The 57,671-nt window shown below is 41.0% G+C and carries 49 protein-coding genes and 2 pseudogenes (2 of these 51 only partly in view); 17 read left to right on the top strand and 34 right to left on the bottom strand.

Annotated features, from left to right (window positions below; all coding sequences use genetic code 11):
- The 11 genes and pseudogenes from ttcA to ccoN form a co-directional block, all read right to left on the bottom strand.
- Positions 1-389, bottom strand: the 5' end (the start) of a protein-coding gene (gene ttcA, locus L4D20_RS12925) for a tRNA 2-thiocytidine(32) synthetase TtcA (RefSeq protein WP_428802004.1). It extends 547 nt beyond the left edge of the window; the window shows 389 of its 936 coding nt (coding positions 1-389); its start codon is at positions 387-389; its stop codon lies off the left edge, out of view.
- A 196-nt stretch (positions 390-585) separates the two neighbouring features.
- Entirely contained in the window at positions 586-1,533 is a 948-nt protein-coding gene (gene uspE / locus L4D20_RS12920; protein WP_428802003.1) for a universal stress protein UspE, read from the bottom strand.
- Between the two features lie 131 nt (positions 1,534-1,664).
- Complete coding sequence (gene fnr / locus L4D20_RS12915) at positions 1,665-2,414, bottom strand: fumarate/nitrate reduction transcriptional regulator Fnr (protein ID WP_428802002.1); 750 nt, start codon at positions 2,412-2,414, stop codon at positions 1,665-1,667.
- 88 nt (positions 2,415-2,502) lie between these two features.
- Complete coding sequence (locus L4D20_RS12910; RefSeq protein ID WP_428802001.1) at positions 2,503-3,177, bottom strand: sulfite exporter TauE/SafE family protein; 675 nt, start codon at positions 3,175-3,177, stop codon at positions 2,503-2,505.
- A complete protein-coding gene (gene ccoS / locus L4D20_RS12905) occupies positions 3,177-3,371 on the bottom strand; it encodes a cbb3-type cytochrome oxidase assembly protein CcoS (RefSeq protein ID WP_428802000.1) in 195 nt (64 codons plus the stop codon). Before ccoS ends, L4D20_RS12910 begins: the two co-directional genes overlap by 1 nt.
- 65 nt (positions 3,372-3,436) lie before the next feature.
- Positions 3,437-5,800: pseudogene (locus tag L4D20_RS12900) on the bottom strand (heavy metal translocating P-type ATPase); the annotation flags it as partial.
- Positions 5,801-5,805: 5 nt separating this feature from the next.
- Positions 5,806-6,285 (bottom strand): FixH family protein, encoded by a 480-nt coding sequence (locus L4D20_RS12895; protein ID WP_428801999.1) that lies wholly within the window; start codon positions 6,283-6,285, stop codon positions 5,806-5,808.
- Between the two features lie 114 nt (positions 6,286-6,399).
- Entirely contained in the window at positions 6,400-7,380 is a 981-nt protein-coding gene (gene ccoP / locus L4D20_RS12890; protein ID WP_428801998.1) for a cytochrome-c oxidase, cbb3-type subunit III, read from the bottom strand.
- Complete coding sequence (locus L4D20_RS12885) at positions 7,380-7,553, bottom strand: cbb3-type cytochrome oxidase subunit 3 (RefSeq protein ID WP_428801997.1); 174 nt, start codon at positions 7,551-7,553, stop codon at positions 7,380-7,382. Before L4D20_RS12885 ends, ccoP begins: the two co-directional genes overlap by 1 nt.
- A 9-nt stretch (positions 7,554-7,562) precedes the next feature.
- The gene (gene ccoO, locus L4D20_RS12880; RefSeq protein WP_428801996.1) at positions 7,563-8,183 is read right to left on the bottom strand and encodes a cytochrome-c oxidase, cbb3-type subunit II; all 621 of its coding nucleotides are present in this window, start codon (positions 8,181-8,183) and stop codon (positions 7,563-7,565) included.
- A 12-nt stretch (positions 8,184-8,195) separates the two neighbouring features.
- The gene (gene ccoN, locus L4D20_RS12875; protein WP_428801995.1) at positions 8,196-9,623 is read right to left on the bottom strand and encodes a cytochrome-c oxidase, cbb3-type subunit I; all 1,428 of its coding nucleotides are present in this window, start codon (positions 9,621-9,623) and stop codon (positions 8,196-8,198) included.
- Between the two features lie 275 nt (positions 9,624-9,898).
- Between ccoN and L4D20_RS12870 the strand changes: the two genes are divergently transcribed.
- From L4D20_RS12870 to L4D20_RS12855, 4 genes and pseudogenes are all read left to right on the top strand, one after another.
- Positions 9,899-10,267: a hypothetical protein gene (locus tag L4D20_RS12870; RefSeq protein ID WP_428801994.1), complete on the top strand. Its 369-nt coding sequence runs from the start codon at positions 9,899-9,901 to the stop codon at positions 10,265-10,267.
- Between the two features lie 81 nt (positions 10,268-10,348).
- The gene (locus tag L4D20_RS12865) at positions 10,349-11,536 is read left to right on the top strand and encodes an FIST signal transduction protein (protein WP_428801993.1); all 1,188 of its coding nucleotides are present in this window, start codon (positions 10,349-10,351) and stop codon (positions 11,534-11,536) included.
- Positions 11,537-11,540: 4 nt separating this feature from the next.
- Positions 11,541-13,264 (top strand): annotated as a pseudogene (locus tag L4D20_RS12860) (response regulator).
- A gap of 71 nt (positions 13,265-13,335) precedes the next feature.
- On the top strand, positions 13,336-14,133 hold the full coding sequence (locus tag L4D20_RS12855; RefSeq protein ID WP_428801992.1) for a substrate-binding periplasmic protein: 798 nt from the start codon (positions 13,336-13,338) through the stop codon (positions 14,131-14,133).
- 399 nt (positions 14,134-14,532) lie between these two features.
- Here the strand turns inward: L4D20_RS12855 and L4D20_RS12850 are convergent, their stop codons facing one another.
- A complete protein-coding gene (locus L4D20_RS12850; RefSeq protein WP_428801991.1) occupies positions 14,533-14,748 on the bottom strand; it encodes a hypothetical protein in 216 nt (71 codons plus the stop codon).
- A 202-nt stretch (positions 14,749-14,950) separates the two neighbouring features.
- Here L4D20_RS12850 and L4D20_RS12845 point away from each other — a divergent pair, with 202 nt between their 5' ends.
- A complete protein-coding gene (locus tag L4D20_RS12845; RefSeq protein ID WP_428801990.1) occupies positions 14,951-15,394 on the top strand; it encodes an Xre family toxin-antitoxin system antitoxin in 444 nt (147 codons plus the stop codon).
- Complete coding sequence (locus L4D20_RS12840; RefSeq protein ID WP_428801989.1) at positions 15,394-15,864, top strand: RES family NAD+ phosphorylase; 471 nt, start codon at positions 15,394-15,396, stop codon at positions 15,862-15,864. Before L4D20_RS12845 ends, L4D20_RS12840 begins: the two co-directional genes overlap by 1 nt.
- Before the next feature lie 85 nt (positions 15,865-15,949).
- Here the strand turns inward: L4D20_RS12840 and L4D20_RS12835 are convergent, their stop codons facing one another.
- From L4D20_RS12835 to matP, 4 genes are all read right to left on the bottom strand, one after another.
- Positions 15,950-16,333, bottom strand: coding sequence for a hypothetical protein (locus L4D20_RS12835; RefSeq protein WP_428801988.1), 384 nt, complete (start codon positions 16,331-16,333; stop codon positions 15,950-15,952).
- A gap of 236 nt (positions 16,334-16,569) precedes the next feature.
- Complete coding sequence (locus L4D20_RS12830) at positions 16,570-16,899, bottom strand: hypothetical protein (protein ID WP_428801987.1); 330 nt, start codon at positions 16,897-16,899, stop codon at positions 16,570-16,572.
- A 105-nt stretch (positions 16,900-17,004) separates the two neighbouring features.
- Positions 17,005-17,316, bottom strand: coding sequence for a DUF3634 family protein (locus tag L4D20_RS12825; RefSeq protein WP_428801986.1), 312 nt, complete (start codon positions 17,314-17,316; stop codon positions 17,005-17,007).
- Positions 17,317-17,338: 22 nt separating this feature from the next.
- Positions 17,339-17,788, bottom strand: coding sequence for a macrodomain Ter protein MatP (matP, locus tag L4D20_RS12820; RefSeq protein WP_428801985.1), 450 nt, complete (start codon positions 17,786-17,788; stop codon positions 17,339-17,341).
- 159 nt (positions 17,789-17,947) lie between these two features.
- Between matP and L4D20_RS12815 the strand changes: the two genes are divergently transcribed.
- Together L4D20_RS12815 and fabA are read left to right on the top strand one after the other, a co-directional pair.
- Positions 17,948-19,600, top strand: coding sequence for an AAA family ATPase (locus tag L4D20_RS12815; RefSeq protein ID WP_428801984.1), 1,653 nt, complete (start codon positions 17,948-17,950; stop codon positions 19,598-19,600).
- A gap of 66 nt (positions 19,601-19,666) precedes the next feature.
- The gene (gene fabA / locus L4D20_RS12810) at positions 19,667-20,185 is read left to right on the top strand and encodes a bifunctional 3-hydroxydecanoyl-ACP dehydratase/trans-2-decenoyl-ACP isomerase (protein ID WP_428801983.1); all 519 of its coding nucleotides are present in this window, start codon (positions 19,667-19,669) and stop codon (positions 20,183-20,185) included.
- A gap of 133 nt (positions 20,186-20,318) precedes the next feature.
- Here fabA and rmf read toward each other — a convergent pair whose 3' ends face one another.
- The 14 genes from rmf to L4D20_RS12740 all read right to left on the bottom strand — a co-directional run bounded on the left by rmf (position 20,319) and on the right by L4D20_RS12740 (position 41,082).
- On the bottom strand, positions 20,319-20,492 hold the full coding sequence (gene rmf / locus L4D20_RS12805) for a ribosome modulation factor (protein ID WP_248010103.1): 174 nt from the start codon (positions 20,490-20,492) through the stop codon (positions 20,319-20,321).
- Between the two features lie 163 nt (positions 20,493-20,655).
- Positions 20,656-22,362, bottom strand: coding sequence for a DUF3466 family protein (locus L4D20_RS12800; RefSeq protein WP_428801982.1), 1,707 nt, complete (start codon positions 22,360-22,362; stop codon positions 20,656-20,658).
- Complete coding sequence (locus tag L4D20_RS12795; protein WP_428801981.1) at positions 22,326-24,242, bottom strand: ABC transporter ATP-binding protein; 1,917 nt, start codon at positions 24,240-24,242, stop codon at positions 22,326-22,328. The genes L4D20_RS12800 and L4D20_RS12795 overlap by 37 nt, the downstream gene beginning before the upstream one ends.
- Positions 24,223-24,462, bottom strand: coding sequence for a glutaredoxin family protein (locus tag L4D20_RS12790; protein WP_428801980.1), 240 nt, complete (start codon positions 24,460-24,462; stop codon positions 24,223-24,225). The genes L4D20_RS12795 and L4D20_RS12790 overlap by 20 nt, the downstream gene beginning before the upstream one ends.
- A gap of 18 nt (positions 24,463-24,480) precedes the next feature.
- Positions 24,481-26,604, bottom strand: a complete 2,124-nt coding sequence (gene rlmKL / locus L4D20_RS12785) for a bifunctional 23S rRNA (guanine(2069)-N(7))-methyltransferase RlmK/23S rRNA (guanine(2445)-N(2))-methyltransferase RlmL (RefSeq protein WP_428801979.1) — start codon at positions 26,602-26,604, stop codon at positions 24,481-24,483.
- Positions 26,605-27,106: 502 nt separating this feature from the next.
- A complete protein-coding gene (locus L4D20_RS12780) occupies positions 27,107-27,649 on the bottom strand; it encodes a cell division protein ZapC (protein WP_428801978.1) in 543 nt (180 codons plus the stop codon).
- Between the two features lie 217 nt (positions 27,650-27,866).
- Entirely contained in the window at positions 27,867-28,877 is a 1,011-nt protein-coding gene (gene pyrD / locus L4D20_RS12775; protein ID WP_428801977.1) for a quinone-dependent dihydroorotate dehydrogenase, read from the bottom strand.
- A gap of 48 nt (positions 28,878-28,925) precedes the next feature.
- Positions 28,926-33,767, bottom strand: a complete 4,842-nt coding sequence (locus L4D20_RS12770; RefSeq protein ID WP_428801976.1) for an NAD-glutamate dehydrogenase — start codon at positions 33,765-33,767, stop codon at positions 28,926-28,928.
- 190 nt (positions 33,768-33,957) lie between these two features.
- Positions 33,958-34,176: a DUF2835 domain-containing protein gene (locus L4D20_RS12765; protein ID WP_428801975.1), complete on the bottom strand. Its 219-nt coding sequence runs from the start codon at positions 34,174-34,176 to the stop codon at positions 33,958-33,960.
- Positions 34,177-34,247: 71 nt separating this feature from the next.
- Positions 34,248-36,854: an aminopeptidase N gene (gene pepN / locus L4D20_RS12760; protein WP_428801974.1), complete on the bottom strand. Its 2,607-nt coding sequence runs from the start codon at positions 36,852-36,854 to the stop codon at positions 34,248-34,250.
- Positions 36,855-37,064: 210 nt separating this feature from the next.
- Positions 37,065-37,727, bottom strand: a complete 663-nt coding sequence (locus L4D20_RS12755) for a hypothetical protein (RefSeq protein WP_428802142.1) — start codon at positions 37,725-37,727, stop codon at positions 37,065-37,067.
- A gap of 143 nt (positions 37,728-37,870) precedes the next feature.
- On the bottom strand, positions 37,871-39,865 hold the full coding sequence (prc, locus tag L4D20_RS12750) for a carboxy terminal-processing peptidase (protein ID WP_428801973.1): 1,995 nt from the start codon (positions 39,863-39,865) through the stop codon (positions 37,871-37,873).
- Positions 39,866-39,882: 17 nt separating this feature from the next.
- Positions 39,883-40,509, bottom strand: coding sequence for an RNA chaperone ProQ (gene proQ / locus L4D20_RS12745; RefSeq protein WP_428801972.1), 627 nt, complete (start codon positions 40,507-40,509; stop codon positions 39,883-39,885).
- A 99-nt stretch (positions 40,510-40,608) separates the two neighbouring features.
- The gene (locus L4D20_RS12740) at positions 40,609-41,082 is read right to left on the bottom strand and encodes a GAF domain-containing protein (protein ID WP_428801971.1); all 474 of its coding nucleotides are present in this window, start codon (positions 41,080-41,082) and stop codon (positions 40,609-40,611) included.
- An 83-nt stretch (positions 41,083-41,165) separates the two neighbouring features.
- Here L4D20_RS12740 and L4D20_RS12735 point away from each other — a divergent pair, with 83 nt between their 5' ends.
- From L4D20_RS12735 to rsmF, 4 genes are all read left to right on the top strand, one after another.
- Entirely contained in the window at positions 41,166-42,962 is a 1,797-nt protein-coding gene (locus L4D20_RS12735; RefSeq protein ID WP_428801970.1) for an ABC transporter ATP-binding protein, read from the top strand.
- 105 nt (positions 42,963-43,067) lie between these two features.
- A complete protein-coding gene (locus L4D20_RS12730; RefSeq protein WP_428801969.1) occupies positions 43,068-44,318 on the top strand; it encodes a PqiA/YebS family transporter subunit in 1,251 nt (416 codons plus the stop codon).
- Positions 44,311-46,941, top strand: coding sequence for a PqiB family protein (locus tag L4D20_RS12725; protein ID WP_428801968.1), 2,631 nt, complete (start codon positions 44,311-44,313; stop codon positions 46,939-46,941). Before L4D20_RS12730 ends, L4D20_RS12725 begins: the two co-directional genes overlap by 8 nt.
- A 99-nt stretch (positions 46,942-47,040) precedes the next feature.
- Positions 47,041-48,465, top strand: coding sequence for a 16S rRNA (cytosine(1407)-C(5))-methyltransferase RsmF (rsmF, locus tag L4D20_RS12720; RefSeq protein ID WP_428801967.1), 1,425 nt, complete (start codon positions 47,041-47,043; stop codon positions 48,463-48,465).
- 187 nt (positions 48,466-48,652) lie between these two features.
- Here the strand turns inward: rsmF and L4D20_RS12715 are convergent, their stop codons facing one another.
- Positions 48,653-49,519: a CvfB family protein gene (locus L4D20_RS12715; RefSeq protein ID WP_428801966.1), complete on the bottom strand. Its 867-nt coding sequence runs from the start codon at positions 49,517-49,519 to the stop codon at positions 48,653-48,655.
- Positions 49,520-49,620: 101 nt separating this feature from the next.
- Between L4D20_RS12715 and L4D20_RS12710 the strand changes: the two genes are divergently transcribed.
- Complete coding sequence (locus L4D20_RS12710) at positions 49,621-51,006, top strand: hypothetical protein (RefSeq protein ID WP_428801965.1); 1,386 nt, start codon at positions 49,621-49,623, stop codon at positions 51,004-51,006.
- On the opposite strand, the gene L4D20_RS12705 is transcribed toward L4D20_RS12710, so the two are convergent.
- On the bottom strand, positions 51,003-51,476 hold the full coding sequence (locus L4D20_RS12705) for a DUF4442 domain-containing protein (protein ID WP_428801964.1): 474 nt from the start codon (positions 51,474-51,476) through the stop codon (positions 51,003-51,005). The genes L4D20_RS12710 and L4D20_RS12705 overlap by 4 nt on opposite strands.
- A gap of 228 nt (positions 51,477-51,704) precedes the next feature.
- On the bottom strand, positions 51,705-52,610 hold the full coding sequence (locus L4D20_RS12700; RefSeq protein ID WP_428801963.1) for a putative PEP-binding protein: 906 nt from the start codon (positions 52,608-52,610) through the stop codon (positions 51,705-51,707).
- A gap of 198 nt (positions 52,611-52,808) precedes the next feature.
- Between L4D20_RS12700 and L4D20_RS12695 the strand changes: the two genes are divergently transcribed.
- Both L4D20_RS12695 and L4D20_RS12690 read left to right on the top strand, forming a co-directional pair.
- Positions 52,809-53,858 (top strand): 3-deoxy-7-phosphoheptulonate synthase, encoded by a 1,050-nt coding sequence (locus L4D20_RS12695; RefSeq protein WP_428801962.1) that lies wholly within the window; start codon positions 52,809-52,811, stop codon positions 53,856-53,858.
- 22 nt (positions 53,859-53,880) lie between these two features.
- Entirely contained in the window at positions 53,881-54,366 is a 486-nt protein-coding gene (locus tag L4D20_RS12690) for a YajQ family cyclic di-GMP-binding protein (RefSeq protein ID WP_428801961.1), read from the top strand.
- Between the two features lie 153 nt (positions 54,367-54,519).
- Here the strand turns inward: L4D20_RS12690 and L4D20_RS12685 are convergent, their stop codons facing one another.
- Positions 54,520-55,458, bottom strand: coding sequence for a precorrin-2 dehydrogenase/sirohydrochlorin ferrochelatase family protein (locus tag L4D20_RS12685; protein WP_428801960.1), 939 nt, complete (start codon positions 55,456-55,458; stop codon positions 54,520-54,522).
- 454 nt (positions 55,459-55,912) lie between these two features.
- Between L4D20_RS12685 and L4D20_RS12680 the strand changes: the two genes are divergently transcribed.
- Both L4D20_RS12680 and L4D20_RS12675 read left to right on the top strand, forming a co-directional pair.
- A complete protein-coding gene (locus tag L4D20_RS12680) occupies positions 55,913-56,941 on the top strand; it encodes an amino acid ABC transporter substrate-binding protein (protein WP_428801959.1) in 1,029 nt (342 codons plus the stop codon).
- Between the two features lie 135 nt (positions 56,942-57,076).
- Positions 57,077-57,671, top strand: the 5' end (the start) of a protein-coding gene (locus tag L4D20_RS12675) for an amino acid ABC transporter permease (protein ID WP_428801958.1). It continues 602 nt past the right edge of the window; 595 of the gene's 1,197 nt are visible here — the first part of the coding sequence; it begins with the start codon at positions 57,077-57,079; its stop codon lies beyond the right edge, outside the window.

Raw genomic sequence — 57,671 nt, 5'->3', positions numbered from 1 at the left:
CGTAACCTTGAACAAAGTGAGCAAGTTGTTTTGCCTTCTGGAATTTTGTCTTGAACAATAGAGTAGGTGTCTTCTTCTACAATTTTATGTTCAACACCAAGGCTCTCTAGGTATTCAGGTAGAATGTGGCTAGGGAATCCTGGTTGCTTTTGGTCTAAGTTAACCGCAATCAACTCAAATTTAACTGGCGCAACTTTTTGCAAACCCATTAAAATATCAAGCATAGTAAAGCTATCTTTGCCGCCTGATAAACAAACCATAATTCGGTCGCCATCTTCAATCATATTAAAGTCAGCAATCGCTTGTCCTGTATTTCTACGGATACGCTTTTCTAGTTTGTTGAAAATATGTTGTTGAGCTTTTGTACGCTCTTGGGTCTGCTCAGTCATCTGCTGCTAGATCTCAAAACCAAAATGAAGTGCGTATCATACGTATAAATCACCCAGATGCTAGTGATTCTGTGTATTTGAATATTAAAAAGCCCCTTGATATTCGTGAGTCGAACTCAAATCAAGGGGCTAGGGTAGATCAAACATTGGTCTGTTTGTTTTGTCTCCTCTACACGAGAGTAATAGCGACGTTAGGCTAAACCGCTGTATTTGGGTCAAGCGGGCTAACATACCCGTGTGGTTTTAGCGCTAATACATCACAGTTAATCTTATCAATCACGTGTTCAGCAGTATTACCAATAAAGACCGCTGATAATCCAGTACGCCCTGTCGTACCAAGAATAACCATGGCAGCGTTCAGCTTAGTTGCAGCCTCTGGAATCACATCCTCAGGCAAGCCTTGTTCAACAATTGTCTGCTCTTCGTCAAACGAATGTTTCTGGCGCAAAGCCTTCATGGAAGTTAGGTGGTGTCCACGGACAGCGTCAGTGTATGTTGTTGGGTCAAACTCTGGTAACTCAATGGTTATGTTAGCAGGTGTCACTGGATACGCATTTACAAGATACGAGTTAGCATCCAGTCTTTCAGATAAGCTATTTAACTGTTTAACCATTCGATCGTTTAAGTCACTGTGAGTGTCACTTTCAGAGCCTACATGAACAGAGGCAATGATATTTGCATCCTTTGGCCAAAATTCACTTTTGACCAATAAAACTGGGGAAGGGGACTTTCTTAATAGATGCCAATCTGTCGGAGTAAAGATAACCGACTCAAGCACATCATGTGTCCGAGTACCTTTCACTAAAAGATCATGAGAACCAGCAAACACTTCTCCGATAATGGCTTCATAAGGTCGGTTGTGCCAAACGACTTTAATTTCAAATTCCACATCGTTGTTTAAATACGGCTCGGCGACTTTTTTCATCCACTGCTCACGCTGATGGATAACTCCCTTCCTCATTGCGTCTCTTTCATCCATTGAAAGCATTGAGGTCATATCGTATGAAAAGTCATAGATTGAAAGAAAGAACATGATGTGGCTAGTTGATTTGCTTTTGGACGCCAACTTCATAGCTCTAGCTAGAGCAGGCTGTTGATCATTATTAATATCAGCAACGACCAAGATCTTGTTATAAATACTCATACGCGCACCTTAAAATGGTTAGGGCTATATACCTAATGTAGCGCAGATAAGAGAAGAAGTATGAGAAAAAAGAGAGGAAAGGTGGTGGAAGTATGATGTAGCTCATTAACGAGCTACATCATTGAAGTTACTTATGATTCTGTTGATACACCAGCAAGTTTCATGAGTGCATCGTGATCGACGATCGTGATGTATTTACCTTTAACACACAATATTTCAGACTTTTGAAAACGCCCCAATAAACGGCTGATTGTTTCAACAGTCAGACCTAGGTAGTTGCCAATATCACCGCGAGTCATCGTTAGGCGAAACTCTCTTGGGCTGAAGCCTCGTTGAGAGAAGCGAGTAGATAAATTATAAAGAAAAGCAGCTAGACGTTCTTCAGCATTCTTTTTAGAAAGCAAAAGGATCATCTCTTGATCGCCTTTAATTTCGTTACTCATCAAACGCATAATTTGTTGACGTAACTTAGGCATTTTGCCAGATAAATCATCTAAAATTTCATAAGGAATTTCACAAACCATTGACGTTTCAAGGGCTTGTGCAAAACTAGGGTGACAATCGTCAGTAATAGCATCAAAACCAACTAGGTCACCGGCTAAGTGAAATGCAGTAATCTGCTCGTCACCTTGCTCTGTAATAGTGTAGCTTTTGATTGTACCTGAACGAATAGCGTACAGTGATTTGAGTTCATCACCCGCTTTAAAAAGTTCTTGGCTTTTTTGAATAGGTTTTTTTCTTTCAATGATATGGTCGAGCTGATCTAGCTCAGATTCGCTTAATGTAAATGGGATACACAGCTGGCTAATACTGCAATCTTGACAGTGGATCGCGCAACCGCCGGATGAAATGCGACTTGTACCTGGCTTTTCAGAAATCATAACAACCTTTCACAATTTGATATACATCAATATTTTACCACCGCTTAACACTAAAGGGTAGTTTTAAAAATCAAACTAAATCACGCATTTATAAACTAAATGATAAAAGTATTAACGCGCTGTATGCGGTATAAACGCCATAAGCAAGAATACAGCTGGCCCCAATAGATCGAAATAGTGCGGATTGCTGTATCTTTTTTAAGTGCGTGGCACTATACCCAATTAACAGCATGGCAGGAAGTGTGCCAAGCCCAAAACAAAGCATAATGAGAGCTCCGTTTACAGCACTTCCCGATACTGCTGCCCAGGTCAAAATAGAGTAGACCAAACCACAAGGTAGCCAACCCCAAACAAAACCAAACGGCAAAGCATAAAATGGTTTTTTAAGTGGTAGTAAAGATTGTCCTACAGGGGACAGGTATTTCCAAAATCGCTGGCCTATCTTTTCAAAAGCGAGCAATCCAAACCACCATCGACCGACATACAGAGCTAAGATGATCATAAAAATGGCAGCAACTAAGCGCAACCAAGCAAGTGCTTGGTTAAGTTGAGTGAACTCAATAAGGGTTGAGACGGCGCTACCAATAATAGCGCCAATAGTGGCATAACTAAGTAATCGGCCAAAGTTGTAATAAATAGGGATCATCCGAGAGCCTTGGTGTTGCCCTATGCTTAACGCAGAAGCAAGACCCCCACACATTCCCATGCAATGGCCCGCACCAATAAGCCCAATAAAAAATGCACCGAGCCAATCAATAGACATTATTCTTCGTCCTGTTTTTTCTCTTCTTTGATAGTCGTCTTATTACTTTCAGGTGTGTCATCATCAAAGAGAATGTTGTGACCTTGACGCTCTAAGTCTTCAAATTGATCACTTTTAACTGCCCATAAAAAGACGGCTATAGCGATACAAACAAGGACTATCGCAATCGGGATTAGAATATATAAACTTTCCATTATCTCAGGTGCTCTTTTGGTAACGGTCGTTCTTTAAGTGACCTTTGATCTTTTCGAGCCTGTTCTTGCTCTTTAAGTAATCGCAGCGAATTTGACACAACGATGATAGAACTTGCAGACATACCAAAAGCGGCAATATAAGGCGCAACCAAACCAGCCATGGCTAATGGGAGTATCAACATGTTGTAGCCGAGTGACCACGCTAGATTCTCACGAATGATTTTGCGAGTTCTCAGTGCAAGCTCTCGTGCCTCTAAAAGTCTATCTAATCGATCACCGAGTAATACCATATCAGAAGAAGCTTTAGCAACATCAGTGCCTCCACCCATTGCTACTGATATATGAGCACCTGCTAGGGTAGGAGCATCGTTAATACCATCACCGACCATCATTGTTATATCGTCGTTAACTTGATTAAGGTAGTTGAGCTTATCTTGTGGCTTAGCAGACGCAATAACTGTTTCGATACCAATTTTCTTCGCAACTGTATCGGCATTTTGCTGAGTATCACCGGTGAGAAGTGTTACTTTAATACCTGCTTCTTTAAAACGCTGTATAAAAGCTGCGCTCTCTTTTCGAATAGGGTCGTTATAAGTAAATGTGGCGATATGAACATCATTGAGAGACAAATAAATACTGTTCGTTTTCGCTATATTTGAATCGCCTAATACAAAGTCAGCACTGCCAATTTTAACTGTTTGATCTAAGTAAACACCTAAAATCCCAGAACCAATAACGTTCTCTACGTCGACAACACTTACCGATACAGATGGCTCAAACTGATTAAAAGCTCGAGCAATAGGATGGTTAGCATGAGACTCAAGCTCGATAGCCAATGCTATACACGTATCTCGGTTTGTATGGGAGACAATATCAACCTCACTGATCTCGACATTACCAGACGTCAACGTCCCAGTTTTATCAACGATAAGGTGATTAACCTTACATAAGGTTTCGAATACGTGGTTCTTTCTCAGTAGAATACCAAAATTGCTCATTCTCGACGTTGCACAAGTAAGAGCGGTTGGTGTGGCTAATGAGAGAGCACAGGGGCAGGTAGCAACGAGAACTGAAAGCATAATCCAGAATGCGTCATCAGGCCGGGTTCCTTGCCAGTAATACCAAGTACTAGCCGCAATTACTAAGGATACAGCTACAAAATAACGAGCAACGATATCAGCGAGTTTCGCGATTGCGGGTTTTGCTAATTCAGCTTCATCTTGAAGACGGACAATATTTGAGATGACCGAATCCGCTTTTGAAGCTGTCACTTGCAATTCAAATGAGTCGTCACCGTTTATCGTTCCAGCAAAGACAGTGTCACCTTGAATTCTGACCACAGGTAATGGTTCGCCAGTGAGCATAGATTCATCAATGTGAACCCTTCCTACACTAATCACGCCATCCGCTGGAATATGTTCTCCTGGCAATACTCGAATTCGATCGCCGACCTTAAGAGAGTTCACTGGGATCTGCTCGCCTTCTAGGGTCGTAGCCACTGCTGGTATTAACTTTAAAAGATTCCCGCTAGCTGCGGCTGCTTTTCGTCTCGCCCGCATCTCTAGGAAACGACCAATTAACAAGAAGAAGGTAAACATTGAAATAGATTCAAAGAAAACTTCACCTTGTTCGGTAACAGTAGCAACTACGCTGGCAACGTAGGCAAAAATTAGAGCAATAGAGACGGGGACATCCATTCCCAATGTTCGTCCACGGATACTACGCCAAGCATTCATATAAAATGGCAGGGCCGAATACACTAATACTGGCGTTGCGAAGATCAAACTTACCCAACGGAAATAGTTTTTGAATTCAGGCTCTAAATCACCAAAGACTTCCAAATACAGTGCAACTGCGAGCATCATAACTTGCATCGTGGCAATGCCAGCGATACCCAATCTATAGAGGTATTGCTTCATTGCATGATGATAAGAGGCTTCATGCTTATCGGCTTCAAAAGGGGCAGCTTTGTACCCTAGGTTATGAATTTTAGAGAGTAGTTCGCTCAGCTTAATTTGAGATTTATCCCAAACAAGCAGGGCTCGGTTAGTTGTAGTGTTCACTCGTATCGACTGAACACCTTTAACCTTACTTAAATGTTTCTCAATCAGCCAAGCACATGCTGCGCAAGACACACCGTCAACAGAGAGCGTCACCTCTGAGCTATTCTCGGTATGTCGCACAAACTCAGATTGAACCTCATCATTGTCATAATGTATGAGGGTCAATAGTTGCTCAGGAACTAAATCAACTTTGTCAGCGGGGGCGGTTCGGTATTGATAATAAGAGATCAATCCACTATCAACGATAGTTTGTGCGACGGTCTCACAACCAGGGCAACACATTGAACGAATTTCTTCTAAAATCTCTACCTTAAAATCCGTGTTGGCTGGTACATCTTCACCACAGTGATAACACGATTTGCACATAATAATTAGTTCGACAGTTTAATTGATTGTTCCGTAGGAAATTCGATGCGACCTTGAATCAGCCAATGCTCGTCATGTGGGGTCAGTTCAAGAAACCACGGTCCTTGAAGTTCACTCTCAAGAGTAACTCTATATTGGCCTAACGCATCCGACGTAACAAGCTCAGTGAAATCACGATCAGGAAGTGTACGATGAGCGAACATAGCTGTGATCGCAGGGTAGTGAGCCAGTTCTCCTTTATCTAGCTGAATTACTACAGCGTTACCTTCTGAGCGAACTGTCGCTTTAAGCCCTAGCTCTTTAGCAACGTTGACTCGAGAGATATCGATGTTTATACCTTTCCCTTTCTTGTAGTAGTCTTCAGTTACTAGGTGAACCGAATGATTGGTAAGTATGGCGACTCGAACCAATGTTAGCATAGAAACGCCAACGGTTAGGAAGAGTAAAAACCAGGGCCAAAACTGCTTATACCAAGGCTGTTCCATATAATGACTCTCAATATACAATGAAATAAAACTAATGAATTACAAATACTTAACGTATTTACTTTAAAAGAAAAGCAGCCCCTAATAAAGGGGCTGTTATTGAAATGTTACTTATTATTTTTGCTCGGTGTTGCTTAGCCCCCAAACGTAGGCTGAGACAAGTTGAACCTTATCCTCACCTAGAATGTTTTCCCAAGCAGGCATGACACCAGAGCGGCCATACATAACCGTTTCCGTTACGTCTGCACGTGAACCACCAAACAACCAGCTTTGGTCTGTCAAGTCAGGAGCGCCGACAGCAGGGTTACCCTTACCATCGGTTCCATGACATGCAGCACAAACTACGAATCGAGCTTTACCAGCGGCAGCTTCGCGAGCATTAACAGAACGTCCAGAAAGACTAAGAGTGTATGTTACAACTTCAGCAACACCATCTTCACCTAAGGCATCTTTCCACCCTGGCATTTGACCAACACGCCCATGCATAACTGATGTTACGATCGCTTCTGGTTCACCACCATATAGCCAAGCGTTATCAGTTAGGTTAGGGAAGCCTTTTTGACCACGTGCATCTGAACCATGACACTGTGAACAATTTTGTAAGAACAAACGTTGTCCAACTTTAACGGCTTCTTCATCTGCAGCGATCTCTTCGATTGCGCGTAAATCCGTGCCGTTTGCATCATAAGCAAGGCTCTTAAATGCTTCACCAAAATAGGTGTCTGCGTCATCAAGTTCTTTTGCATATTGGTCGAGTTGCTTGTTAGCTTGCGAAGCCGCAATTGACGCACGAGACTCTTCCATTGAACGAACAGTTTGATCTGAACTTGTCCAACCAAGAACACCTTTGAAGTTGCCTAAACCCGGATAAAGCGCGAAATAGACAACTGCAAAAACAAGCGTGCTAACAAATAGGTATGACCACCATTTTGGTAGTGGGTTGTTTAGCTCACGAATACCATCGTATTCATGGCCCATATCTTGACCTTCTTCGATGCCAGTTTTGTCGTTAGAACACCAGCGAAGCAGGGCAGCACAACCAATCAAGGTACCAATAGTGATTACAGTTACAAAAATACTCCAGAATGTACTCATTACTTGGTCACTCCTTGACTAGTAGTTTTTGCCGGAATTTCGTCATCAAAAACCAAATTCGCATCTTCATCGAAGCGAGACTTACGGTCTTTACCGTATGCCCACCACACGATACCAATGAAACAAGCAAAAACGGTAACAGTCCAAATACTTTGAAAAGTAATAATATCCATAATTAAGCCTTATTTCATTGCGTGACCAAGAGACTGAAGATAAGCGATGAGTGCATCCATCTCTGTTCTACCTTCAACATCTTGCTGCGCGTTAGCGATTTGTTCATCCGTGTACGGTACGCCAAATTGATTACGGAAGATTTCTAGTTTCTTCTGAGTCAATTTGCCGTCCAGAATATTTGTATCAAGCCAAGGGAAGCCCGGCATGTTTGATTCTGGAACAAGCTCACGAGGATTCATTAAGTGAACACGATGCCACTCATCTGAATAACGCTCACCAACACGTGCTAAATCTGGACCTGTACGCTTAGAGCCCCATAAGAATGGATGTTCCCACACATGTTCGCCAGCAAGAGAGTAGTGGCCGTAACGTTCAGTTTCAGAACGGAAAGGACGAATCATTTGGCTATGACACACGTTACAACCTTCACGAATATAGATATCACGACCTTCCATCTCTAAAGCTGTATAAGGGCGTAAGTTCTCTACTGGTTCATTGGTTTGCTTTTGGAACATTAGCGGAGCGATTTCTACTAGTGCGCCAAAACTGATCGCGATAACAATTAGAATTGCTAATAAACCAACGTTTTTCTCGATTAGTTCATGCCAGTTTTTAGTTTTATTGCTCATTCTATAATCTCCTTAAGCCGGTTGCGGGATAGCTTTAAGGCTATCTTTAGGCGCGGTGATTGTCTTGTACGAGTTGTATGCCAATAAGAACATACCTGATAGGAAGATTAGACCTCCAACAAAACGTACGAAGTAGAATGGGTAAGACGCTTCTACTGACTCTACAAAGCTGTAAGTCAATGTACCGTCTGAGTTAACAGCGCGCCACATTAGGCCTTGCATAACACCAGAAATCCACATAGCAACGATATAAAGTACAGTACCAATTGTCGCTAACCAGAAGTGAACGTTGATTAGAGATACTGAATACATACGCTCTTGACCGAACAAGCGAGGGATTAAGTGGTAAACAGTACCGATAGTAACCATTGCAACCCAACCTAACGCACCAGAGTGAACGTGACCAACAGTCCAATCTGTATAGTGAGAAAGTGCGTTTACTGTCTTAATTGCCATCATTGGACCTTCAAAGGTGGACATACCATAGAAAGACAAAGATACAACTAGGAAGCGAAGAATAGGGTCATAGCGAAGTTTATGCCACGCACCAGACAGCGTCATAATACCGTTGATCATGCCACCCCAAGAAGGAGCAAAAAGAACCAATGACATAACCATACCTAAAGACTGAGTCCAGTCAGGTAATGCTGTGTAATGTAGATGGTGTGGACCAGCCCAAATATATAGAGATACTAGCGCCCAAAAGTGAACAATCGATAAACGGTAAGAATAAACAGGGCGTTCTGCTTGCTTAGGAACGAAGTAGTACATCATACCCAAGAAACCAGCTGTTAGAAGGAATCCAACCGCATTGTGACCATACCACCACTGAATCATGGCATCTATAGCTCCTGAGTACATCGAATACGATTTACCAAGTGATACCGGGATTGCCATGCTGTTTACGATATGTAAAACAGCAACAGTGATAATAAAGGCCCCAAAGAACCAGTTTGCTACATATATATGAGAAGTAGTACGTTTGATTAATGTCCCAAAGAACACAACCGCGTATGCAACCCAAACAAGTGTTATAGCAATATCAATTGGCCACTCTAGCTCTGCATATTCCTTACCTGAGGTTAACCCTAAAGGTAAAGTAATTGCAGCAGACAGAATTATTGCTTGCCATCCCCAAAAGGTGAATGGGACAAGCGGACCACCGAATAGACGAGTTTGACAGGTGCGCTGTACAACATAATAAGATGCTGCGAAGAGGGCACTCGTACCAAACGCGAAAATAACCGCATTAGTATGCAGTGGACGTAAGCGACTGTAAGTCAGCCACGGCGTATCAAAGTTTAGCTGGGGCCAAACTAGTTGAGCGGCAATCAAAACACCAACAGCCATGCCGACAATACCCCAAAGAATGGTTACAAGGGTAAATTGACGAACGACTGTATAGTTGTAGTTTTGTTCAAGCTGCTTTTCTTGGCTCATTTGCATGCTTCCATTTTTTTATTAACTACACTTTACTTCCAACACGACACTTTACTTTCAACAAAACAAGTGTCGTAATGCCACCCAAATCCTTTGGAAATATAACCCTTATATTGGCGTTTCAATTCCATCATCAACTTTTAAAAAGTGGCACTTTCAACGCGAAACTATACTTGAATTAACAATTTAATGACAGCTCAGTAACCTTGCGAATGGTCAGGTTTTGTGGGTTTTTTTTAAAAATTTGAACTTAATAGCATGGAGAAACAATTTCAATGGCAGCACAGCCCCTTACTAAAGGACGTTTTGTTCAAATAATCATCACCTTGTCTGTGTTGGTTGGTGCTTTTACATGGCGCACTATTAACCATTCACAGGTCCAATTGGTCGACTGTGAAAATCAGATTAGTTGTACATTTAATGTGAAAAACATTGCTCTTGAGGCGATATTCACCCAAGACTTATTAAAAATAGAAGTTAACAGTTCCAACATCGATATCTCAACCATGTTGGAGCCTATTCATTTGCATGAGCAGGCAACCGAGTGGAAATTGCCCGAAGAAAAGGAAAGTGATGTCATATCTTTGGAGATAACCTTAGAAAATAACGACGTACATCATGTAAACCTCATAAATTATCCATAATAAGAATTAACAGATTGAAACAGCAGGACTCAAGTGTGTATTGTTGTTTAACGTAATACTCTTTCAACACAACGAACACGTATGCAGTTTATTACCCAAGTTACACATATCATTAATGAACGTGACGCAGTAAAAGAACTCGTAAGTGCGTTATCTCGAGATAATTTGTCGTGCGTGGTGTGTTACTACACTCAAGAGTACAATCAAGAAAATCTTCGCAAAGAATTCACATCATTATTACCGAATGTGTCACTGATCGGTTGTTCTACCTGCCAAGGTATAATGACAGAAAAAGGTGTCCACTTTGGAGCTGTCGTGGGCATTGTCGCTATTTATGATAGCGCTTCTCATGCCTACGGTTCCGGCTTAGTTGAACTTACAGAGCAGTGTAATATTGAAGATGCAACGTCTCTTGCGTTAGAACGTGCTCTCAAAGAATCAAATAGAGTAGGTGAAGTTCCCGGTTTCATCATCTTGCATGCGACTCCAGGTGTTGAAGAGAAAATAATCGAAGCAATTGATCAAATTTTCCATACTCAAGTTCCGATTATTGGTGGTAGCGCGGCTGACAATCATATTAAAGGAAAGTGGTCCATTTTTACCGAATCTAAATCGACAGGTTCAGGAATGGCATTGCAGCTGTTTTATCCTTCACAAAATGTTACAGCTGGGCTAAGCGCTGGATATTCACCGACCGAATTTACTGGCGTTGCAACTAAATGTGGTGAAAGGGAACTGATTGAAATTGATCATCAACCTGCACAAGATGTATATCTAGAGTGGATCAGTGACCATGCTGGCGTTGATGTACCTAAGCATTTTGTATTTGAATTAGTCACAGAGTTTCCACTCGGTAGAAAAGTAGGTGAGGTTTATGAAAGTCCTTACTACAAGTTATCTCACCCAATAAGTATTAGTGATAACAAAGGATTACTGCTATTTACCAATATTACAGTCGGAGACGAAGTAACATTAATGTCAGGTGACCGCCAACAACTCATTACCCGCGCAGCACGAATTTTAAAAGAGACTAAACGACACATACATTCTGATGATCAAATTATTGGCGCGATTTGCATCATGTGTGCAGGCCCAATGCTTTACCTAGAGCAAGATATACATGAAGTAAATAAAGAAATCTGCAAAGAGCTGAATAATAGCCCGTTTATTTGCCCATTTACCTATGGTGAGCAAGGACGATTTATTGATGGCGAAAATGCCCATGGAAACTTGATGATATCGTCAGCAGTCTTTCATTCTACTTGGTAGCTCTATGGAAATTAAAACAAAAGAAGAACTAAATGAAATCTTGCTTGAGCTAAAAAGAAGCCAACAAAGAGAAGCGAATCTGGCGTTAGAGAATAGGGCGATCTTAGATTCAATATCTGCCATTACAGGGTCACAAAATAAACATCAGATTTTTCACGAGCTAAAGCGAACACTTGCTCTATATATTGATTTTGAAGACTTTGTTGTTTTAAGTAAAACCTCAAACGACTCAGTATTTGAAACTTTCCTAACATCCAACTCTGCTTTTGTTAACCTTAAATGGCCTCAAAGTGACAAGTTTTTACGTGTCCTTGGCGGTGAGTGCATCATTCTTTTCGAACCAACCCAGCTAGAAGAGTTCTCCCATTTAAACCCATTTGTAAAAGACCAAATAAATTCCGCTCTGATTACAGGCATGAACACCGCTATATCTCAATCCGTGATCATGCTACTCGGTAGTAGCAAAGGAAGATTTCCGATCACTACGCGCGATACGTTGTCACGTTTTAGACCTCTGCTTGAGCGCGCACTGATCGATATTGAACAAAAAGAGAGCTTAAAAGAATTAGTAGCAATTAGAACTGAAGAGCTTAAGTTAGCTCGAGAAAAAGCAGAGGAAGCGAGTAAAGCAAAGAGCCAGTTTTTAGCGATGATGAGCCATGAACTAAGAACACCTTTGAATACTATTCTTGGTTTTATCGACGTTCTTGAACATGACCTCATTGATAGTAAGCAGTTATATGCACTCAGCAAAATGGAGTCTTCAGCGGAGTTATTGCTTGTATTGATCAACGATATCTTAGACTTAACCCGTATAGAGTCAGGGCAGTTTTCTATTAACTATCAATGGGTTGAATTAAGAACGGAACTAGAAAAAACGTTAGAGCATTACTATAACCAAGCAGAGCAAAAGAAGCTAAAGGTAACCATTGATTTTGATAGTATCGATAGTAGCCTTTATTGGATAGATCCAATTCGACTATCTCAAATTGTATTTAATTTAATTGGTAACGCAATCAAGTTCACCTTGGCTGGCTGCGTTGATATTTCAGCAAAACTCATTAATAAAGAGCTAATTATTGCTATTACTGATACAGGGATAGGGATAGAAAATTCAAGATTGGATACTCTTTTTACACCATTCAAACAAGCTGATAGCTCGATTACAAGAGAGTTTGGTGGGTCTGGTTTAGGGCTTACAATAACAAAGCACCTAATCGAACTGATGAACGGGAAAATTACGGTCGAAAGCAAACTAGGCAAAGGTTCCTGTTTTTCTGTAAAGATCCCTGTCGATAAAAAACCGGAGAACAACCTAGAACACAAAGCTTCTTCACTTCAACAATATAACATTCAAAAGTCTCACAACGTGTTGGTCGTAGAGGATACTAAAACAAACCAAATGGTCATAAAGCTACTATTAGAGCGATCCGGTTACACGGTAACACGGTAACAACATTATCAAATGGGAGAGACGCGGTGGAACACCTCAAATTCAATAGCCACAATTTGGACGCCGTTATTATGGATCTATCAATGCCGATAATGGATGGCCTAACAGCCACTAAGCTAATACGAACGTTCAACTCAGACATTCCAGTTATAGCATTGACAGCTCACGCAATGGAGCAAAATAGACAAGATTGTTTGCAAGCAGGAATGAATGTGTTCGTAACAAAGCCAATTAGAAGCCAACACATCTTACAGGCACTAGACTCTGTGATCTAAGGGTTGATTACTACATAAAACTCAGACATCAGCTACGATTAAGTTACGCTAACTAATTGTCTGAGTTTATTATGAGTTCTTTTCGACACTTTTTACTCTTAACCTTATTTATCGTTCAAGTCATGATTTTTCCATCATCGGCGTTAGCTTCAAATAAACAGATTACGGTTAGCTATAGCGATAATTGGGCTCCTTACTCATACCTCAATAATGATGTACCTGAAGGTATCTTAGTAAGGATGATGAATGAACTGTTAGGTACAAGGCTTAATTATCAAGTCGATTCAATAGTTCAACCATGGGCTAGGGCGCAGCAAACTGCTTTGGAAGGAAGAGCTGATGCTATATTCACTGCAATCACTCCAGAACGGACTAAGAGTTACCAGCCTTCAAAAGAAGCTCTGTTTTATTTGGATTGGCGCATCTTTGTGTCCGTAAACTCTTCAAAATACGACGAAATGACGAATAGCGATTCACCATTAGACATTAAAAACCTAAGGTTTATCATCGTAAACGGTGATAGCACCTCTGAAAAAATCTTATCGGAGCAAGGCGTACCTTACATCCAAGTTTCTACCATCCAGCAATGTTTGAAGATGCTACAGTTTGATAGAGCTGATGCGTTTCTGCACTCAAACTTAGTTGGTAAAGTTGGGGTTCTGCAACTAGAGCTAACCAAAGAAATTGTGCCACTTAAAGGTAGTTATGGATCAATTCCATTTGTATTTCTCCTGTCTAACAATTCAAAGGTGCACCCAAAAATCAATAATGAACTAGATACGTTAGTAAAGAATCTTAAAGACTCAGGCGAGTTCCAGAAGATTTCATCGCAAATTGAAGCAGAAGTTTTGTTAGAAGTGTCTAGGTAATAGAAAACAAGCAAAAGCATAAACCTAATAATCAGATATTATCTTCAGATAAATAGATGATTATTAGGTATTTTATGGTAAATACGATTATGTTCAATTGATGTCTCGTACTGTTAGTAGTAGAGGAATTAGGACCCTTGTTAATAGAACCCCGCAAACCTTATTTAACATAATATACATAATACGCATTTGGGTATGGAGCTTATCTAGGCTGATTCTAACAATATTCTGAGCTTCTGAAGCTCGTTACCGCTAAAGTTTTACGTCCATATTCCATAGCATCTTCCATTGTTTCGTACGGCCCATGGATTTTAACGTTGTGTTGTTCATCGGCCACTGACATAAACCATTCGTCGATTAGGAACTCATTGTCTGTCAGTTCGTTTACTTCTTTGAAGTTTAGCCGACTACATTCGACACCATACATTGAACTTGTTTTGTATCGTCTCGATAACCAAGCATCTTTATATAGCTCTTGTCGGATTCACTCATGGTTAAAATCTCTTTAAGTAAACTCAGACTTTCGAACACTTTCGCATATTGAGCTGTATAGATTTTATCATCGGTATCTTTCAAGGCTTCAAGTTCTTCTATTTCTTCAATTACCTTATCCATGGCCATTTATCCATTCTTGCGAGCTTTATTCCAAAGCGTTTAAGCTCAAGTCCACCGAAGTTATTAATTGTAAAGCTTGTGCTATGTAACTAAGAACCTGATGATGAAGATTAAACACGTAACCTTTTAGCTGTTTTGTTGCAAAATAAGCTCATATGAGCCAAAATAATGAGGTCATATGGTCTAGATTAAGGAAGTAATCATGGCGATGAACGAACTAAAACGGTTTCGTCCACAACGCGGAAATAAGATCAGTTTTTGGTCTGGCCTAGGGATCGAGGATGCTAATACGACCGCTGTACACCAAGGATTTGAACCCAAAGTCTACCGAAATATTATCGAGCGTACCAAGCTGTCTCAAAATGAGTTTCATCATGTCACGCACATTCCGGTCAGCACCATTAAACGCCGATTAAAAAATGATGAGCGCTTCAATACCCAAGAAAGCGACGCGATCTATCGATTGGCAATGCTCATTAAGTTGGCTACCGAGCTGTTCAATGACGAACAACGTGCCCTCGAGTGGATGAGAGAAAGCGTGTACGGCCTAGGCGGAAAACGTCCGTTGGACATGGTGTCGACCACTGTGGACTTTGAGATTGTTAAAGACTTAATTGGTCGCGTTGAGCATGGGGTATTTTCGTAATGGAGCTGTACCGACTTACGCAGAAAAAGTTTTCGGACACTCCCTTCAGCCCCATTGGCGCAAAGCTGTATGGCGGCAGATGGAACTCAAAAGGAACGGAAGCCCTGTACTTTTCGGAGTCCGAGTCCTTATGCGCATTGGAAGTATTTGTGCACGTAAACAACGATCCAAACATCATCACGCAGTACGATCTCTACTGCATTCACATCCCAGATGAATTAATCGTCAAGCTGGATAACGAAGATTTGCCAACTACCTGGCGAGACATTCCTGCCGGTGAGCCGACACAAGAAATCGGTGATCAGTTCTTAAGCGAGGTAGAACCACAATTTGCCGCGTTACAAGTGCCCTCCACTATTTCCCCTAGAGATCACAACTACGTAGTGAACCCGAACTACCCTAGACTGACCGACATTTTTAATAAACATGAGAAGTTAGACTTTGCATTTGACCCACGCATTTTTAAGTAAATAAATAGTATCGGCTTAGACTGTGGTTCCAAGAAAAGCGTCTCAAGTACTAATCGGCTCTAGCGAGTTTCCACGAAATTCTACACTAAGTACACTTACTCAAAAGTAACTTCCAGTCGTTTTCTGATACCTCGTTTTCGTACACTCGAATCCGATAGTATCCAGTTTTAGTTAATGAAGTCACTCTCACGTGCGAACGCCAAATGGTTGGGCGTCTATACCTTAAAGCGGCAATCAAACCATGAAGGTAAAATTCATCATTTTCTATGGATAGTCTTTTATTAGCGACCTTTTTCCCACCCCAAAACTGCCCTAAACCTGCTAAAAACGGATAGATGTAAGACATATGGTTAAGCTCACTAGACAATATCAATTTTACGATAAACAAGCCCAAGAATGCACCACCAATGGTCATGCAAACGTTGTTAATCGACTGATTTCTTTTGTTGAATTGAATTTTTCTTTTCATGCCTCCCCCGTATATAACGTCATTTTTATATAAACAGGGGAATTGTCGAAACCTAACTCTTATAAACTTCGAGGCATATCAAATCAAATTCATTATTCAATATTCAATATTCAATATTCAATATTCAATATTCAATATTCAATATTCAATATTCAATATTCAATATTCAATATTCAATATTCAATAAGTGTTAGGGACTAATCGCCTACAAACAAATTGATAAAGGGATGGAGTGCTCAGAAGTTTTTGGATGCAACGTGGATATGCAAATATTTTTGCGATTCTGTATAGCGATATTTCTTCTTTATTTTAAGTATCTTCTTACTAGCACGACAAAGTGACGTACTCCCAGTGCTCTGAACACGCCGAATAGTTGTGTGCTTTTCACCGAGTTTCATCTCTAACATAAGATTACAGAATTCAGTCTCATTGAACTCCATTCTTCTTAGCTGCTTCACTAAATCCTTCTTAATATTTTTTGCTGTTTTATTATAATCAGCATCATCTTGAGCTTGTATTGAGCAAGACACTGCCAACACTACTACCATTAAAATTCGAGCTATCATAAGCACCTCCGTTGAGGCACTTTAACATCATGAGCTTATCTTCCAATTTACCAAACCTTCTTCGTCGAGGGATAATACATTGGTTTGTAATTACGTTGTTTAACATTAAGCTCTTTTGTTACTCGATTTATTTTTAAAGCCTTGATGTGGAAATACATTTCGAATTCGTTGTTGCACTTTTTTAGGAACAGCCTCAGAAAAATCGAGTTTAGTCCCTGTGCGCTGTTGATACACTTTAAAAGTTCCATCAAACGGTACGATGCTCGCGATCTCTTCTACATTATGACGAAACTTGGCAGGGAAATGCCCTTTCACTTTCGATATTTTACCTGCAACGAAGGTTACTTTTAATGCCGGACGATCAACAGCAACTAGCCAAAAAATAATAATGGCCGCAATTAGAATGACGTATAACATAGCTTGTCCTCGTAATAGAATATTAGTTAGAAAGTAGCTTACTTAAATCTTGTTTGAGATCGTTGACTGTTCGACTCGCCTTTTCGCTTCGTGAGGCCTCAGTAAGAAGGTATTCGATAGCATCTGATAAGGTACAACCAAGCTCATTAGCTCTGTAACTAAGCTTTTCCCAAACTCGGTAATCGAGATCAATGGACTTCTTTTTTGTATGAAGCTGTTCTGCATTAAAATGACGTTTTCGTTTTGCTCGAATTGCTTGTTTCATTTTATTATCGAGTTCTAACGCCATATGCTCTTCTATCCAGTCTAGAACGAATGTTGGCTCATGCTCTAACTCTTTAAGTGCTTTAACTGCTGTCTCTTCTTCACTGCTGTCAATATGACGAGTGATTGAGTCACCGTCTTTCCACTTTTTAATTAGGTATTGCCATTTCCAGCCACATTCTAGATTTTCAAGTTGTTGATACTTCATCACTCTGCCCTTTCACTATTTAGGGTGACAGCGTAACTCGCTGAGCCGTACTTAACAATTAGCTTATTCAAAATTCTAGAGAAAGATCATTTTATCTATGCCGCAATGCCCTTTTACGTTACAATTTTCAACCCTTAATATGTCATATGACGATAGTGAATGAATCAAGAAATCTGGCGCGCGGTCACGCCACAATACGACGCTTTTAAAGAAACGATTGAAGATATAAATTCAATAGCCCCAAAAGCGTTTATGGAGACTCAAAACCGCCTGTCTGGAGCCATTGATCAGTTTATCGGTCTATCGGGCGTATCAAGAGTGATGATGATTAATGCGCCAGACAATGCGCTCTATCGCAATCTAATCTCTGAGAAAATTCGATCATGCGTTGAATCAACAACCTCAGTGATCTATAGCGAAACGTTAGATTCAACTACAGTCTTTGGTCAATATAAAGCTGAAGATGGCGAACTGAAACAACATTTTCCAGGGCTGTTAGATCAAGCGAACAACGGCTACTTGATTCTTACTGCTACCTTTTTACTAGCAAACCCTGCTAGTTGGCTAAAATTAAAATCTGTTGTCTTAGGGCAAAGTGTTTCACCACTTAATCTTGACCGCAAACATGAATTGTTAAAGCCTATTGAGAATCACTACAATCTTAAGATCGTTATTGTCGGCGATAGAGAGCAACTGGCTGAAATAGATTATCTTGATGCAGATATTCATACCGGCCTTTGCTTATTTAGTGAATTAGAACTGGAACTTCCCCTTTCAACAGAAACAATTGAGTTGTATCTCGGATACCTAAATTGGGTTTGCTCTAGCTACAAGCTCCCTGCACTTGACCCAACCTCGATTGAGCGTCTATTGGTTGCAGGCGCAAGATATAGTGAAGATCAAAGCTATGTGCCAGTGTGCTTAATGTGGCATCTGGCTTTACTTCAAGAGGCAACACTCGTTTCGAATAATGAAACCATCACTTTTGAAGATCTTGATAAAGCTATTGAAAATAAAAAGCATCGTGAGTCTTATCTTCCTGAAAGAGCGTTGTCAGATATCTTAGATGGCCAGGTCATCATCGAAACCACTGGTGAGCAAGTTGGCCAGGTGAATGCACTAACCGTTATTGATGTTGCTGGTCACCCATTATCGTATGGTGAGCCAGCTCGAATCTCATGTGTTATCCACTTTGGCGACGGTGATGTTTCTGATGTAGAACGCAAAGTAGATCTAGCGGGTAACCTTCATGCAAAAGGCATGATGATCATGCAAGCATTTGTCAGCAGCGCTCTAAAACTCGATGAACCGTTACCCTATTCTGCCTCTCTTGTTTTCGAACAGTCTTACTGTGAAGTTGATGGCGATAGCGCTTCACTCGCTGAGTTATGCTGTTTCGTTAGTGCTTTGTCTGAATACCCTATAAGCCAAGAGATATCGGTAACTGGTGCTGTTGACCAGTTTGGCCGTGTTCAGGCAGTTGGCGGGCTAAATGAAAAGATTGAAGGCTTTTATCACGTGTGTAAACACCAAGGTTTCACTGGCAACCAAGGGGTAATTTTACCTCGTTCAAACTTAAAACACTTAGCATTAGATAAATCAGTCATTGAAAGCATCAAATCAGGTGAATTTCATATCTGGCCTGTATCTAATGTGGATGAAGCCGTCCCTATTTTAATGAAACAACCTTTTAGAGGTGATGACGACAACAGTGTCGTTAGTAAAATCGCTGAACGTATTGAAAACTTTGAAAGACTTGAACATCCACCAGGAATTGTAGAGCGGTTCAAAAACTGGCTCTCATCTTACTGATCGGAGTTGTTTAGCGTACACCTGTTCACTAACATGCACATATCAGAAATTGGAGTGATAGATATAATGCAAAACAAAAAAGATTCTTACGACCGCGACGACCTACTAGCTTCTAGCCGAGGCGAGCTATTTGGCCCTGGTTACCCTCAATTACCAGCGCCAAACATGCTAATGATGGACCGCGTAAGTAAGATGACTGAAACTGAAGGCGATTTTGGTAAAGGCTTAGTGATCGCTGAGCTTGATATTACTCCAGATCTTTGGTTCTTCGATTGCCACTTCCCTGGTGATCCTGTAATGCCAGGCTGTCTTGGTCTTGATGCAATGTGGCAGTTAGTTGGTTTCTACCTTGGTTGGGTTGGCGGCAAAGGTAAAGGCCGTGCTCTTGGTGTAGGCGAAGTTAAATTCACAGGCCAAGTATTACCAACGGCGAAAAAAGTAACATACGAAATTCACATGAAACGTGTTGTTAACCGCCGCTTAGTAATGGGCGTTGCTGATGGCCGCGTTCTTGTAGATGGTAAAGAGATTTATGTGGCAAAAGACCTTAAAGTTGGCCTTTTCCAGGATACGTCTACATTCTAATTTGTAAATAATTCATAAGCGACTCATCGGAGTCGCTTTATTTGCACAATTATATTTAGTTATAGTGCGTTAGTAATGGTTTATATAGCCCCTTTCGGGGCTAATGTTCCTCTAGCTTGTATGTGGAAAGAAGTTATTTATAAAGGCCAGATTGTTTATCGTCTCTGGCATCGCGCCACCCACCTAACCAGTAAGACTTCGCATCCATTTGTTGATACGGGCAGTTTTCGGAAGATCTTCCGTTTAGTCCTGCTTTGTAGCCTTGAGATTGAGCTCTTTCTAGGCGGTCACGCTTTTGTCTCTTCATAGTGTCGTCCTCATACATGAACATGGTTTCTACGTACTACTACTAAATTTATCTGGAGGTTTTTCGCTCCAACTTTAAGATTCGATCAAAAACTGAGTTTTCTCAAGTAAAAAAAAAGCACAGCACCAAAAATGTGATGCTGTGCTCTAGATTACAATTTAACCTACTTTCGGCGGAACCCTAGTAGGCCAAATAGTGCAAACATGGCCCAACCTATGCTTCCACCTTGTCTTTCAACTGTTGGTTCTTCAACACCACGAGGTTGAATATTAGCACTAGTTCTACCTGCAATAGGAACGAGCTTAACAGCTACCGTTTCTTCGATTTGACTGCCACCACCACAGTATGAGTTATGGGTCGTATTGTCGTAGCCGCCAGAACACTTAATTGCTGTCGCTGAAATTACACCGGCATCGTTAATGTCTGTAGCATCGATAATTCGGTATTGATTATTTACATTACCAGACACGATCTCGTCATTCGTCAAGTTATCAAGATACTGAGCTTTATTGTTAAAGATAGCACGGCGCTTTTCGAACTGACCATTCAAGTTATGCGGGTAAATAAAGCCCCTTAGACGACGAGGTTTACCGTTGTTTTCTCGTGTATCTTCAGCATCAACCTGCCCCACTATTTCATTGTAGTTATTCACGGCCCCTGCTTTACCGCCGGCGCCTGAGAAGAACATATGATTAGCCGCAGTTATGTTCTGAAGAAATGAGGCACTTGGAGAGGAACTTGAAGCGTCACTCACAAAAATGAGGTTACCAGCGGCACCATTTTGTGGGTAATAACCACTACGTTTAGCTGTACCGACGACTAGAAGGTTGTCATTAATCCCTGTTGCTACAGAGTTACTATGGATTGTTTCGCCAGAAATTCTAGATTCTGCACCAGAAATTCGCTTTGTCTCCCATCCTCCAGCAGTAGAGTATGTACTGGTAGTAGAGATAAAGATTGAAGCATCGTAATAATTATCCTCGCCAAAGGTGTTGTAACCAACAGAGTAAATGTTACCTGTGCCTTCGATAACAATATCACGCATACTGCCTTGAGCGAGTAATTCGCCGTCTTTCGCTATGCCACCGCTCCCCCAATTAAGCTCAACTGGTGCATCATCATTACGCCATATTGCAGCCTTAGAGGTGTGATGAGTCCCTTCATTATTGGAAGCAGATCGAGCAATGCTGCCAACTCCGTAGTTATGACCACTATCAGCTATTACCGCCCAAGAACGACCTTGTTTCCAATCACTTGTTGCCGTAGTAAAAGGAGATACTATTTCATTTCGGGTACCACCAGCAATACTTCTATTACCGACAGGAAGACCTGCCTCAGTAAGGCTATTAATAACATTATTGAATTTGTTGGTATATGCACCACCTTCAACAAAAGCTAATGCGTTTGACGTTGTACTGCCATTTTTTTCCGCATTCCAAGGTGCCCAGTGTTCATCAGCCCATGTTTCACATGTTGAATATAGAAGCTCACGATAGCAGTAGTACTTAAAATCATCATAGTCTTGAATACGACTAAAGCCACGATCCATAGCAAATGGTGCTTCTTCGCGGTAACTAACACCATCAACCGTTCTTCGAGTTTCACCAGCTAATTTATATTCGTTGCTACTGCAGCTATTGCTAAAACAACCAAGAACTGCGCCCTGCTTGTTACCGGGTTCAATTGCGACCCCTTGAACCTCTACATATTCACCAGAGCTGATACCTTCCGGTGAGACTTCTACAACCGTATAAAGAGCGGCATTAGCAGTGGTTGCGGCCAAAACTGTTGCCGCAATGGTCGATAGCTTAAATACTTTACTACTTGTCAAAATTAACTTTCCTGTTGCATAGCTTCGAGCTCTTCCCATCGCTCGAAAGCAGATTCCAGCTCCTGCTCAGTGGCAGAAAGCTTATCCAATGTGGTTTGAGTTACGTCTACAGACTTTGCAAAAAACTCTGGGTCATTAACCAGTGTCTGTAGATTTTCAATTTCCTGCTCTAATTCTTCTAAACGAAGTGGCAACGATTCTAACTCTCGTTGCAGCTTATAAGATAACTTCTTAGGTTTAGCCTTTAAAACTGTCGTTTTGGGAGTTTCCTCAACTACTTTCTTAGGTTCTGTTGGTTTTTGCGCCAAACGGGCCTTGTTAACCTGTGCTCTTTGTTGCTGAGCATCATGATAACCACCAACAAACTCTTCGATTACTCCATTACCTTCGAAGATCCAACTTGTCATCACTGTATTGTCTACAAACTGACGATCGTGGCTTACAAGAAGTAGCGTACCCTGATAGTTGGCAAGCAAATCTTCTAAAAGTTCCAAAGTTTCGATATCTAAATCGTTGGTTGGTTCATCGAGAATAAGCAAATTATTCTGTTTTAAGAAAATACGAGCAAGAAGAAGACGATTTTTCTCTCCGCCAGACAATGCTTTAACTGGAGTACGCGCTCGTTTAGGTGCAAACAGGAAATCTTGCAAATAACTTAATGCGTGACGCTCGCGACCACCAACCATGACCTCTTGTTTACCGTCGGCCAAGTTATCAATCACAGACTTCTCTGGATCCAAAATCTCACGATATTGGTCAAAATAGGCCACTTCTAATTTGGTGCCACAGTGCAGGCGACCAGAATCAGGTTGTAACTTGTCTAATAGCAGCTTAAGTAAAGTACTCTTACCACAACCATTCGGCCCAATCAGAGCTATGCGATCACCACGCATGATATTGAAGCTAAAGTTAGAAACGATCTTTTTGCCTTCAATTTCGTAATTAAGGTTTTCGGCTTCAAATACAATCTTGCCAGAACGCGCTGCGCTATCAATATTAAGGTTAACCTTACCTTGAACTTCACGACGATTACTACGCTCTTCACGCAGCTTCTTAAGCGCACGTACACGTCCTTCGTTACGAGTTCGACGAGCTTTAATACCCTGTCTAATCCAAACTTCTTCTTGAGCAAGTTTCTTATCGAACTCGGCGTTTTGCATCTCTTCAACGCGTAGAAGGTTCTCTTTTTCAATTAGGTAATTTTCGTAATCACCAGGGAAAGAGTTCAACTTGCCTCGATCAAGATCAACAATGCGTGTTGCCATTGATTTAATGAACGCACGGTCATGCGAGATAAAGATAATTGAACCACGGAAATCTTTCAGATAGTTCTCTAACCATTCAATCGTCGCAACATCAAGGTGGTTTGTTGGTTCATCGAGCAACAGTACTTGAGGGTCGCTCACAAGCGCTCTAGCAAGTGCCGCTTTACGTTGCCAACCACCAGAAAGGTCGGTTAACTTAGTTGAAGCATCAAGCTTTAGAGAAGCGAGTACGTTGGTGATACGCTCTTCAAAGCGCCAAGCATTACTGTGATCAAGCTTATCCTGTACACGTGATAACTTGTTTATATTCGATTCACTTGGATCAATGGCGATAAGATCAAGAAGATCGTGGTAGATCTTCAGCTGCTCTCCTACCTCTGCTAGTCCACCAGAAACATAATCAAATACAGTGCCCTGTTCATTTCTTGGTGGATCTTGCTCTAAACGAGAAACAACCACATCTTGAGTGATTGTTAACTTGCCGTCATCCATCAGGATATTACGAGATAGAACTTTCATTAGCGTTGACTTACCGGCACCGTTGCGGCCGACAAGACAAACTCTCTCATTCTCTTGAAGTGCGAAATCAGAGTGATCAAGTAAAGGGTGATCGCCAAATGCTAGCGATCCGTTATTAATGGTGAGTAATGCCATTGTTATCTAACCAACTTTGTAATTCTTGTGAGTCAAAAGGCCAATTGAGTTCCGATTGTTCAAATTTCACAACCGGAATAGTGACCCCGTAACGGTAAAATAGAGTTTCATCAAAAGCAATATCAACAACCTGAATCTCTTTGGAGACTTGGCTTGCTTTTAGAAGTTCAAAAGCCATCTCACAGAGATGGCATCCTTCAGTACTGTATAATGTGATCAAATCATCACCCTATTAGTACTAGCTAGCGTGTGTTACTAACCAGCAGTTATGAATATGTTTATTTCTAGAAAAATCTAATGGAAGTGTAGACGAAGAAATATTCTTAGCTTCTAGCCCCAATTCTTTTAGTGCTTCTAGATCCATTTTGAAGTGACGTTTGTTATTTGAGAATACAATCGTTCCTTCTAAGCGCAATAAACGCTTTAGGTCTGTCATTAACTGAATATGATCACGTTGAATATCAAAAGACTGCGCCATACGCTTAGAGTTAGAGAACGTAGGTGGGTCAATGAAGATAAGGTCGTATTGGCTATCTGTCATGCTTAACCACTTAAGACAATCCGCTTGTTCAAATTTATGTTCACGCCCTACTTTGCCATTCAGCGTCATATTGTCTTTAGCCCACTCTAGGTAGGTATTTGACATGTCGACCGTTGTCGTAGATTTTGCGCCACCACAAGCTGCATGCACGGTTGCTGAACCTGTATAAGCGAATAGGTTTAAGAAATCTTTGCCGTTGGCTAGCTCACCCAATTTGCGACGAGTGATTTTATGATCAAGGAACAAACCTGTATCAAGGTAATCATGAAGGTTCACAATTAACTTCACACCGTATTCGTGTACTTCAAGTCTTTCTGATTGCTGACCCAGCTTTTGGTACTGAGAGCGGCCTTTTTGCTTTTCACGCACTTTCAGAACAACTTTATTAGCTTCTGTCCCTGTTACATCAATTGCAGCTCTGATCACATCAGTTAGACGACGCTTTGCTGTTTCTTCTGGAACATCTTTTGGTGCAGCGTATTCTTGAATCACTAAATGATCTAAGTAGATGTCTATTGCTACATTGTATTCAGGTAGGTCAGCATCATAAATTCGGTAACATTCGAGCTTCTCTTTACGGGCCCATTTACCAATCTTGCCGATGTTTTTCTTCAAACGGTTCGAGAAATCCGGCGCGACAACCGAATCAGGTTTACTTGCATCAACCGAATCTGAACGTCGGCTTGAAATTGAATAGTTCTTCTGGTGACACGGTAACGCACCGTTGTTCAATTTAAACTGTTTGTCTGCACGCATACGTAAGCAGCTTAGTAGTTCGTCAGAGCTAGAGAATATAGAAGCCGTATTACCACCAAACTCGGACTTCAGTTGAGCCCCAAACGCTGTATAAAGTGCGATCAAGCCAGGATGAGTACCCAGACGCTCACCATAAGGTGGGTTTGATACAATCACGCCAGATTCAAACTCTTTTGGTCGTTTAAGTTGAGCAGCATCACTAACTTCAAATTCAATTAGGCTCTCAACGCCAGCTCTGCGTGCATTATCACGTGCTGTTTTCAACACTCGCTCGTCGTTGTCATAGCCGTAAAACTTACAGTCAACTTTATTGACACCACGACGGCCTTGCACTGCAGCCTCTGCTTTTACTTCTATCCAAAGTTCAGATTCGAAGTCTTCAAGTGCTTCAAATCCCCACTTTTGACGTTTAATGCCCGGTGCTACATTAGCGGCCATCATTGCAGCTTCAATAACTAACGTACCAGAGCCGCACATAGGATCTAGGAAAGGTACTGATGCATCCCAACCACTTCTTAGGATAATTGCGGCAGCAAGTGTCTCACGCAAAGGGGCACGTCCCGCTTCAGGACGGTAACCACGTTGGTGTAAACCCCCGCCTACCATATCGATGCCCAGTATCGCTTTATCACGGTGAAGTCTAACGTGAACACGAAGATCCGCTTGATCTTTACTGATCGACGGTCTTGGTAAGTTCTTCTTTGTAAAGCAATCAACAATGGCGTCTTTCACTTTCATTGCGCCGTATTGGCTGTTACGAATTTCGTTGTTAGTACCGTTAAAATCAACAACAAACTTCTTTGAGCTGTGGAAATGGTTCACCCAATTAACAGCTGTTGCTGATAAATAGAGGTCCATATCGTCGTTACAGGTAAATTCAGAAAGAACACGTACAAATCTAGAAGCTAAACGGCTCCATAAACAGCAACGATAAATTTGCTCAGTTGATGCCTTAAACTTCACCCCTGCTTGAACAGGTTTTGGATTTTGAATGCCTAACTTGATCAGTTCTTCAACCAATAAGTTTTCAAGGCCGTTTGAGGTAACTGCTAGATATTGATGCATAGTGCTCTTTAAGTATTAAAAAATGACCCCGCATTATACCTGACTATCAATTTATATACCTACCAATCCAATTATAAAGTTATTCGATCGCCTAAATTTCTCACTCGTCGCCCAAATAACTGAACGTTTATCCATCAATTGCCATTTTGTTTCTTATTTTCAAACTGTTTGCTTAGTCGTGGCCAAAAACAACGTATTTATTAGGTCATACTGATAGTGAATACTTATTCGCGCCCAATCTGGACTATACCAGCATGGGTTTTAAGGTGAAAATTAATTACATTTTGGCCTAAAATGGGAATAAACAGGTGTTTTTGGGGGATATGTCCCCTCGATTGCTCATATCAAAATGGAAAATATTTTTAGATAAACGAGGTAGTTCACGCTAATTGGAATGATTAACGAACAAGAAATGAAGAAGAAACATCACCAGGCAGGAATTTCGGGCAAAAAAAAATCGGCCATTGGCCGATTAAATAACGTAAAGGAACGAGTGTTACGACTAGCCGACTAATGCAATCGGCTGGCTCTGGAACATGCTATTAGCTAACTGCATTCGATCATGCATCACTTTAATCGCCTGACCAAAAACAAGTGCTTTAGTAGACGATAGCTCAAATGCTTCAGTATCTATAGAGGCAATCAAACTAGCAGACTCGCCTACTTCTAAAATAATGAAACAACCATCACTATGCTGATTCGTTAACCTAACGATGTCACCTTCAGTGGGTGTAAATTCACCATATTGGTTATCAAAAAACCAACTCTTAGGTTGTACAGGCTTATGAAAGCGTTTTGCAGCGACACAATAGAGCGCCAATTCAGCTTGTCGAGGCTCATTTAAAGGAAGTAAGGAGATTTGTTCTTTGAATGTTTGAAATGCAGACGCATCATCAACAGAGAATTCATTAATACCAACAGCGCACTCAACCAGTAGCTTTCGAGGAAGATTGGTTTTAAATACAATGTCATCACCAAGGTCCAGCATTAGGTTGCTCTCCTTGTCATCGTAGTACCAAGTCCATTTGTCGCTGGGTTTAAGCATCGTATCACTCTCTAATTTACGAATTATCAAGCCATTAGGTAAAATGCTTGCTTACCTTTCGCTGTCGATTAGCATAATTCTACGAGTGAATCGCTAAAAAAAAAGAGGAAATGATTTCTCATTTCCTCTTAGAAAGTGCCTATAAGAGCATATAAACAAACGTTACAACGTCATCATTTATTATTGATCTCTATAGGTTTTATTCGATCGTTGTAAATTAAAGATTCTTAACGATATTTTGGACTAGCTTCGGTCCATGGTAGATAAAGCCAGAGTAAACTTGGACAAGCTGAGCACCAGCCATTAGCTTTTCTTTTGCAGATACATAAGAATCAACACCACCAACACCAATAATCGGTAATGTGTCCCCTAGCTCTTCATGAAGACGTCGAACAACTTCAGTACTGCGCGCTTGAACAGGACGGCCACTTAATCCACCAGCTTCGTTTGCATGCTTCATACCTTCAACAATTGAACGATCTAATGTTGTGTTCGTCGCAATCACACCATCGATCTTATTTTTGATCAATGATTGAGAAATCTGACTGATCTCATCATCACTAAGATCCGGTGCGATCTTTAATGTAAGCGGAACATATTTATCATATTTAGCTGCTAATTCTGTTTGCTTAGCTTTTAACTCAACCAACAGATCATCTAATGCTTCACCATATTGAAGACTACGTAGTCCCGGAGTATTTGGAGAAGAGATATTCACCGCAATGTAATCAGCATACTGATAAACCTTTTCCATACAGATAAGGTAATCTTCAGCACCCTTTTCAATTGGCGTATCTTTATTCTTACCAATGTTAATGCCTAATACACAGCTGTATTTTGCTTTCTTAACATTTTCAACTAGGTTATCAACCCCTAGATTATTGAAGCCCATACGATTAATAATGCCTTCAGCTTCAACTAAGCGAAATAGTCTTGGCTTATCATTACCAGATTGTGGACGAGGAGTAACAGTACCAACCTCAACAAATCCAAAACCCATCGCATCGAAAGCTTCGATACACTCACCATTTTTATCGAGACCCGCAGCTAAGCCTACTGGGTTTCTAAATGTCAGTCCCATACACTCAACAGTACGCGCTGGTAAATGTTGGCGATAGAAAAGATCTAATGGCGTTCCCGTTAAACGTTTGAAATTTTGAATTGCAAGATCATGTGCCTTTTCGGCATCAAGTTGGAAAAAGCCAGTTCTGGCTAGACGGTAAAGCATTGTGCCTCCGAAAGAATAAAAAGCCCCGTATCGACGGGGCATTATTATTTACTCATTTGCTGCACAATTCAAATTTAATAGCATCAATTCTCTCAAAGCGACTGAAAATTTAGCAAATTCATGGACTGAACCGACTTTGAACTCATTTAAAATGTTTTCCCACCGGTGCAATGACACTTCATTACTTACTATCCATTCATCAAGTGCTTTGATGACATCGAGTTTATCTGGATCACAACTGCAACTCATAACCTGGCCGGTTAGTTGTCGTTGCTGCCAATCTAAATCTTCTCTAAACGCGGCTCGAGCTAATGCTTGCCAGTTATTGTCGACAGCTTGACCGTTAATCTGTTTCAAGAACCAATGAAGAGACAGTCTATCGCCTAAGTTGTAATACAATTTAGCTGTTTGTTCGATAGATTTGCCTTTTTCACGGGCCACTGTGGATATATCCAATACTGAGTAAAGACTAGACAATCTTGATACATATTTTGCTAAGTCTGCTGAGATACCGTTATCAATCCAACGTTGAGCCATCTCGGCATGTTCTTGCACTTCTTCACTCACCAACATCGTATCTAATTGATTAGTAATGGCATGAACGTCACCTTGATACAGTTCAATCATCTGTTTAACGGATTGTTTTCCAGGACGGTTTCTTAAGATCCAGCGGGCCAATCGTCTGAGTGTCCGACGAACGTAGAACAAAACATCATATTGAGTTTTAGAATCCGCCTTATTATCAAGAGCACGTGTTTTCAGTAATACGTCCCCTAACCCATAGATCTCTCTTGCGGCTACATAAGCATTCGCAATATCAACAATGGTTGATCCGGTTTCTTCTTGCAAACGGGTCACAAAGTTACAGCCCATTTCATTAACCATTTGATTCGCAAGCACTGTCGCTATAATTTCTGCTTTAAGTGGATGATTATCCATGTATTGCGAATAGTTACGGCGTAACTCTGTAGGGAAGTAAGTGATTAGGTTTTGTGCATGAAATTCATCTTTTGCAATGTCTTCATGTACAAGATCTTCTTTGAGCGTCATTTTACCATATGCAATAAGCACTGAAAGTTCAGGACGTGTTAACGCCTTACCCTGCTTTTCACGTTCAAGAAGAGTTTCATCATCGGGGATGTATTCAAGAGCACGATCCAAATGACCTGATTTCTCCATAGTATGGATAAATCGAATTTGTTCTTTAACTAACGAAACACCTTGATGCTCGGTAACCGAAATTGATTCCGCTTGGCAATACGCGTCATCAAGAACTATTTCGCCTACTTCCTCTTCCATTGACTCAAGGATTTTATTACGTTGCTTAACGGTTAGATCGCCATGTGTAACCAGCCCGTTTAGGAAGATTTTGATATTCACTTCGTTATCGGAGCAATCAACACCACCTACGTTATCTACAAAGTCGGTATTAACTCGGCCACCAGATAATGCAAACTCGATACGACCACGCTGGGTCATTCCAAGGTTACCACCTTCGCCAATCACTTTAGCTTTAACGTCTTGTCCATCAACACGTAATACATCGTTCGCGCGGTCACCTACATCGGTATGTGTTTCGGCCGATGCTTTCACATAGGTTCCGATCCCGCCATTCCAAAGTAGATCAACTTCCATGGAAAGGATCTTCTTAATTAACTCGTTTGGTGCCATTGATCCTTTCTTCGTACCAAGCATCTTTTGGATCTCTGGTGTTAAAGAGATAGATTTTGCACGACGAGAGAAAATAGCCCCACCTTTCGAGATTAGTTTCTCGTTATAATCATCCCATCCAGAACGTGGAAGATTAAATAAGCGATTGCGTTCTTTCCAAGACTTAGCTGAGTCTGGATTTGGATCAATAAAGATATGTAAGTGGTTAAATGCCGCTTGAAGGCGAATATGCTTAGAAAGCAACATACCGTTACCAAAAACATCCCCTGCCATATCACCAACACCAATAACAGTGAAGTCAGTAGTTTGACAGTTAATGTTCATTTCTCGGAAGTGACGTTTAACCGACTCCCAACCACCTTTAGCTGTAATGCCCATTGCTTTGTGGTCATAACCATTTGAACCACCTGAAGCAAAAGCATCACCTAGCCAAAAGTTATATTCTTCAGATACTGAGTTTGCTAAATCAGAGAAGGTCGCTGTTCCTTTGTCGGCAGCAACAACCAAATACGGATCATCTTCATCATGACGAACAACATTTTTTGGTGGAATCACTTCACCATCGATCACGTTATCTGACACATCTAATAACGCGCGGATGAAGCGTTTATAACAACGTTGACCTTCTGCAAAAATCTCATCGCGGCCTGTGAAGTTGTGCTGGCGTTTACATACGAAACCACCTTTTGCCCCCACAGGGACAATAACGGTATTTTTAACTTGTTGAGCTTTAACAAGGCCTAAAATTTCAGTTCGGAAATCTTCTTGTCTATCAGACCAACGCAAGCCACCACGAGCAACCTTTCCGCCACGTAGGTGTACACCTTCAATGTCTGGTGCATAAACAAAGATTTCAAACTCAGGCACTGGTTGAGGGATTTCTGGAATGTCACTTGGCTTCATTTTCAATGACAACCAAGGTTTAGACTGTTTATTTTCACCTAGCTGATAATAGTTAGTTCTCAGCGTTGCAGTGATCATCTCCATGTAACGACGAATGATTCGATCATCATCAAGGCTTTCAACATGATCCAACTGCTCGGTTAGTTTCTTAATTAGATCAGTTTGACCCTTTTGGCTACCCTTCGATTTTGGCTCAAAACGCTTAACAAATAGATCAACTAACCCTTTAGCAATATGAGGGTAATGGCTCAATGTATCTTCAATATATTGCTGACTGAACGGGAAACCAACTTGACGCATATAACGAGCATAAGCTCTTAATATTGAGATTTCACGACCAGACAATGATGCACCCAACACAAGTCGGTTGAACCCATCACTTTCTAGTTCGCCTTCCCAAATTGCAGCAAACGCTTGTTGGAAACGATCTCTTGCTTCACGAAGATCTACAGATTTGTCACTCTTGTGGAGCATTGAGAAATCTAGGATCCAATACGTCTGTCCGTTAACCTTTCTGACTTCATAAGGTGATTCGCCAATGACACGCAACCCTAAGTTTTCCAACATAGGCATAACATCAGATAGATGTATTGGCTCGTCTCGATGATACAGTTTTAACTTCACCGCTTTTGAATCAGCCGCTTCTTCTTGTGGGCGATAGAAAAGCATACCCAGCTTATTATCATCATTCAGTGCTTCGAGTCGCTCAATATCTGCAACCGCAGAACCTGGCATCATGTCTTCTTTATACGAACGTGGGAAAGCACGCATGTAATCTTTAGACATTGGCAGACCATTACTTTCGCCAAAGTTGGCCACAATGGCATCTGAAAGTCGGTCATCCCACGTAGACGACGCTTCCATCAAGTTATGCTCTATCGTTTTAACGTCTACATCCATATTATTATTATCTACACGTACAATGTAATGGGTTCTAGCCAGCGGGCTTTCTGAAAAATAAGTGGTAAATTCCACCTCTTGTTCACAGCCAAAGTATTGTTGAAGAATACGTTGTGTTTGGCGTCTCAACTCAGTGTTATAACGATCTTTGGTTACATAAACCATGCAACTGAAAAAGCGTCCAAACGGGTCTTTACGTACAAATAATCGCAACATATCTCTATCTTGCATTTGTACGACACCCATACCTACTTCAAGTAACTCGTTATCTTTCGCCTGAAGTAATTCGTCGCGTGGGTAATTTTCTAAAATATTATGCAGTGCTTTGTATGAGTACGATCCATCACGGTACCCACTAAGATCTAATATGCGTTCTACTTTTTCTCTGATCAGAGGAATGCTTTCAACGCTTTGGTTATATACCGCAGATGTGTAAAGGCCAGTAAATCGATGCTCTCCGATTACCTTACCTTTTTTATCGAATTTTTTGATACCAATGTAATCGGTATAGGCTGGGCGATGAATGCGGCATTGAGTATTGCCTTTGGTCACGATGAGTAAGAACTCTTTCATCGCTTCTAATCGTGCGGAGTCGGTAAAGTCTGATAGCTTCACAGATCTTACACGACTTTCTTCAGCAAAAAGACCAAGACCGGTTTCTTCGGTTGGCTTAAGAACGGTGTCGCCATCTACATTAACAAGGTCATATTCTTTGTAGCCCATGAAGGTAAAGTTATGATCACCTAACCAGCGTAAGAACTTGATCGTGTCTTCGTAACGATCATCTTTCTGTTCAATTGTCTCTTTTTGGCTAACGACCTGATTGGTCACCTGCTCTAGTTTTTCAACCATTAACAGCCAATCTTTTACAACATAACCCGCATCAATAACAATGCTGAGTAGCTCCTTTTTTAAAGAAGCCATTGTCTCTTTACTGCTGAGCCTATCAACCTCAATATGGAAAAGGGATTGGAACACCCCATCACCGCTATTAATTCCAATTGTTTGCCCTTTCTTATTACGCTCAATTTGAGTCGGCCCGTGAAGCATTAAGTGAGACGATAAATCCAAACGACTCAATGCCATTTTCACCGAATCAACAAGAAATGGGCTATCTGGCACGACCATCTCTACGATGGTATGTGTTGACTGCCAACCTTGACGACTAACGACCGGGTTAAACACTCGTACAGAAATGTCTTCAGGTTTTTTCTCATTAATATGGTGCCATAAACTCACGACAGCACCATACAGGTCTGATTCATTTCGCTCCATCAAGTCTTCTTTCGCAATATTGCTAAAAAGATGTTGAGCAAGTTGTGTTACTAAGGGTTGATGAGCAAGCTCTAGTTTGTCTTGAATTAGCTTATATACCTTTTCAAGAAGAACCGGCATTAAAGTTTCACGCGCGGTCATATTTACGCTCCACAATTAGAATTGTATTTTTATGTAGGGAATGCTGTAAGCATAGTGCTTAAAGCAGGTAATGCATGATTTTATTGTAAAAGTTTTATTAGCAAATAGTTAATGAAAGTTTTACGTGCAACAGAAGGAATGTTTGATAATGTGATAGGGGTACTGTTTAAACCGCTGTTAAATCAATTGTTCAGAGCATTTCTAACTTCAAAAACTTATTGTTATGGTCAGTTGTCAGTCTAAAGCGACCTTTCACGCCAATTTGGCTTAAGAAAGCTCTAAATTTTACTGCTGGTAATTGCAGTCTTAACCCTGAATCTGTCACTACGTGTACGACACTTGCAGCGCCAGAATAGTGATCTAGAAAAGCTTGATAAGTAATATTTAAAGAGAAGTTATACTGTTTCACAATCAAAAGGCTCTACTCTGGAACGAAAACAAGAGTCAAAGGTGGCTATCCACCACCTTTGACTTTCTATCTTAACACTCTAGTGCTTTGGTCACCTTTTCGTAAAGGTCTTTAGCAAGGTTATCTAATGATTTCAATGCTTCAAGCTCTTTTCTAATCAAAGCTTGTCTCGCTTGATCGTACTTTTTATATTTCAGTAATGGATCAATCAAACGCGATGCTACTTGTGGATTACTGCTGTTTAATTCACGAATGATTTCTCCCGCGAATTTATAGCCTTTACCCGACTTGTCGTGGAATTGAACTGGGTTTCCATTTAAAAATGCGCCAATCAAACTACGCGTTCGATTCGGGTTTTTAATACTGAACGCTGAGTGATCCATTGTTTGTTTGATGACATCCAGAGCATTACTTGCAGGGTTAGTGCCTTGTAGCGCAAACCATTTATCCATGACCAAACCATCATGGCTCCACTTGTCACTGTAGTCAGCCATTAACATTTCACGACACTTTAGCTCTGCACCGTTTGCAGAGTTCATAGCTGCAATGGTATCTGTCATGTTATTTGAGTTTTTATACTGTGCTGTAACTAAGCTTTGCCCATTAGATGTATAGGATAAGTACGAAAGACAAATATTACGAAGTGCTCTTTGTCCGATCGCGCTGTGCTCTATTGTGTACTCTTTCTGAGCCATTACGTTGTACACCGCATTCAACTCATTTTCTAGTTCACGAGCTAACGTTTTCTTAATTTGGCTAAGTACTTTTGCTATTGCATCTACGTCAACTTCTTCGTACCAACCCGACACTTCGTTGTGACTTGGTAGTGCTAACATTTCTGCAATGAACGCAGGCTCTAATTTATTACTTAACAACACACCGCGAAACGCATCAACAACTTGAGCATCTACAACAACATCTTTGCCTTTTTGAATATTGGCAACGTTAATCTTGATGTACTTCGCAAGTAACATCTGCCCTGCATCCCAACGTGCAAATTCGTTACGTGCGTGGCTCATTAAGAAAATAAGTTCTTGGTCTGAATAGTCATACTCCAGAATTACTGGTGCGGAAAACTCTCGCAGCAAAGAAGGAATCGGATTTTCTTCTACGTTCTCAAAAATAAATGTTTGCACGTCTTTAGTCACGTCCAATACATTCGATACTTTTGAGCCGTTACACTGTAGCGGAATTGCGTCACCTACCGCATTGTACAGTTCGATATCGAACGGAATATGCAATGGTTTTTTATCTGTCTGATCGAGTGTCGCGTTAGTCGATTGTTTTATTGTTAACGAATAGGTTTTACCTTGGCTGTCATAGTCACTGGTCACAACAACTTTCGGTGTTCCTGATTGGCTATACCATAAGCGGAACTGTTTAAGATCGATGCCCGATGCATCTTCCATAGCGGAGATAAAATCTTCGCAAGTAGCAGCCGTACCATCATGACGCTCAAAATAAAGAGCGATGCCTTTTTGGAATGCTTGCTCGCCAAGTAAAGTATGCATCATTCGAATGACTTCGCTTCCTTTCTCATACACGGTCAGCGTATAGAAGTTATTCATTTCGATGACTTTATCTGGGCGAATTGGGTGAGACATTGGGCTTGCGTCTTCGGCAAATTGTGGACCACGAATAATACGAACGTTATTGATTCGATTAACCGCTCTAGACCCTAGATCAGAAGAGAATTCCTGATCTCTAAACACAGTTAAACCTTCTTTTAGGCTTAGCTGGAACCAATCACGACAAGTGACTCGGTTACCCGTCCAGTTATGAAAATACTCATGGCCAATGACGGCTTCGATTCCTAGATAGTCTGTATCTGTCGCAGTTTGATCATTAGCGAGGACATATTTTGAGTTAAATACATTCAAGCCTTTGTTTTCCATTGCACCCATATTGAAAAAGTCGACGGCTACAATCATGTAAATATCTAAATCGTATTCGAGATTAAAGCGATTTTCATCCCACTTCATCGAGTTAACGAGCGAGACCATCGCATGGTTGGCTCTGTCCAAGTTACCTTTATCAACGAAAATTTCTAGCTCAACATTTCGTCCTGATTTGGTAACATATTTATTGCGAAGAACATCAAAGTCACCAGCAACTAAAGCGAATAAGTAAGCAGGTTTTGGATGTGGGTCTTGCCATTTGACCCAATGACGATTGTTCGATGCTTCACCTTCTTCAATACGGTTACCGTTACTTAATAAAAATGGATTTTGTTTCTTGTCAGCAATAACTGTCGTAGTAAATCTTGCAAGTACATCGGGTCTATCAAGGTAGTAAGTTATACGGCGGAAACCTTCGGCTTCACACTGTGTGCAAAATGCTCCACCCGATTTGTATAAACCTTCTAGAGCTGTGTTTTCTTCAGGGTTCAACTGAGTAACAATGGTCAGCTGACAGTCGCCCGGCATTGAATTAATCGTCAAGCCCGTTTCACTTAGCTCATAATCACTCCAAGCTTTGCCATCTATTTGAACTTCTTTTAATACAAGCCCTTCTCCATCTAGCTGTAAACTTGTGCTATCCGATAGCTGTTTGACCGAAGAAGAAGCAGTGACTAATGTTTCTTTATCAAACAAATCAAAAGTTAAGTCGAGGTCGGTAATTGTAAATGAAGGTGCTTGATAATCTTTGCGGTATTTGGCTTGGGGAGTATGTGCCATTGTCTTTGTCCTTGTGACTGAAAACATATGCTCTATTTCTACGATGTGTGAGCAACAGTTACAACCCCTAAACAAAAAAAACGAGGTATTTTATGTAAATACCTCGTTTAGGTGCTGAATAATACATCGGCCTTGTTAGATAACGCTAGTTAATAGCAGTGGTACGACATACTTGCCTAGTATATGGGTTAGTGGCTATTGTATGTTATTTCATCGTATCCTATTTAATACGGCGTACATTCCACCTTCTTCAGCCTCAAGTGTTAGCCGATCATGATTCAGTGTATACCTAGTATCATGTTCACCTTTCTCATAGAGCAATACAAGATGATCACCTTCCGTGTAATAAACTCCTTTATGGACCGTTTCCATTCCTTCTTGATTACTCACTCTAAATAGGAATACAAAGTCAGGCTGCAAAATAAGGTCCATTTGGCTAACATTACTTGCAAGGAGATCATCACCTGCTAGTTGCTCACTTGACCACATACCAGCCAATGCATTGGGCAGTGCTTTAGTAAACATCACACCATTCATATTTAGAAGATTGTGGTTACCAGAGTAGTTATAAACTTGAGGCTCTGATGTGTTTAACCCTAGAATAATAGTGTCTTCATTGGCGGCATAAAGCCCTTCCCAATGATCAACACTGTAGTCTTTCTTTTGTATGTCGATCTGAAAAGAGTAGTTGGAGTTAAGTGATAATTTAATTGCCATGAAGTTATCACTAGAGTTTTCAGGATCTGGATTGACCAAGTACCAATCACCTAACAAAAAAGGCAAATCAAACTGAGTTAAGTCACCGTCTTTATTAGAATTCTCACTAAATACTGAAAAACTAACACACGCTAAAAATATTGTTATCCATTTCATCATATGCTCCTCACTTTTATTAAAGCTTAGGCACGCATCACAAATAACGCCATTATTTTGATGTGGATCACATTATTTTATCCATAAAAAAAGCGAGCAACTAGTGCTCGCTTCTGGTTTAAATTGACTTTTAAAGTGGCAATCTAACGAATCATATCAACCATAATAGCGACAGATTCATCAAGATAAGCATCAGGTGCTTCATAATCTTTAGGAATGTCGTCTAGCGTTTCAAAAAGCTCTTCACCTTGTGCTTTTTGACGCTGATTAACACGAGCAAGTCGCAAATCGTCAGCTCTATCACTCTCTTCTTGTCTCGCTTTTTCACTCAGTGAAATGGTGTTGTCATCTTTATCTGCCAGATATTTTTCAATATCTTCAGCAATAAACTGAAACTCCATGTCTTTAGCGATACGAACATCATGCAGCGCTGTCAGTTTACCGATCTTAGCTGCATTATCTTTAAGGATATCGTACTTAACTCGATCAATACGGTCCCAAGGCAAAGCATTATCTTCTACACTCTCACCGGTTTCCGCAGGATCAATTGCGGTTGGATAAGAGATGTCAGGAATGACGCCTTTGTTTTGAGTGCTACCACCATTAATTCGATAGAACTTTTGAATGGTGTATTGTACGTAACCTAACTCTTTTTCGAACAGATCATAAATATGATTCAAAGAGCGGTGCTGCTGTACTGTACCCTTACCAAAAGAGTTTTCGCCAAGAATGATTGCTCGACCATAATCTTGCAATGCTGCCGCAAAAATTTCAGACGCTGATGCACTGTATCGGTTCACTAATACTGTTAGCGGGCCTTCATAGCTAATTTTACCGTCAGTATCACTGTTTACATTAACACGACCATAGCTATCACGAACTTGAACGACAGGACCACTTTCAATAAACAACCCAGATAACGCTGTTGCTTCTGTTAACGCACCGCCACCGTTGTTACGTAAATCAACAATGATTCCGTCAACACCGTCAGCAACCAGTTCAACAATTAACTTATCAGTATCTTTAGCAAGACCGACATAAAAGCTCGGAACTTCTAGAACACCAATTTTCTTTCCATCTCGTTCAATAACTTCAGATTTTACCGCTCTATCTTCTAAGCGAATCTTATCTCGAACAATTGTTACAACGTGACTTTTAGCGTCTTTTCCGTCTGGTAGAATTTGTAAATTAACCTTAGTTCCTTTCGGTCCTTTAATTAACTGAACAACATCATCCAAACGCCAACCAATAACATCAACGACCTCTTCGCCGTCTTGGCCAACACCAACAATTCGGTCACCTTCGCCTAATTGTTTACTGCTAGACGCAGGACCACCAGCAACCAATGAACGAATAACCGTATAATCATCCGTCATTTGCAGTACAGCACCGATACCTTCCAGTGAAAGATTCATTTCTGACTGGAACTGTTCTGCATTGCGAGGCGAGAGATAACTAGTATGAGGATCAACTTCTCGAGCGAAGGCATTCATATATAACTGAAATGCGTCCTCGTTGTTGGTCTGACTTAAGCGTTTTATCGCGTTGTTATAACGCTTACCTAAAACTTCTTTAATTTCAGGCCACTCTTTATCCGTCATTTTCAGATTAAGCGCATCGTATTTAACACGCTTACGCCAAAGCTCTTTAACTTCCGCCATATCGGCAGGCCAAGCAGCTTCAGAGCGATCCAATTCGATAGACTCATCGACATCGAATTTCATTTCAGTTTCAAGAAGTGTTAGCGCATATTCAAACAGTTCGTAGCGCTTTTTCATCGATAGATTATAGACATCAAATGCTATCTGATTTTTACCAGCTTTAAGCTGCTCATCGAGACCGACAGACCATTGAGTAAACGAGTCAATATCTGCCTGCGTGAAAATGTTTCGATTGTAGTCGAGCATTTCAACATAACGAGCAAATATAGCTTGAGAAAACTGATCGTCTAAAGTGAAGTGATTGTAATGAGAACGAGTAAAGCGTGATGTAACGCGCTTGCTAGCGGTTTCATGCTGAACTTCAGGAGCGAGAACGGGTAAGTCCTCTTTGCTTAATTTGGCTTCAAGAGCCTGAGCTGATGACACTGCTAGCCATAGGCCAGCAGCGATCAGAGTCAATTTTGAACGGCATTTCATGCGTAGGAGTATCTCCTTTATGCGCGCAAGTGCTCCGCTTTCACAACCATTTGCAGGCCGTTTGCTAGTTGAACTCGCACATCTTCCTTATTAATTTCAACAATGGTCGCAGCCATGTTTCCTTTGCCCATATTAACGTTTACATCATTGCCAACTTTCATATCATCGGCAGTTACAGCGCGCGTTTCTACTGGCTTTTGTTCTGTTTTTTGTGCTTTAGGTGCTGGACGACGAGCCTGTGGCTTCTTAGCTTTTGGCTTAGCCGCTTTACCTTCTTCACGCGCTTTCTGCGCTTGTTCTTTACGACGAGCTTGAACTCGTGCCTTACTCTCTGCTAATGCAGTTTTAGCGTGTTCTACGTGCTCTTCTTCAAGTTCACCACATGCGTTGCCGTCTAGGTCAACACGTGATGCACCTGTTTTAGCACCGTGTAGGTAGCGCCATGAAGATGTGTACTGTCTTAGTGCTGCACGAAGTTGAGTCTTACTTACTTTTTCATCTTCGTTTAAGCGTTCTGCAAGATCTTGAAAAATACCAATTTTCAAAGGTTTTGCTTCACCTTCTAAAGTAAAGCACTTAGGGAAACATTCAGCAATATATGCGATAACTTCTTTGCTGTTTTTTAACTTTTCAGTATTTTCCATTTAGGATTCCTGGTTATTGCGGCCTATCCGCAAGCGATAAAGTAAATATGGGTGGTATTATAGTGACCTAGAAACGAAAAACCACTCCAGATAGATAATTTATGCCTTGTTAGCCTGCGAATTGAGCAGCTTTTCTACTTCTAGCATTAAAAATGTTAACCCCTCCTCATCAATTTCATTAAAACGACCAATAGTTGGGCTATCTATATCTAATACCCCTACTATTTTTCCGCCTATTGAGAATGGTATAACCAATTCAGCGTTGCTTGCTGCATCACAAGCAATATGCCCTTCAAATTGATGAACATCGTAAATACGTTGAACCGTATTTGTAGCAGCTGCCGTTCCACAAACACCACGACCTAGAGGAATTCGAACGCAAGCAGGATTTCCTTGGAATGGTCCTAATACCAATTCCTCTTCTTTTAACAGGTAGAATCCGACCCAATTTAAATCAACCAGTTCCATATTTAACAATGCACTTAAATTCGCTAAATTGGCGACAAGGTCTGATTCTGACTCTAAAAGTGCGACCGCTTGCTTGGTTAGTCGCTGGTAATGTTCTATTTTCATTAATGGTTCCAATTGAAAATCAAAATTTAGTCTCAACAAATTTCACTGAGTTTTCAATACTGAAATAGGGATATTTCGACTCTATGACAACATCAAACGATACTATTAGCCGCTCTTGGTTATTAATTCAAGTAAAAAAACACAAGTCCTTGCTCATCTTTGCAAATTCAATAGCTGTTGTCGCAGCACTTATCAGTGTGCCTATTCCTCTGCTTATGCCCTTGATGGTCGACGAAGTATTGCTTAACCAGCCGGGTTCAGGCTTGGCTATAATGAACTACCTACTGCCTAATGAACTTCAAACCCCAACGGGCTATATTGTCCTGACCTTACTAGCAGTCATATTGATGCGTACATTAAGTCAGGCGCTAAATATCTTACAAAGTCGTCAATTTACCTTGGTATCAAAAACGATTACTTACAATATTCGTACTCTGATGATTGATAAGCTTGGCCGCATCAGTATCAAACAGTACGAAACGAAAGGAAGTGGTGGCATTAACGCCCACTTAGTCACTGACATAGAGACCATTGACAAATTCATCGGCGGAACGTTAAGTAAGTTCATCATAAGCCTATTAACGGTTCTAGGCACAGCCATGGTTTTGCTTTGGCTAGAATGGCGGCTAGGGCTGTTTATCCTCTTAGTGAACCCCATTGTTATCTACTTTTCTCGAAAATTAGGAAACAAAGTAAAACACTTGAAAAAGTACGAGAACCAATCCTTCGAACGGTTTCAAAACAGGCTGATCGAAACACTTGATGGTATCTATCAACTAAGAGCGGCCAATAAAGAGAAGCTTTTCCTTGAACAACTGAAAAAAGACGCTGATCAGATCCGTGTCGACGCCGACAAGTACGCTTGGCAGTCAGAGGCCGCAGGCCGCTTCTCATTTCTTCTATTTTTATTAGGGTTTGAGCTTTTTAGAGCTATGGCAATGCTTATGGTTCTATTTAGCGACCTAACGATTGGCCAAATATTCGCGGTCTTTGCTTACCTTTGGTTTATGCTTGGCCCAGTTCAAGAACTGCTCAGTATCCAATTTTCTTGGTATAGTGCCAAGGCTGCACTTTCCCGTATCAACGTGCTATTGGCAATAGAAGAAGAGCACCGACCAGTAAGCAAAATCAACCCTTTCACCGATGAGCAAGAAGTTGACGTCACAATTAGTAACATTAATTTCTCTTATAATGATGAAAATCAAGTGCTTAATAACTTATCACTCACTATACCAGCCGGAAAAAAAGTAGCGCTTGTTGGCGCTAGCGGCGGTGGTAAATCGACGTTAATTCAATTACTTATAGGTGCGTACCAACCTAGCTCTGGGTTAATTCGGTTTAACGGTGCTCCAGCAACTGATATCAGTTATGAGATAATTCGAGATCAAATTGCCGTGGTTTTACAACAACCTATACTCTTTAACGACACGTTGAGGCATAATCTCACGCTTGGTAGTGATATTGACGACTTGTCACTATGGAGAGCTCTTGAAGTTGCTCAGATGCAAGACGTCATCAAGACACTGAATCACGGACTAGATACTCAAGTTGGTCGAAACGGGATCAGGCTTTCCGGTGGACAACGGCAAAGGTTGGCTATTGCGAGAATGATCTTAAGCAACCCAAAATTCGTCATATTAGATGAGGCAACGTCAGCACTGGATACGGCAACTGAAGCTGCACTGCATAAAGCGTTAAATGAGTTCTTAAATGGACGTACAACCTTAATTGTTGCTCATAGACTCTCTGCGGTTAGACAAGCTGACCTAATCTACGTTTTAGAAGACGGTCAAGTGAGCCAGACAGGCACTCATGGTGAATTACTGTTGCAACAAGGTTTGTACCAGACTCTGTATGGTCCGGTACAATCCCACGCTTAACGTGACAATGTCACCTGTGTGTTGTTGTCTTAATTACTTCAAACGACTCGTGTTGTTTAGAACTTAACTTTTTAATCTTGTTTAGAACTTATTTTTATAGGAGTAATGGTGGGATCGCTGACTAAACACTCTTCCAATCCGGTAGGCGTACGTCTCTGTCAAGGCTGTGAATTGCCAGTTGATGTCGTAGCCGTAAAACAAGGAAGCTCAGCATATTGCCCAAGATGCGGTACTCAACTGTACCGTGGTGGTACTCCATCACTTTCAGGTAACTTGGCAATCGCTCTCACCTGCCTTGTGCTGTTTATTCCATCACACTTTTTCGACTTTATTAGTATCCGTTTAGTTGGGGTATTAATTCCAGCGACCCTACCTTCAGGAACGCTCATTTTAATCGATGAAGGTTATATCGGCTTAGCACTGCTTATTCTATTTTGTAGCTCATTAGCACCATTAACGGTGTGTCTTTCTGTAGTCACGACTCATATCGCGTTGAAGATCCGCTCGTTTACACTGCTCCGCTACTCTCTCACGATAGTTCAAGGGCTAAAGCACTGGGTGATGATCGACGTTTTCCTCGTTAGTATCGCTGTATCGTGTTTTAAATTACAAGACTATTCAGATATCTACATAGGGCCTGGGTTATATGGCCTAGTACTTCTGCAGCTATTTACCGTTCTTCTAATTACAAGGGTCAGTGTTAGACGCTATTGGGAATCATGGCATCAAGAATCAGATTACCATTTTATGGAAAAAAACATTCACTGCCACAACTGCCACTTGTCTCAAGAAGAGGCAGAACTTTGCGTCCGCTGCCATCAACCGCTTCACCACCGTACACCCTATTCTATCCAAAAAACATGGGCATTCTTAATAGCAGCAACCGTTGCTGTGTTCCCTGCTAATCTAATCCCAATCTCCATTTTGTATACTAATGGACAACGCCAAGAAGACACCATCATGTCTGGTGTTATTGAGCTGGTAAATAGCGATATGTACGGAATCGCGGCGATCTTATTTATTGCGAGTATCGTCGTTCCAATTGCAAAAATTATTGGCCTTACCTATCTATTGTTAGCCATTCACTTAAAGAGAAGCGTTTTCAATCGTCAAAGAATGATGGTGTATTACGCAGTCAAGTGGATCGGAAAATGGTCAGTTCTCGATTTGTTCGTTATTTCCATCATGTTAACCTTGGTTGATAGAGGACAAATATTAAATTTCACCCCGGGATTCGGGGCCGTTGCTTTTGGCGTAGTTGTGGTTATGACCATGCTAGCTGCAGAAAGCTTAGATCCTAGATTGATATGGGATAACCTCCCTGAATCAAAGAAAAAAGAGTCAGATAATGAGTAATGGAGCAACACAACCGTCGTTTTCGCCCAATGTTAAACGCAACAAAGGTATCTCTCCCCTTTGGCTATTGCCTATTCTCACGTTCGTTCTGGCTGGATGGCTTGTTGTAAAGTCGATTCAAGATGCAGGGCAACGAATCGAGATATACTTCTCAGATGCTCAGGGACTTGTCGCAGGCCGTACGACTATTCGTTATCAGGGTCTTGAAGTCGGCATGGTTAGAGACATTAATCTTTCGGAAGACTTAGAAAGTATTTACGTCGACGCTGATATCTACCCTGAAGCCACCAAGCTTTTATCTAAAGAGACTAAGTTTTGGTTGGTTAAACCAACAGCGAGTTTAACCGGTGTATCAGGTCTTGACGCTTTGGTCTCGGGTAACTATATCTCCATTTATCCAAGCGACACCTCGAAAGAGCTTGAAACAGAGTTTACCGCACTTGATAGGCCTCCTTCTGATTTGCTCACCAGTAAAGGTCTGAATATTCGTTTAAAGGCTCGAGATCTAGGTGGCATCTCCATCGGTTCTCAAATCGTATATAAAAAGATCCCCATTGGCGAAGTCTACGATTATCAACTCGATGATGATTTGAAAAGCGTCATTATCAAAGCATCGATACAAGATGAATATAGACATATCATTACTGATGAAAGTCGATTCTGGAACGTCAGTGGTATCGGCGCCAACATTGGATTTGAAGGTGTTGATGTTCGTCTAGAGAGCTTTAGTGCTCTTTTATCTGGCTCTATTGCTGTGGATTCACCTGGGGGTGGCGAAGCAATATCCAAGACTACCGAATACAGATTGTATAAAGACCTAAAAACAGCTGGTCGAGGTATCCCGATCAAAATCGCATTGCCAGATGATAGCAACATAAGCTCATCGGGAGCGCCTATCATGTACCGCGGTTTGGAGGTTGGTCAAATTACTAGTCTCCAACTTAGCGAGGGGCGTGAACAGATTATTGCATCCGCTGCGATTCAACCGGCCTTTAGTGATATGTTAACCGCTAAAAGCTCGTTCCTATTGGAAGAAGCAAAGGTATCTCTAACTGGCGTAGAGAACATTGGTAATCTAATCAAAGGGAATTATTTATCCATTATCCCGGAAGAAGGCAAACGTTCTAGACGTTTCACTGCAATTAGAAAAAATGAATTCAATAAAGACCAATCACGCTCTGTCGCGATTAACCTAGTTGCTGACAATTCTTATGGACTAGATGTTGGAGCGGGTATTCTTTATAAAGGGATTAGTGTCGGCTCGATTACAAACGTTCAATTAATTGATGATAACGTTCATCTCAGTACATTAATCGACAATGACTATGCGCATTTAATCCGTTCTAAAAATCGCTTCTACGTAACAGGAAGTGCATCAGCCGAACTTACAGAATCCGGCTTGAGCATCTCAGTTCCACCGGCGAAGCAGCTATTAACCGGTTCAATCAGCTTTGTTAGTGAAGGAAATAAAAAGGCAAACAAAAACTACCAGCTCTACGCGAGCCAATCATTAGCGGAACTTGCCAAATATAACTTATCTGGCTCAAAAAGCATTTCTCTATTTGCTAAAGAGCTGCCAGCGATTTCAAAAGGAAGTCCTCTACTCTACCGCAACTTACAAGTCGGTAGCATTGCCGACTTCATGCTTGTCGATGGTGGTATCAAAATTAAGGCAACCATTGAAAACCAGTACAAACACTTGTTAACCGACCAAACTGTATTTTGGAATAGATCTGGAGTTGAAATCGATGCGTCTCTAGCCGGAATCAGTGTAAAAGCAGCCCCTTTGAAAACGCTTATCCAAGGTGGTATCGCTTTTGATAACCTTGCAGGCGTTGAAAATAAAATCAGTGATAGCTGGAAGCTGTACTCAGACTTTAATCAAGCTCGTAAGTTCGGACACGTCATCACGCTGTTAACCAACGATAAGAATGTAGTCACCAAAGGGACTTCACTGAAATACAATGGTGTAAAAATTGGTGAAGTTACATTAGTTACACCCAACTTCTCCAATCAACAGGTTGAGTTAAAAGCGCGTGTCCTTCCTGAGTATTCACAACATATCGCACGGGATGGTAGCTACTTCTGGGTTTCCAAAGCGAAAATTGGTTTATCCGGTGTAGAAAACCTCGAAAGTATCTTAAGCCCTTCCATTTTGGTACAACCAGGGCACGGTGAAAAATCAAACCAGTTTACCTTACAACAAACTCCTAAAGATCAACCAGGAGTGACCTTCACTTTGCAAAGTGAAAATCGCGGCTCAGTGTCTGTAGGAACACCAGTTCTATACCGTGACATGCAAGTTGGTCAGGTCATTGATATTAAGTTAGGTGAATTCGCAGACCGAATCATCTCGACGCTTCGTATCGATAGCCAATACGCTCATCTTGTTCGTGCTAACAGCGTTTTTTGGAATACTTCGGGGTTAGATGTTTCAATCGGAATCACTGGTGCAAATATTAAGTCAGGGACACTTGATAGTATTTTGAAGGGTGGCATTACCTTTGCAACACCAGAAGGTAAGCAACTTCAGCCAATTGCAACGGAAGACCAATCTTTCTTCCTTTACCCTAGCCCAGAAGATAAATGGACTAAATGGCGAACGCCTATCCCTAAGCCTTAGCGTTTATCCCGATAAAAAGCAGCGAATTCGCTGCTTTTTTTATTCTTCGGTATAGAATTTAGTTATAATCGGCGCAACTTCTATATCTGAGCTACCGCTGTGCATTCGAACATCCAACTACCTGAAGAGTTTTTAAGCGAAATTGAGGCTATTCTTCCATCCTCACTTAACATGCAGGACTTCATTGATGCATGTAAGCGTCCCTTACGCAAAAGCATTCGTGTCAACACTTTAAAAATAACAGTCACTGATTTTATCGAACGAGCCAAAGTCAAAGGGTGGGAATTGGAACCTGTTCCATGGTGCAAGGAAGGTTTTTGGATAACCGTCGATGAGTCTGTTGTTCCTCTTGGAAATACGGCTGAGCACATGTCTGGGCTTTTCTATATTCAAGAAGCTAGCTCAATGATGCCTGTCACCGCTCTTTTTGATGACGCTTCAGCCAATTATCAAAGTGTCCTTGATATGGCGGCTGCTCCTGGTTCAAAGACAACTCAAATAGCCGCCTTAATGAATAACAGTGGCATCTTAGTTGCCAACGAATATTCAGCGAGCCGAGTGAAAGTGTTGCACGCAAACATTGAGCGCTGTGGTATTAAAAACGCGGCTCTTAGTAATTTTGATGGCAAGGTATTTGGCGGGTGGCTACCAGCTCAGTTTGACGCTGTATTGATTGATGCTCCATGTTCTGGTGAAGGCACAATTCGCAAAGATGCTGATGCTATGAAGAACTGGAGCCTGTCTTCAGTAAAGAGTATTGCTGATACTCAAAAAGAACTCATCGAAAGTGCTTTTCATGCATTGAAACCAAATGGCGTACTAGTCTACTCAACGTGTACTTTGAGTACTTATGAGAACCAACAGGTTTGCCATCATTTAAAACAGACGTTTGGTGACTTAGTTGAATTTGAAGACTTAAGCGGCTTATTCCCTAATGCTTCACTAGCAACAACGTCAGAGGGCTTTTTACACATATTTCCACAAGTTTATGACTGTGAAGGCTTCTTTGTTGCTCGCATTCGTAAGACTGGAGAATCAACACCTCCAGAAGTTAAAAAGCGCATGGGTAAGTTCCCCTTCGAAAAAGCGGCGAATAAAATTCAAGTGGATATATCTAAACAGCTAAAAGAGACGCTTGATATAGACCTTCCCGACGACAGCAGTGTTTGGCTAAGAGAGAAAGATGTTTGGTTATTTCCAAACGCTCTAGAGCCAATGATTGGACAGTTCCGTTTCTCTCGCATGGGTATAAAAATTGCTGAAACCCATAAAAAAGGTTATCGCTGGCAACATCAAGTGGCTACAACTCTTACACTAGGTCATGAAAAAAATTATGTAGTTCTTTCTATTGAGGAAGCTCGCGATTGGTTTATGGGTAGAGATGTTCGACCAGATATGACGCCGGGTAAAGGTGAAGTCATAGTTAAACTAGGTAACGATGTGATTGGATTAGGTAAATGGGTTGGCAATCGAGTTAAAAATGGCTTACCTCGAGAACTAGTCCGAGATAAAAATCTGTTTTAAACCGTAAAACGATAGTATGAAATTCTAGTGCCTACGCATATACCCAATATCTTGTACTATAATTTATAGTGAATTAAAGGTACGAAACAATTAGCGTAGGCTCCTATAGAGCCCTTCCCCTAGGCCCAGAACAGGATGTTTTGGGCCCTTTTTCGAAATTAGCTCTTCTTACCTACAGCCGCACTTTCTAATCCGCAGCCGATTGTTCAGATGCAGAAGAATCAGCCATACGGATCCCATCAGCTTCAATAACAATCTTTCCTTGCTTATACAAGCCACCGATAGTTTTTTTGAACGTGCCTTTACTCGTTCTAAATGTCGTAAAGATAGCATCAGGCGAAGACTTATCGTTTAGCGGCAAGAAGCCACCTTTCTTCTCTAGTAAATCAAGTACCTTAGTACTCAATTCATCCATCTTAGCAACACCAATCTTTTGCAAAGATAAATTCACTTTGCCATCATCTCTTACTGATTTGATGTAACCTTTAAGCTGCTTACCAATAAATAGTTTACCAAACACGTCTGAAGGGAAAATCATGCCCCAGTGCTCACCATTTACGATCGCTTTATAGCCTAAATCACTACGTTCAGCGATGATCAAATTTACCTGTTCATTAACAGTGTATGCCGCAGGTGTCTTATCAAGTAGTTTATTGAATTTCGTTGTACCAACAATTCGACCAGACGCTTTATCTGAATAAACATAAACAAGAATCTTCGATCCTTCACGCAGGGTGCCACGCTGTTCACTGTATGGAACCAACAGATCTTTCGCTACTACACCCCAATTAACAAATGCACCAGTGCTATTAACACCAACCACATCCATTAGTCCCCACTCTCCTACTTGCGCAATCGGCTTTTCAGTGGTGGCGGCAAGTTGGTTCTCTGAATCAAAATACAAAAATACATCGATGAACTGGCCAATTTCTACACCTTCAGGCATATGTTTTTTCGGTAATAACGTCGAACCGAAGTCGCCAGCGTCCAAAAATACGCCGAAATCAGCCTTCCTTACTACTTCTAAGTTGTTCACTTGACCAACATTAATCATTTTATCTGTCTCTTTTTAAATTTACGGAGATTATAACTAAACTCTGTTATCCTTTCCCTAGTTCTATTCATTAATTTATAGATAAATTTCAGGAGCACTATTTGGTCACCGTCGATAAACATGACGCAATCACTCTCAAAATTTCTCACGCTATGGCTTTGACCAAAAAATCAGATTTAGATTTCTACTTATTTGTGCCTGGTGAGCTCGGTTTATCTCCTGAAGTTTTAAGCGAAAGTGCCTTTTACTATAGTTCTATTAATCAAAAAAGAACCTATTTTAGTGACAAAACACTACTGCCACTGGTACATAGTAGACTTGCCAAACGTGGTCGACTCTCAACAACTCAATATCGTGTCAGTTTGAGTTTGTTCGCATATCAATATGTTATCGCACTCGATAAAGCCGTAGGTGAGCTTAACAAGCACAACACTGATGCCGTCAATGCTGATGACGTAGATGAAGTTATTGAACTTGCACTTGATATACTTAAGCGCCTTAGACGTGCTATCCCTTTTGAAGAGAGTTTAAAGCGCTACTACGCCAACATCGATAATTACTTATCTTGGTATACGGGTCAAAAGTTCATGTCTTTGGTGGCTCACATGCCACGAGATGGTGACTATAAGACGGTTAAAGAACGTCTTATCACTATTGTTGAAAAAGAAACGGCCCATAGAAAGCTCAATAATTACAACTCAAAGAAAGTCCGAGATGACGTAACGCGCATGAGTAATAAAATGCGCTTGCTACGCCGCTTAATTGAGCACCCTATCGTTCTAAAAGAAAAGGTCACCTCTTTAGGCAAAAATATGAAGCGCGCAGTCAAAGGAATTGCGACTGGGCTTGTTATGGTCTTCGTTACCATTATTGCCGTCGTAGCCCGTGATTATTGGGGGGAAATTACCGCTTCCTTTATCGTGGCTATGTCATTTGTGTATGCACTGAGAGAAATATTTAAAGATGATTTAAGAGATGTTTTATGGCGAGTGATTCGAAAAGGGAAAGCAAAGTGGCGTCGGAAGTATATTGACCCAACGACAAATAAAGCCGTTGGACAAAAGGATGAATGGCTCGACTACACCGCAATGAGTAAGCTTCCTGATCGTATCTCATTAATTCGTAAAAAACGGGTTGTACAACGTGAAGAGCAGATTCTTCATTACCGCTCTGAAACCGAAATGTCGACTTCTCGATTTATGAGTGGTTACGAAGAGACTCGAGAAACATTGCAGTTAAGCATGCGTGGCCTGACTCGCTTGATGGATAAGGGCTCTAACAAACTCTACCAGCTCAACAACGGGCAGGTAACCAAAGAGTCAGTAGAGAAAAGGCATCTACTTAACCTTATTGTTAGAGAAAATAACCATAATGACGAGGTCCGCTACTACCGCTGGAAGATCATTCTTAATCGAAGCAAGATTGTTGCAATCGAATCTATTGAACTCGAAAACAACAAGTCAGTTAAAGAGGCGTCAGAGAATTAGACCCGCTTTAAAGACAAAGTAAGATAAAACACCGCCATCGGCTCATCCCCATGTAGGGTTGGGCTGGTCGCAGTAATCTTTACGGCTTGATTGACACGCTCGCCACTTGCAATTGTCTCATCTAACATTTGATCAATGAGCGCCCCGTCCTCACAGTGAAAATGCACATCCGCCTCTGGTCGCTTCAAAAACTCCCCTTCTACAGACTTAAACGCTAGTGAGATTTTCTCTCCTCTCGCTTGAGCTTTACTCATTGCCATAAAGCCACCAGCGACATCTGCACCTAGGCATAACACGCCAAAATACATACTGTTTAGATGATTCTTACTGCGTCGTTTTAACGGGATTTTCACTTCTACACGTGAACTGTCTAATTGCACTATCTTGGGTCTGGATAGCCAAATGAAGGGCACTTTGAAAAATCCAAAGAATGCCAAGTACATGTTCGCTTTTTGAAGCTGAGATAACATAGTGATTTCCTTCCACAAGGGTCATCCGACCACTTAATCCAACTTAAAGCAAGTTGTCAACGTTCTCAGTCTTATAACGAGATAGCTTACCGATTTTGGCAAACAGTAAGGCAAATAAAAAGCCTAGGTTCAATTAAACCTAGGCTTCTAGTTACAATGTCACACGCTAAAATCGGTCTTAAAAGTGTGGCATTTTTGGCATCTACGAAAAACCACTAGCCCGCATTACTAGCCTGTAATAATCACTTCGATACGATTTTGCTCTACAAGATAAGCGTGAAGCTTTTTGTGTGGCTGTATCGCGTGAGCAACCAGAACTAATGGTTTTTTAGCCGTTAATGTCGCTTTTGAAATTAACTCAATAAGATGAATAACAGCCTCATTTTCAGAGTCAAAGCTATGCTCTAACTTTTCAGCAGTTCTATCTATGCCAAGTGTAAACTGGGTTAAGTTATCCAAGTTAACCACCGCACCATCAAAGTAATGCAGTAAACGATCAGCAAGTAGAACCGCAGAAGGCACATCGACACTAAACAGTACTTTCAGACCGTTTAATCCTCTTGGCAGCCCCTGCTCCGCTAACTTATCTATAATAGTCGCTGCATCAGCGAGAGTCCGTACAAAAGGTACAACAATCTCTACATCAATGTCTTTTTCACGTAGCGATTTGATCACCTCACATTCTAGTGCAAAGGCAGACGCATACGAGCTTGATGCAAATCGAATAACACCACGCAAACCAAGCGCAGGATTTTCTTCTTTCTCTTCTAGAGTACCAGCAATAAGAGAGCCAAAGCCTCTACTATCACTATTACTTAAACAAATACGTACCGCTTTATGCTGTTCACTAATCGCACCTTCAATGTGCGTGCACATCGTTGATACAAAATGTTCTTTAACACTTTGGTTTGAAAGAATTGAAGTCAAAGAAGCTTGTTCAATATCAAGCAGATCGTTGTTGTTATCAACCAGTGAAGGGTGATAGAACATCTTATCCATGATCAAGTCAGCGATAGAAACATAAATATGATTACCGCAACTTTGCTGTTCTTCAGTACTTCGTTCTTGAGAAAGTGGAAATGCATCCCCCAGTTCAAAATCGCTCACTAAACTGTTGTTATTTGGAAGACTCATTACTGCTCCATGTCTAATTGACGGCTATTTTTATCGAAAATACCGACTGAGTACTGGAAACACAAGCAAAATTATCATTCTGTAAAGCCATGGGGAAGCTATATAGTCATATGTCGGAAAGAATCGAGCTAAACAGTTTATTCCTAGCCCCATTTCCGTTATCTTTACGGCTTCGAAATAAAAGGTACAGGCAATCGCATGCCATTAAAAACAGATGAATTAAGAACCCAACCTTTGGGTCCTATGCCGACTCCGGCAGAGCTTGGAAGCGCTCATCCTATTACTGAAGACGTTGCGAGCAAAATTGCTCATTCTCGTCGCCAGATTGAAAACATTTTAACAGGTCAAGACGAGCGCCTTTTGGTCATCGTTGGGCCGTGCTCAGTACATGACACTGAAGCAGCACTAGACTATGCAGCGAAACTGGCTGAAGTTCAGCAACAATACAGTGATGAACTGTTTATTGTTGTGCGTACTTATTTTGAGAAGCCAAGAACCGTTGTTGGCTGGAAAGGCTTGATTACCGACCCAAATCTTGATGGCTCTTACGCGCTTGAAACTGGTCTCAATAAAGCTCGTAAGCTACTTCTCGATATCAACAAACTTGGTCTTGCAACAGCGACCGAATTCCTCGATATGATTACAGGTCAATACATTGCAGACCTTATTTCATGGGGCGCAATTGGGGCTCGTACTACAGAATCTCAAATACACAGAGAGATGGCTTCTGCCCTTTCCTGCCCTGTAGGCTTCAAAAATGGTACCAATGGTAATGTTAAGATCGCTATTGATGCTATTCGTGCATCGAACGCCTCTCATTACTTCTATTCACCAGATAAAAACGGACGCATGACGGTATACCGTACAAGTGGTAACCCATTTGGACACATTATCTTACGTGGTGGTGATCAAGGTCCTAACTTCGATGCAGAATCGGTCGAAGAAGCATGTAACAAGCTAGATGAAGTCTCTTTACCTACGCGTTTAGTCGTTGACTTTAGTCACGCGAACTGTGAAAAACAGCACCGTAAACAACTCGATGTTGCTAAAGATATTTGCCAGCAAATTACATCAGGTAAGAATCGTATTGCTGGAATCATGGCGGAGAGCTTCATTGTCGAAGGTAACCAGCCTATGACTGACCTTAACAACCTAACTTACGGCCAATCGATTACTGATCCTTGCCTAAGCTGGGATGATACTAAGACTATGCTTGATATGCTCGCTAGTGCGGTTAAAGCACGTTAAAACCTAACACAAGGACAGAAACATGCCTTCATTTGATATTATTTCAGAAATCGATACTGTTGAGCTTAGAAACGCCGTTGATAATGCATCTAGAGAGCTAACTACTCGTTTTGATTTCCGAAACGTTACCGCTAGCTTTGAGCTTCTAAAAGATGAGAATGTAAAACTCTCTACTGAAAGTGATTTTCAGCTAAAGCAGATGCGCGATATCTTACGCTCACAGTTAACAAAGCGTGGCATTGACCCTGCGTCGATGGAATCTTTAACAGCAGAGCAAACTGGTAAAAGTTGGCATCAGAATGTTTCTTTTAAGCAAGGTATTGATACACCTGTTGCGAAGAAAATTGTTAAAGCTGTGAAAGATTCAAAAATCAAAGTTCAAGTTTCTATTCAAGGTGAGAAAGTTCGTGTTAACGGTAAAAAACGCGATGACCTTCAAGCAGCGATGGCATTGGTAAAAAATGGCGAGCTTGGCCAGCCTTTTCAGTTTGATAACTTTAGAGACTAGTATCGTCTTATCTTAATCGTCTCAAATAAAAAAGCCGCTAGCTTGGTGATTCCAAACAATAGTGGCTTTTTTGTATCTGAAGCTTTTTAGATTTTCAGTAGTCAATGAATAATAGAAGATTCATACTACTAGCCTAAGAGCTTAACTATGTGATTACTTAATAGTTCCAGGAAGCAAAAACTCATCATTTTTCATCAACAAAGCGTATTCGTGACTATTTTCTGAAATAAAGACACAAACTCGCATATCTCGCTCTCGAGCAGTTTGTAGTTTGTCGGCCAAATCCATCGGCGATTTAAAGCTGAAACGATCGGCATCTCGACGAGATAAATCAACAAACGCATGTGGGCAGTCTACATGATGCAATATTAACTCTGATTGCTGCATATAGCGCATCGCTTTCATTGTAAGCAGCTCAACATCGTCGTTAAAGCAGATCCAATAACAGAAACCAGTCTCGTCAATACCGGACTCCAATTGCTCTACATAGTATTGTTCGAGTTGTTCTCGACTATTGGCATTACATACCGCCGAAGAGTTTAGAAATTGCTCCCAAAACTTTCTCCTTTGAGACACCGACGTCAGATTTTCTTTTATCGAATTTCTTTTTGATGCAGCGAAATCAGCAATCAAAGATAAATTATGAGGCAGCACTGTCTCCAGTGTCTCACGTATATTACGGACTAATACTGGCGATGCTCCGCCACTTGAAATAGCAATTTGTATGCGTCCGCGGTTTACCATGGAAGGTGTGATGAAATCACAGTACGGGAGATCATCAACAACATTGACAAGAATCCCATGACTCTTTGCATCTTTATAAACTTGATGATTTAACTCTGGATTATCGGTCGTCGCCCACACCTGAACATATTCTTTTTGAATACAGTCAGATGAATAAAAATGCTGAACCCACTGGCATTTATTTTCAGATACAAGCACTTGTAGGTAATCATCTATTTTAGGTGATGTAATGGTCACCAACGCCCCTGCTCTAAGCAACGCGTCAACTTTTCGACACGCGACTTCACCACCACCAACAACCAATACAGGTTTGTTTTCTAAGTCCATAAAAAGTGGAAAATACTGCATTTCAATCCCTGAACTAGTTATATATCTATTAATTACATCCTAACAGAATTGGGGCAATGATTTCATCCCACAGCCTGTTTGTATTTATTTTTAACCGAATTTACCTACAAGTCCAGCTCGTAATGCCATATTGAAAAGAATACACATATTTTTACACTTTATTTACATGAAAGTTAATTGCATTCGTTCTGTTGCGTTTTTCAGGTGCACTGTTGCACTATTTACAAGCTAGTAACATTTCGTCATTCTAACAACTGTTCGGTAATGTGATTCTTGTCAAATAACTTTTGCTATTAAATATTTGAGAAAATACAAAACCTTACCTACGCTTAAAAAGAGTTGAAATCCGTAGAACGAAAGTCGCGAAATTTCAACCTAAAAACAATAACAACATTTTTAGCACGTTGTATCAGGTGTCACCTGGTTTAACATGGATCATACAGGAAGGATACAAATGACAAATAAACTAACACTTCTTGCTTCTGTTGTAGCTGCATCGACTGCCCTGATGTCGACTACAGTTTCTGCTGCAGAGAGCACTCTGGATAAAGTTACTAAACAAGGATTCCTAACTTGTGGTGTCAGTACTGGTCTACCTGGGTTTTCTAACCCAAATTCAAAAGGTGAGTGGGAAGGACTCGATGTAGAATATTGTCAAGCACTTGCTGCGGCAGTTCTAGGTGATAAAACTAAAGTCAAGTATGTACCGCTAACTGCTAAAGAACGTTTCACTGCTCTTCAATCAGGTGAAATTGATGTTCTTTCGCGAAATACAACATGGACGCTACACCGTGATACAGCTCTAGGTCTAAACTTTGTTGGCGTTAACTACTATGATGGGCAAAGCTTCATGGTAATGGATGATTTGGGCCTTACCAGCCCTAAAGAGCTAGATGGTGCGTCTATTTGTGTTCAGTCGGGTACAACAACTGAATTAAATCTTGCCGACTACTTCCGTAACGAAGGCATGGCATACAAACCAGTTGTATTTGATACGGCAGCTCAAACCTCTAAAGGGTTCGATGCAGGTCGTTGTGATGCTCTGACAACTGATAGCTCTGGCCTATACGCTCTTCGATTAAATCTTACAGACCCGAGCAAAGCCATAGTAATGACAGACATCATTTCAAAGGAACCACTAGGTCCAGTAGTTCTACAAGGCGACGATCGATGGTTCAACGTTGCTAAGTGGACACTTAACGCAATGTTAAATGCAGAAGAGTTTGGTATTACGTCTAAAAATGCCGACGAAATGCTGAAGTCAAATGATCCAAATATTAAGCGCATTCTAGGAGTCGATGGGCCTAAAGGTAAAGGTTTAGGTATCCGTGACGATTGGGGTTACCAAGTAATCAAACAAGTTGGTAACTACGGTGAAAGCTTCGAACGTACTGTAGGTGAAGGTTCACCACTTAAAATCTCTCGTGGTGCAAATGCTCTATGGAATGCTGGCGGCTTTATGTTCGCTCCACCAATCCGTTAATAGCGATAAAATTGGGCGGTCTAGGCCGCCCTTTTGCTATCTGTAGTTAATTAGTGAATCTACAGTTTAAAGTACAAAACTATTATGAAAATAAGTACGTTTTATAATAAAAATGGATTTTGAGGTTATTGTTGTATGAAACCCAATCAAAGTACTGCACCGACTCCTACGGGAAAGAGTGCTAGCCTGCTATACAATCCCACTTTTAGGTCTGTTGTCTTTCAGATCGTTGCCGTACTGGCTCTATTCTTTTTCTTTTACTCTATAGTCAATAATGCCTTAACCAACCTTGACGCTCGTGGTATCGCGACAGGTTTTGGTTTCCTAGACCAAGAAGCGGGTTTTGGGATTGGCCTTACACTCATCGAATATGACGAAACATACTCGTATGGACGAACCTTTTTCATCGGGTTACTCAATACGGCATTAGTTTCATTTATGGGGATTATACTTGCCACAGTTATTGGATTTTCAATGGGTATCGCCCGCCTGTCATCCAACTGGTTAGTAAGTCGATTAGCTGCTGTATACATAGAGATTTTCCGTAACATCCCTTTGCTTTTACAAATTTTCTTCTGGTATTTTGCAGTGTTACAAGCTTTACCATCACCAAGGCAAAGTATGAGCTTGGGTGAAGCTATTTTCCTTAACGTACGTGGATTATATTTCCCTGCTCCTGTTATGGAGCAAGGCAGTGGCATTGTTATCGCTGCGTTTATAATTGGCGTCA

Origin of the sequence: Vibrio kyushuensis, assembly GCF_050337325.1 — a bacterium.
GTDB lineage: Bacteria > Pseudomonadota > Gammaproteobacteria > Enterobacterales > Vibrionaceae > Vibrio > Vibrio kyushuensis.
This window is presented reverse-complemented; position numbering and strand designations above follow the sequence as displayed.

Bases quoted from the DNA above. Each gene is read 5' to 3' on its own strand.
- uspE (WP_428802003.1), bottom strand. From the start codon at position 1,533: ATGAGTATTTATAACAAGATCTTGGTCGTTGCTGATATTAATAATGAT.
- fnr (WP_428802002.1), bottom strand. From the start codon at position 2,414: ATGATTTCTGAAAAGCCAGGTACAAGTCGCATTTCATCCGGCGGTTGC.
- L4D20_RS12910 (WP_428802001.1), bottom strand. From the start codon at position 3,177: ATGTCTATTGATTGGCTCGGTGCATTTTTTATTGGGCTTATTGGTGCG.
- ccoS (WP_428802000.1), bottom strand. From the start codon at position 3,371: ATGGAAAGTTTATATATTCTAATCCCGATTGCGATAGTCCTTGTTTGT.
- L4D20_RS12895 (WP_428801999.1), bottom strand. From the start codon at position 6,285: ATGGAACAGCCTTGGTATAAGCAGTTTTGGCCCTGGTTTTTACTCTTC.
- ccoP (WP_428801998.1), bottom strand. From the start codon at position 7,380: ATGAGTACATTCTGGAGTATTTTTGTAACTGTAATCACTATTGGTACC.
- L4D20_RS12885 (WP_428801997.1), bottom strand. From the start codon at position 7,553: ATGGATATTATTACTTTTCAAAGTATTTGGACTGTTACCGTTTTTGCT.
- ccoO (WP_428801996.1), bottom strand. From the start codon at position 8,183: ATGAGCAATAAAACTAAAAACTGGCATGAACTAATCGAGAAAAACGTT.
- ccoN (WP_428801995.1), bottom strand. From the start codon at position 9,623: ATGAGCCAAGAAAAGCAGCTTGAACAAAACTACAACTATACAGTCGTT.
- L4D20_RS12870 (WP_428801994.1), top strand. From the start codon at position 9,899: ATGGCAGCACAGCCCCTTACTAAAGGACGTTTTGTTCAAATAATCATC.
- L4D20_RS12865 (WP_428801993.1), top strand. From the start codon at position 10,349: ATGCAGTTTATTACCCAAGTTACACATATCATTAATGAACGTGACGCA.
- L4D20_RS12855 (WP_428801992.1), top strand. From the start codon at position 13,336: ATGAGTTCTTTTCGACACTTTTTACTCTTAACCTTATTTATCGTTCAA.
- L4D20_RS12850 (WP_428801991.1), bottom strand. From the start codon at position 14,748: ATGGATAAGGTAATTGAAGAAATAGAAGAACTTGAAGCCTTGAAAGAT.
- L4D20_RS12845 (WP_428801990.1), top strand. From the start codon at position 14,951: ATGGCGATGAACGAACTAAAACGGTTTCGTCCACAACGCGGAAATAAG.
- L4D20_RS12840 (WP_428801989.1), top strand. From the start codon at position 15,394: ATGGAGCTGTACCGACTTACGCAGAAAAAGTTTTCGGACACTCCCTTC.
- L4D20_RS12835 (WP_428801988.1), bottom strand. From the start codon at position 16,333: ATGAAAAGAAAAATTCAATTCAACAAAAGAAATCAGTCGATTAACAAC.
- L4D20_RS12830 (WP_428801987.1), bottom strand. From the start codon at position 16,899: ATGATAGCTCGAATTTTAATGGTAGTAGTGTTGGCAGTGTCTTGCTCA.
- L4D20_RS12825 (WP_428801986.1), bottom strand. From the start codon at position 17,316: ATGTTATACGTCATTCTAATTGCGGCCATTATTATTTTTTGGCTAGTT.
- matP (WP_428801985.1), bottom strand. From the start codon at position 17,788: ATGAAGTATCAACAACTTGAAAATCTAGAATGTGGCTGGAAATGGCAA.
- L4D20_RS12815 (WP_428801984.1), top strand. From the start codon at position 17,948: ATGAATCAAGAAATCTGGCGCGCGGTCACGCCACAATACGACGCTTTT.
- fabA (WP_428801983.1), top strand. From the start codon at position 19,667: ATGCAAAACAAAAAAGATTCTTACGACCGCGACGACCTACTAGCTTCT.
- rmf (WP_248010103.1), bottom strand. From the start codon at position 20,492: ATGAAGAGACAAAAGCGTGACCGCCTAGAAAGAGCTCAATCTCAAGGC.
- L4D20_RS12800 (WP_428801982.1), bottom strand. From the start codon at position 22,362: ATGGGAAGAGCTCGAAGCTATGCAACAGGAAAGTTAATTTTGACAAGT.
- L4D20_RS12795 (WP_428801981.1), bottom strand. From the start codon at position 24,242: ATGGCATTACTCACCATTAATAACGGATCGCTAGCATTTGGCGATCAC.
- rlmKL (WP_428801979.1), bottom strand. From the start codon at position 26,604: ATGCATCAATATCTAGCAGTTACCTCAAACGGCCTTGAAAACTTATTG.
- L4D20_RS12780 (WP_428801978.1), bottom strand. From the start codon at position 27,649: ATGCTTAAACCCAGCGACAAATGGACTTGGTACTACGATGACAAGGAG.
- pyrD (WP_428801977.1), bottom strand. From the start codon at position 28,877: ATGCTTTACCGTCTAGCCAGAACTGGCTTTTTCCAACTTGATGCCGAA.
- L4D20_RS12770 (WP_428801976.1), bottom strand. From the start codon at position 33,767: ATGACCGCGCGTGAAACTTTAATGCCGGTTCTTCTTGAAAAGGTATAT.
- pepN (WP_428801974.1), bottom strand. From the start codon at position 36,854: ATGGCACATACTCCCCAAGCCAAATACCGCAAAGATTATCAAGCACCT.
- L4D20_RS12755 (WP_428802142.1), bottom strand. From the start codon at position 37,727: ATGAAATGGATAACAATATTTTTAGCGTGTGTTAGTTTTTCAGTATTT.
- prc (WP_428801973.1), bottom strand. From the start codon at position 39,865: ATGAAATGCCGTTCAAAATTGACTCTGATCGCTGCTGGCCTATGGCTA.
- proQ (WP_428801972.1), bottom strand. From the start codon at position 40,509: ATGGAAAATACTGAAAAGTTAAAAAACAGCAAAGAAGTTATCGCATAT.
- L4D20_RS12740 (WP_428801971.1), bottom strand. From the start codon at position 41,082: ATGAAAATAGAACATTACCAGCGACTAACCAAGCAAGCGGTCGCACTT.
- L4D20_RS12735 (WP_428801970.1), top strand. From the start codon at position 41,166: ATGACAACATCAAACGATACTATTAGCCGCTCTTGGTTATTAATTCAA.
- L4D20_RS12730 (WP_428801969.1), top strand. From the start codon at position 43,068: ATGGTGGGATCGCTGACTAAACACTCTTCCAATCCGGTAGGCGTACGT.
- L4D20_RS12725 (WP_428801968.1), top strand. From the start codon at position 44,311: ATGAGTAATGGAGCAACACAACCGTCGTTTTCGCCCAATGTTAAACGC.
- L4D20_RS12715 (WP_428801966.1), bottom strand. From the start codon at position 49,519: ATGATTAATGTTGGTCAAGTGAACAACTTAGAAGTAGTAAGGAAGGCT.
- L4D20_RS12705 (WP_428801964.1), bottom strand. From the start codon at position 51,476: ATGTTATCTCAGCTTCAAAAAGCGAACATGTACTTGGCATTCTTTGGA.
- L4D20_RS12700 (WP_428801963.1), bottom strand. From the start codon at position 52,610: ATGAGTCTTCCAAATAACAACAGTTTAGTGAGCGATTTTGAACTGGGG.
- L4D20_RS12695 (WP_428801962.1), top strand. From the start codon at position 52,809: ATGCCATTAAAAACAGATGAATTAAGAACCCAACCTTTGGGTCCTATG.
- L4D20_RS12690 (WP_428801961.1), top strand. From the start codon at position 53,881: ATGCCTTCATTTGATATTATTTCAGAAATCGATACTGTTGAGCTTAGA.
- L4D20_RS12685 (WP_428801960.1), bottom strand. From the start codon at position 55,458: ATGCAGTATTTTCCACTTTTTATGGACTTAGAAAACAAACCTGTATTG.
- L4D20_RS12680 (WP_428801959.1), top strand. From the start codon at position 55,913: ATGACAAATAAACTAACACTTCTTGCTTCTGTTGTAGCTGCATCGACT.